The following is a 57671-nucleotide window of genomic DNA, read 5'->3' on the forward strand; positions in this document are numbered from 1 at the left end:
TAAGTTCTTCCTAATGATGGTTTGGTTGCTTTTCATTATAGTTCTTATGGGACTTTTTGTCTGCATTCAAAAAGCTCTATAATCTCTATAGTGATTTTACCCACTACAGAAATTATAGAGCCGAATTTGTCTGCTATTTAGAGTAATCAAGCCTATCTTGAAAGGCAATACTGTTAAAGAAGGGAAACATTTCTATAGAATTTCAAGAAATCTTTAAATTTCATTTTATAAACTAGAAAATGACTGAAGATAGTGTGAAATCAATGTCTTTAAGGTATTAATAGGATGAAACGTTTGCAATTTTATTTAAGGAATATATGACAAAAAATTAGAACTTACAACAATTTTGTGATAAAATTTAGCTACGTGTTTTACACTAACATCTAGAATGGAGCAAATATGTTTTTTAGAAGAAACGAAGGGGAATATCGCGAAACAGATCGTGTGACTCGTTTTAAATTAATCAAATCAGGGAAGCAATGGCTTCGTGCGGCGACATCAAACTTTGGACTTTTTAAGGTTGTTAAAGGTGGAACAGATGCACCGTCAGTTTCAGCGCAAAGTGTTGAGGAGAAAACACCTCTTATCTCAGGTCAAGCCCTACTTAAAGGGATTGCAGCAGCAGGTGCGGTGGCAGGTGGTGCAGTAGCCACTTACACTGCTCAAGCCGAAGAAACTGCAACGCCAGCTTTAGAGAGTCAATTAACTGGGAATCATGATGTCACAGCCAATTCTGAGTCTGTTGTCTTGAGTGCAGCTCCAACATCAGAAGCTTCGGTAGCACCATCAACTAGTCAAGAGTCTACAAGCTCTTCAGTTGACGCTCAAGCAAGCACAGATGCCTCAGTCTCATTGTCACAATCTGTATCAACAGAATTATCACAATCTATTTCTGAATCTGTATCACTTAGCAAAGAGAGTTCAACCTCCGCTAGTCAGTCACATACTGAAAGCGCAAGTGGTTCAGCTTCTCATTCAGAATCAGCAACTTCAACAGTAGCGACTGCATCAGAAACAGCAACTCAAGAAGATGAAAAAACAATTTTGGATCAAAACGTTTCAGAAGCAGAATTGCTCGTTAATATTGCTAAAGACTATCAAGCAAAATTGACAGACACAGCTGCTAAAGCTGAAATCCAAACAGCTATCACAACAGTTCAAGAAGAAGTCACTAAATCAACAACATTGCTTGCTGCATCAGCAACAAACGCTGCTTATGCAGAACAACGTGAACGTCTTGGTAATGCCGTTGAAGGGCTGATGACCAAGATTACAAACGCAGGTTTTACTGGTAATTCAGTAGTTAACGGTGTTGCAGCAGTTACTGCACAGTTGGATGCTGTGGCTAGAGGTGCTTATGACACTAATGCGTCACTTGGTGAGGCTACCTATAAGCAAAAAGCAAACCTTATTGTTACGAATAAAAACCAAGCAAGTTATTTCAAAACCACTGGAACAGCAAGTCTCAATAATGGAACGGTGACCTTGACTCAAAATACCGGTGGACAAGTAGGTGCTTATACCCTTAAAACCAAGGTGGATATGAATGAAAGTTTCACCTTAACAGGTAAAATCAACCTTGGTGATGCCTACGAGGGTAATAGTTCTGCTGGACACTATGGTGGTGACGGTATTGCGGCGATCTTTTCGACGGGTAAAATCGGTGAAATCGGTAATGCCAATGGAAATGGTTCTGGTGCCAGTCTTGGTATGGGAGGAACAAACCTTACACGTTCCTTTGGATTTAAATTGGATACTTGGCATAATACGTCTCAGCCTAATAGCAGTCAGTATGCTAACGCAGATCCTGCAAAAGTTAGAAACTCAGCTTTTGGGGCCTTTGTTACTACGTCAAATACTGGGGTAGCTACAACAGATACAATTAGTGCTGAAAAATTACAGACACTTCCAACCGATAATACGCTTAAAGATTATGTTGTTTCATATAACGGTTCGACCAAAGTTATGACAGTAACTTATGCCGGTCAAACTTGGTCTAAGAATATTCAAAGCTATTTGAATGCAAGTCGTGCTACAACTGGTCAAAGGTCTGGGCAAGAAGAGTTGGCCTTTGCCCTCTTTGCCTCAACGGGTTCAGGAACAAACTTACAACAATTTAATCTTGAAAGATTTGACTATTCTGCAAGAGGGGCCTATGTAACGGTAAAATTTATTGATGCAGATACTGGTGAGGAAATTCCAGGTAAAGATGAAGTCTTGATTCAACAAGAAGCTGGAACAACGGTGAATCTGTCATCCTATCTTAGCATTGATGGTTATGAGTTAAGAGCAACTAATGTTGCGACAGCAAAAGGTTTTGTTTCAGATAATACAGTTAGAGTCCTTGAAGGTAGTCAAGGAATCACCTATTCATTCCATAAGATTAAACAAAACGAAAAGTACACGGCGACAGCAAAAGCAACAACCGTCTATACTATCCAAGATGAGTCTGCTACAGATCTAACTGCTGCAAGTAACTTTGTCACAATCACACCAGTAAATAGTGCAACAGCAGCAGTATCAGGTCAAAGTGTTACTTGGACTACACCAATTTCTACAACAACAGTTGGAACTCATACTGCTGAAGCAACGGTTACTTACTCTGATGGTTCAACGCAAACTGTTAGTGTAAATTATCAGGTCTTGCCTAAGATTGAAGCAAAGACACCTATCGTTGATATTAAAGGAAATTCTCTTCATAATGGGACCGATTCAGATAGTTATATTACAGCAGAAGCGACAAGTGAATCACATACGACACAGTGGACTAACACATCAACAGGTACTAGCTCAACCAGTCTTCCATTAACTACGGATAATGCAGGAGAATTTAATTACACGGTTACTAGAACTTATGATGTCGGCCGTTACGGGACAACAAGTAGTAGTTCAGACTTGTTATCAACAAGTTCTACCCTTACACATAAAGTGTACGATATTAAACCGGTTCCGCATACTTTCGAGCAGAATGTCAATGATTCTAACTACCAGAATAGTCTAGATTCTTCTGGATGGATTACGACAGATAATAGTTTATCTATTAAAAGTGTAAAATTTGCAAACAATACAGTACCTGATATCACCACTCCAGGTAAATATACAATGACTGTTGAGGTAGTGGTATCAGAAGATGGAACTGGAAATTCCTATACGGTAACAGTCCCAGTTACCTATACCGTTACACCAAACAGTGAAAGCTTATCAACTTCTACATCGCTCTCAGAAAGCAGAAGTGAGAGTATTGTTAAGTCTAAATCGGAATCTTTAAGGGAATCCGAATCCGCTTCAACGAGTGAACGGGAATCCAAATCATTGAGCAAGTCCGAGTCAGCATCAGCATCAGTATCTGCCTCCGAATCCAATTTGCTTTCAGCGTCAGAGAGCGCTTCAGTGAGTGTATCGCAATCCGAGTCTAACTCGCTTTCAGCGTCAGAGAGTGCTTCAGTGAGCGCATCTCAATCCGAGTCTAACTCGCTTTCAGCGTCAGAAAGTGCTTCAGTGAGCGCATCTCAATCCGAGTCTAACTCGCTTTCAGCGTCAGAAAGTGCTTCAGTGTCTGAGTCCCAATCCGAATCCAACTCGCTTTCAGCGTCAGAGAGTGCATCAGTAAGTGAGTCCCAATCTATGTCAAACTCCCTTTCAGCGTCAGAGAGTGCATCAGTAAGTGAGTCCCAATCTGTGTCAAACTCCCTTTCAGCGTCAGAAAGTGCGTCAGTGTCTGAGTCCCAGTCTGTATCCAATTCGCTTTCGGCTTCAGAGAGTGCGTCAGTGAGTGAATCCCAGTCGGAATCTAGCTCCCTTTCAGCGTCAGAGAGTGCTTCAGTGTCTGAGTCCCAATCCGAGTCAAACTCGCTTTCAGCGTCAGAAAGTGCGTCAGTAAGTGAATCACAATCTGAGTCAAATTCTATTTCGGCATCAGAGAGTGCTTCAGTAAGTGAATCACAATCTGAGTCAAATTCTATTTCAGCGTCAGAAAGTGCGTCAGTGTCTGAATCTCAGTCTGAATCCAATTCTCTTTCAGCGTCAGAGAGTGCTTCAGTGTCCGAGTCTCAGTCTGAATCCAATTCTCTTTCAGCATCAGAAAGTGCTTCAGTAAGTGAGTCACAATCCGAGTCAAACTCCCTTTCAGCATCAGAAAGTGAGTCAGTAAGTGAGTCACAATCTGAGTCAAATTCTATTTCGGCATCAGAAAGTGCTTCAGTAAGTGAGTCACAATCCGAGTCAAACTCTCTTTCAGCATCAGAAAGTGCTTCAGTAAGTGAATCACAATCTGAGTCAAATTCTATTTCGGCATCAGAAAGTGCTTCAGTAAGTGAGTCACAATCCGAGTCAAACTCTCTTTCAGCATCAGAGAGTGCTTCAGTGTCTGAATCTCAATCCGAATCTAACTCTCTTTCAGCTTCAGAAAGTGCTTCAGTAAGTGAATCACAATCCGAATCCAACTCCCTTTCAGCTTCAGAAAGTGCTTCAGTAAGTGAATCACAGTCTGAATCCAATTCTATTTTGGCATCAGAAAGTGCTTCAGTGTCTGAATCTCAGTCTGTATCCAATTCCCTTTCAGCATCAGAAAGTGCTTCAGTAAGTGAGTCACAATCTGAGTCAAATTCTATTTCGGCATCAGAAAGTGCTTCAGTAAGTGAGTCTCAATCCGAGTCCAACTCAATTTCGGCATCAGAAAGTGCGTCAGTTTCAACAAGTCAATCTGTTTCAAATTCAGTGGTTTCTTCATTGAGTATTTCGGCTTTTGAAAGCTTATCGCAAGCATTTAGTGCGTCAATTTCGACCATCCTTTCGACAGTTGATTCAATTTCGAAATCAGCATCAAGCTTTATTTCTACAAGTGAGTCACTCTCAATGTCTGCTTCGACATCATTGAGTACATCCGGATCATTAAGTGCGTCAGTTTCGTCAAGTGAATCAATGTCACTCAGTGAGTCAGCAAGTACAAGTGCGTCAGTTTCAACAAGTCAGTCAGTATCTAACTCATTGTCATCGTCATTAAGTGCTTCAGTTTCAACCAGTGAATCAACATCACTCAGTGAGTCATCAAGTATGAGCGCTTCAGTTTCAATGAGTCAGTCAGTATCTAACTCATTGTCATCGTCATTAAGTGCTTCAGTTTCAACCAGTGAATCAATGTCACTCAGCGAGTCATCAAGTACCAGCGCTTCAGTATCAACGAGTCAGTCAGTATCTAACTCATTGTCATCGTCATTAAGTGCTTCAGTCTCACTCAGTGAATCAACGTCACTCAGTGAGTCATCAAGTATGAGCGCTTCAGTTTCAATGAGTCAATCAGTCTCAACTTCTGTTTCCGCTTCATTAAGTGCTTCAGTCTCAACCAGTGAATCAATGTCACTTAGCGAGTCGTCAAGTACAAGTACCTCAGTTTCAACGAGTCAGTCCGTCTCAACGTCAGTTTCTGAATCACAAAGCACAAGTGTTTCAATCTCAACGAGCCAATCAATTTCTGGTTCATTGAGCGTCTCAGAGTCAGCAAGTGCTTCAACTAGCATTTCAGCTTCAGTCTCACTCAGCGAATCAACATCACTCAGTGAGTCAGCAAGTACCAGTACCTCTGTTTCAGCGAGTCAATCCGTCTCAACGTCAGTTTCTGAATCACAAAGCACAAGCGCTTCAATCTCAACGAGCCAATCAATTTCCGGTTCATTGAGCGTCTCAGAATCAGAAAGTGCAAGCACAAGCGCCTCAGTTTCAATGAGCCAATCGGTTTCAGATTCAATGAGTGCCTCAGAGTCAGCAAGTGCTTCAACTAGCATTTCAGCTTCAGTCTCACTCAGCGAATCAACATCACTCAGTGAGTCAGTAAGTACCAGTGCCTCTTTTTCAGCGAGTCAATCCGTCTCAACGTCAGTCTCTGAATCACAAAGCACGAGCGCCTCAGTTTCAACGAGCCAATCGGTTTCTAATTCATTGAGCATCTCAGAGTCAGCAAGTACTTCAAGCAGCGTTTCAGCTTCAGTCTCAATCAGTGAATCCACATCACTAAGTGAGTCAGTAAGTACCAGTGCTTCAGTTTCATTGAGTCAGTCCGTCTCAACGTCAGTCTCTGACTCGCAAAGCACAAGCGCTTCAATCTCAACGAGCCAATCAGTTTCTGGTTCATTGAGCGTATCGGAATCAGAAAGTGCAAGTACCAGTGCTTCTGTTTCAACGAGTCAATCCGTCTCAACGTCAGTTTCTGAATCACAAAGCACAAGCGCTTCAATCTCAACGAGCCAATCGGTTTCTAATTCATTGAGCGTATCGGAATCAGCAAGTGCAAGTACCAGTGCTTCTGTTTCAGCGAGTCAATCAGTCTCAACGTCAATCTCTGAATCACAAAGCACAAGCGCTTCAATCTCAACGAGCCAATCGGTTTCTAATTCATTGAGCGTCTCAGAGTCAGCAAGTGCTTCAAGTAGCGTTTCCGCTTCATTAAGTGATTCAGTCTCAACCAGTGAATCAATGTCACTTAGTGAGTCAGTAAGTACCAGTGCCTCAGTTTCAGCGAGTCAATCCGTCTCAACTTCTGTTTTTGAATCACAAAGCACAAGCGCTTCAATCTCAACGAGCCAATCAGTTTCTGGTTCATTGAGCGTATCGGAATCAGAAAGTGCAAGTACCAGTGCCTCAGTTTCAGCGAGTCAATCAGTCTCAACGTCAGTCTCTGAATCGCAAAGCACGAGCGGCTCAATCTCGACGAGCCAATCAGTTTCTGATTCAATGAGCGTCTCAGAGTCAGCAAGCGCTTCAACCAGCGTTTCAGCTTCAGTCTCACTCAGTGAATCAATGTCACTTAGTGAGTCATCAAGTACCAGTGCTTCTGTTTCAACGAGTCAATCAGTCTCAACATCAGTCTCTGAATCACAAAGCACAAGCGCTTCAATTTCAATGAGCCAATCGGTTTCTGATTCAATGAGCGTCTCAGAATCAGCAAGCACTTCAAGCAGCGTTTCAGCTTCAGTAAGTGTCTCAACTTCAATGAGTGAATCAGCAAGCACTTCATTGTCTGCTTCAATGAGTACTTCAGTATCTTCTTCTGAAGTTAAAGATCCTAAGCATAAGCACGGTAGCCAAGCTCTTCCTAAGACTGGTGAGGAAGACTCATCGGCAGCTCTTGCTTTAGGTGCTTTGGCAACGGCAACAGGTCTTGCCTTTCTTGCCAAACGTAAGAAAGAAGAAGAGGGTGAAGACTTCTAATCGTCAGCAAGTCTCATTCTTACCTTCTCATTAAGATTTATAATATCCCTCATCATTTGAGCTTTTCTCAATGGTGGGGGATTTTTGCTTATCTAAAAAGACTAATAGTTTTAATATATCCAGATTTCTTATTTGTTGGGGTGCATTTGAATAGATTTGGGAATGTATAAGTTCAGGGAAAGCAAGTTTGAAATGAGATTTTTTGCTCAATTTTATGATAAAATTAGAAGGAGTATTTTAATCAAAAAATTAATGGAGTAAGTATGTTTTTTAGAAGGAATGAAGGTCAATATCGTGAAACGGACCGTGTGACACGTTTTAAACTGGTAAAGTCAGGTAAGCACTGGCTTCGTGCAGCGACTTCAAACTTTGGTCTTTTTAAGGTGCTAAGAGGAGGAGTGGATTTACCTTCGATCAGTACCCAGCAGGTGGAAGTGGATTCATCTGCTTTCTCAGGACACTCGCTCCTTAAGGGAGTGCTTGCTACGGGGGCTTTGCTAGGTGGGGCTGTTGTGACTCACGTGACTCATGCGGAAGAAGTGACAGATGAGCCAGTTTTGGAAAGCCAAGCTGGAGCTAAGGCTGATCTTTTAGTTGCATCAGAATCAGCTGTTATTGGCAATATTGGTTCTGTGTCTGGTGTCCAAGAGAGTCAGGTAAATAGTCAAGAGTCATCTGAAGCTGCGTCAAGTCAGACTTCCGAGACTTCTTTAAATGAGTCCTTGTCAAGCAGTCAATCTATTTCAGCTTCTGAACAGGCTTCAAAATCTGCCTCTCTGTCACTAAGTGCTTCGATTTCGACTTCCTTGTCAGCTTCTCTAGCTTCTCAATCGGAATCAGCGAGTCAGACGGCTTCTCATAGTTTGTCTGAGAGTAGGCTTACAGGCTCTTCAGAGCGTGATGACAGCATATCTAATCAATCATTTAGCAAGAGTGATAGTGTTGCCTCTCAAGAGGGTGTGAATCTTGTCAGCTCGGATTCGGCCATGTTACATGCTTCTTTGGCATCCGAAGCTCTTGTTAATCGTCAATTGTCTGACACTGCAAACGGTCTGTTGGCTGTTTCGCTTGTGTCTAATACTGAGCGTTCAGATCAAGAAAAGCGTCTCAAAGATTTGGCCTTAGAGATTTATACTTATAAAGCTCAAGCACTTGATTTGCCAAATACGGATTCGGCTATTCTGAAGGGAAATCAAGCCTTGGATGCTATTCGTGTCAGTCTGGCTGATAGTGGCGTTGACATAGTCCCTACACTTACACAAGCAAGACAGGCTAGAAATAGTCTTGCTAATGCGGTGCTGCGTGCGACATCTGGTCAGCGTGACCCTCGAAATGGTGCTATCATTGGTACTGATAATAGCTTGCGTAATCCTTATTATAACTTAGGTCCTAACAATGGCTTGATTTCTGCTTATAACTCTGACTACATCAATCAGGCCTATCAAGTTGTTGAATCAAAACCAACACAATACAGTATTCGTAGTATTGGTTACACCTCATATAGTGATCGTGTCAATGGTATCAATATTCCCCAAACAACTGCTTTGAGAAATAGCTCCGTTGCTTTTAATGTTATGGGGACAGTTGGGGCTGATCAGGTCGTAACTCCGGGAAGAACGTACACACTTTCTTTTGTGGTTGCCAATAATGCGAATCAAACAGTGACACGCTCTTTGCGTATCCAGGTCTTACCTCAAAATGACGGGATTCGCAACCCGATTAAGGCAGTGACAACGGGTACTTTTGTCAATGACACGAGCAATCTCGCTCAGGCTGAAAAAGATAAGGTTTGGGAAACTTTTAAGGCGACAAATCCAAATATTGCGACCTCTAAGGACTTTAAGTCTTATTCCGTCTCATCATCTGGTGTGGTAACCATTACTTATAAAGATAACACCACTAATGATGTGACGGCTCCAGTGAAGCGACTAGCAGCACCAACCGTTGAAACGAGATTATTGGACAAGGCTTACACACAGACGCCTGTAACGGTGACGGGAGCTGAGCCAGGTTCCACAGTTGTTCTATATAATAATGACGACGAAGTGGGAACAGCTGTGGCAGATGCTTCGGGTCAAGCGATTGTGACGCCGACTGTTAAGTTACAAACAGGTGGTGTAACAGCCAAAGCTCGCATCATGTATGGTGATTATGCGGTGTATTCAGATGCCAGTAATTCCGTGGCTGTAACGGACGGAACGCGTCCTGAAGTGACGGCCAAGTTGACTGTCGATGGTGTGGAACCTAAGTCTACGCCTCTCGAAGGTGGTGGGAAAAACTATACCCTCTATGCTGGTGATGATGCTGTTTTGACTTTCACAGCTACAGATGACAGTGGCAAGCTTAAAGAAATGAAAGTTGTTGCAAGAGCCGATTTGAATGACAATGCCTTGAACGGCAATTTCTTTGGTAGTACCCAGTACGGAACTGGTAATATTGCACCGATTACGGGAGATATCACAGCTACGACTGATAATCCTGCAACCATCACAACGACCATTCATTTGAAGGATGACCTTTATCATTCTTTCCGAAACACATGGCAACGTAATGTTGCTGCTATTGACAATGCGTCGAATATGAACCGTCCAAATGGTTTGGGTGAAATTCGGATGACGCAAGGACGTCTTGCAGATCGTACGCCAGGTGTTGCGCCAACGACGACCATTCAGGTGACAAGCCTGACTGCTCTGACAGAGGCAGATAAGAGTAAGGTTATTGCGGCTGTGTCGGCCTTGAATCCAGAAGCAGCTAATCGTATTAAGTCTTATACAGTCAATAATGATGGCACGGTGACAATTACTTATAAGGATGATACGACAAATACCGTGACGGTACCCTTGTCTAATAGTGACTATAGCAAGTCTCTTTCTAATAGTACGAGTGAATCTGTGAAACAGTCAGCATCTACAAGTACGTCCGTGAGTACAGTAGTGTCAAGGAATGTTTCAAATTCACTAAAACAATCTCTCTCAGTGAGTGCCTCTTTGAGCACGGTCAAGTCTCGCAGTTTATCACAATCTTTGAGCACATCGGTACGAACCAGCCAGTCCGCTTCTACAAGTGCTTCCTTGAGTACAGTCAAGTCTCGTAGTTTATCACAATCTTTGAGCACATCGGTACGAACCAGCCAGTCCGTTTCCACAAGTGCGTCCTTGAGTACCGTTAAATCACAGAGTCTGTCTCAATCCTTGAGCGAGTCAGTCAAGACGAGTGTCTCTCGCAGTGAGTCCGCCTCAGCGAGTGCGTCCTTGAGTACCGAGAAGTCACAAAGTTTGTCCCAGTCCTTGAGCGAATCAGTCAAGACGAGTGTTTCTCGCAGTGAGTCCGCCTCAGCGAGTGCGTCTTTGAGTACCGTTAAGTCACAAAGCTTGTCTCAATCCTTGAGCGAATCAGTCAAGACCAGTGTCTCTCGCAGTGAGTCTGCGTCAACGAGTGCGTCCTTGAGTACCGAGAAGTCTCGTAGTTTATCACAGTTATTGAGCACATCGGTACGAACCAGCCAGTCCGCTTCCACAAGTGCGTCCTTAAGTACCGTTAAATCACAAAGCTTGTCTCAATCCTTGAGCGAATCAGTTAAGACCAGTGTTTCTCGCAGTGAATCCGCCTCAACGAGTGCGTCGTTGAGTGAGGTGAAGTCACAAAGCTTATCACAATCCTTGAGCGACTCAGTCAAGACCAGTGTCTCTCGCAGTGAGTCTGCGTCAACGAGTGCGTCTTTGAGTACCGAGAAGTCACAAAGCTTATCACAATCCTTGAGCGACTCAGTCAAGACCAGTGTCTCTCGCAGTGAGTCTGCGTCAACGAGTGCGTCTTTGAGTACCGAGAAGTCACAAAGCTTGTCTCAATCCTTGAGCGACTCAGTTAAGACCAGTGTTTCTCGCAGTGAATCTGCGTCAGCGAGTGAGTCTTTGAGTACCGAGAAGTCACAAAGCTTATCCCAGTCTTTGAGTGAGTCAGTTAAGACCAGTGTTTCTCGCAGTGAATCTGCCTCCACGAGTGCGTCCTTGAGTACCGAGAAGTCACAAAGCTTATCCCAGTCTTTGAGTGAGTCAGTCAAGACGAGTGTTTCTCGCAGTGAGTCCGCCTCCACGAGTGCGTCTTTGAGTACCGAGAAGTCACAAAGCTTATCCCAGTCTTTGAGTGAGTCAGTCAAGACGAGTGTTTCTCGCAGTGAGTCCGCCTCCACGAGTGCGTCTTTGAGTACCGAGAAGTCACAAAGCTTGTCTCAATCCTTGAGCGATTCAGTCAAGACCAGTGTTTCTCGCAGTGAATCTGCCTCCACGAGTGCGTCCTTGAGTACATCGAAGTCACAAAGCTTGTCCCAGTCTTTGAGCGCATCGGTATCAGCTAGTCAGTCTGCTTCGAATTCCTTGAGTTCATCGTTGAGTGCATCGGTATCAGCTAGTCAGTTCGTGTCAAACTCGTTAAGTAGCTCCTTGAGTACTTCGGTTTCAACGAGCCAGTCCGTATCGAATTCTTTGAGTACCTCCTTGAGCTCATCGGTTTCAACGAGTCAGTCCGTGTCAAACTCGTTAAGTAGCTCCTTGAGTACTTCGGTTTCAACGAGCCAGTCCGTATCGAATTCTTTGAGTACCTCCTTGAGCTCATCGGTTTCAACGAGTCAGTCCGTATCGAACTCGTTAAGTTCATCATTGAGTTCTTCAGTTTCAACGAGTGAATCCGTATCGAATTCTTTGAGTTCATCCTTGAGTTCTTCGGTTTCAACAAGTCAATCCGTATCGAACTCGTTAAGCACATCATTGAGTTCTTCAGTTTCAACAAGTGAGTCTATATCGAATTCTTTGAGTACATCTTTGAGTTCTTCAGTCTCAACAAGTCAATCAGCTTCAAATTCTTTGAGTACATCGCTGAGCGCTTCAGTCTCAACAAGCCAATCTGTATCGAATTCTTTGAGTTCATCATTGAGTTCTTCAGTTTCAACAAGTGAATCCGTATCGAACTCGTTAAGTTCATCTTTGAGCGCCTCAATCTCAGTGAGTCAATCTACTTCGAATTCTTTGAGTACATCTTTGAGCGCTTCAGTCTCAACAAGTCAATCAGCTTCAAATTCTTTGAGTACATCGCTGAGCACTTCGGTTTCAACGAGTGAATCCGTATCGAATTCGTTGAGTTCATCTTTGAGTTCTTCAGTCTCAACGAGTGAATCCGTATCAAACTCGTTAAGTACATCATTGAGTACTTCAGTTTCAACGAGTCAGTCCGTATCGAACTCGTTAAGTTCATCGTTGAGTTCCTCAGTTTCAGCTAGTCAGTCCGTATCGAACTCATTAAGTAGCTCCTTGAGTACTTCAGTTTCAACGAGTCAGTCCGTATCGAACTCGTTAAGCACATCATTGAGTACTTCGGTTTCAACAAGTGAATCCGTATCGAATTCTTTGAGTTCATCTTTGAGTACTTCGGTTTCAACAAGTGAATCCGTATCAAACTCGTTAAGCACATCATTGAGTTCTTCGGTGTCAGCTAGTCAGTCCGTATCGAATTCTTTGAGTACCTCCTTGAGCGCTTCGGTTTCAACGAGCCAATCAGCTTCAAATTCGTTGAGTACATCGCTGGGCGCTTCAGTCTCAACGAGTCAGTCTGTATCAAACTCGTTAAGTACATCGTTGAGCGGTTCAGTCTCAACAAGCCAGTCAGTATTGAATTCTTTGAGTTCATCATTGAGCGCTTCAGTCTCAGTGAGTCAATCTACTTCGAATTCTTTGAGTACATCGCTGAGTACTTCAGTTTCAACAAGTCAGTCCGTATCGAATTCCTTGAGTACATCATTGAGCGCTTCGGTTTCAACGAGTGAATCCGTATCGAATTCGTTGAGTTCATCTTTGAGTTCTTCAGTCTCAACGAGTGAATCCGTATCAAACTCGTTAAGCACATCATTGAGTACTTCGGTGTCATCAAGTCAGTCCGTATCGAACTCGTTAAGTTCATCGTTGAGTTCCTCAGTTTCAGCGACTCAGTCCGTATCAAACTCGCAAAGCACATCATTGAGCGCATCGGTATCAGCTAGTCAGTCTGCTTCGAATTCCTTGAGTTCATCGTTGAGTACTTCGGTGTCAGCTAGTCAATCCGTATCGAACTCCTTAAGTAGCTCCTTGAGTACTTCGGTTTCAACGAGTGAATCCGTATCGAACTCCTTAAGCACATCATTGAGTTCTTCAGTCTCAACCAGTGAATCAGCTTCGAATTCGTTAAGTTCATCTTTGAGCGCTTCAGTCTCAACGAGTCAGTCTGTATCAAACTCGCTAAGCACATCGTTAAGTTCTTCGGTGTCAGCTAGTCAATCCGTATCGAATTCGTTGAGTTCATCATTGAGTTCTTCTGTTTCAACAAGTCAATCCGTATCAAACTCGTTAAGCACATCATTGAGTTCTTCGGTTTCAACGAGTGAATCTGTATCGAACTCGTTAAGTAACTCGTTGAGCGCATCGGTTTCAACAAGCCAATCCGTATCGAATTCCTTGAGTTCATCATTGAGTTTTTCAATTTCAACGAGTGAATCCGTATCGAATTCTTTGAGTTCATCCTTGAGTTCTTCGGTTTCAACAAGTCAATCCGTATCGAACTCGTTAAGCACATCCTTGAGTTCTTCAGTTTCAACAAGTGAGTCTATATCGAATTCGTTGAGTACCTCGTTGAGTTCTTCAGTCTCAACAAGTCAATCAGCTTCAAATTCTTTGAGTACATCGCTGAGCGCTTCAGTCTCAACAAGCCAATCTGTATCGAATTCTTTGAGTTCATCATTGAGTTCTTCAGTCTCAACAAGTGAATCTGTATCGAACTCGCAAAGCACATCTTTGAGCGCATCGGTATCAGCTAGTCAGTCTGCTTCGAATTCATTGAGTACATCGTTGAGTACTTCGGTGTCAGCTAGTCAGTCCGTATCGAACTCATTAAGTAGCTCCTTGAGTTCTTCAGTCTCAACAAGTGAATCCGTATCAAATTCGTTAAGTACATCGCTGAGCGCTTCAGTCTCAACAAGTCAATCCGTATCAAACTCGTTAAGTTCATCGTTGAGCACATCGGTTTCAACGAGTGAGTCCGTATCAAATTCGTTAAGTAGCTCCTTGAGTACCTCGGTTTCAACGAGTCAGTCTGTATCAAACTCGCTAAGCACATCATTGAGTTCTTCGGTTTCAACGAGCCAATCTTTATCAAACTCGTTGAGCACATCATTGAGTTCTTCTGTATCAACAAGTCAGTCAGCTTCAAATTCGTTGAGTACATCGCTGAGTACTTCGGTTTCAACAAGTCAGTCCGTATCGAACTCCTTAAGCACATCGTTAAGTTCTTCGGTCTCAACAAGTCAGTCTGTATCAAACTCGCTAAGCACATCGTTAAGTTCTTCGGTATCAACGAGTGAATCCGTATCGAACTCGTTGAGTAGCTCCTTGAGTACTTCGGTATCAACGAGTGAATCCGTATCGAACTCGCAAAGTACATCATTGAGTACTTCAGTCTCAACAAGTCAATCTGTATCGAACTCATTAAGTGCGTCACTGAGTGACTCAGTCTCAACGAGTCAGTCTGTATCGAATTCTTTGAGTACATCGTTGAGTACTTCGGTGTCAGCTAGTCAGTCCGTATCGAACTCCTTAAGTGCTTCGTTAAGTTCTTCGGTTTCAACGAGTCAATCAGCTTCAAATTCGTTGAGTACATCGCTGAGCGCTTCAGTCTCAACAAGCCAATCTGTATCGAATTCTTTGAGTTCATCATTGAGTTCTTCGGTTTCAACAAGTGAGTCTATATCGAACTCATTAAGTAGCTCCTTGAGTACTTCAGTTTCAACGAGCCAGTCTGTATCAAACTCGTTAAGTAGCTCCTTGAGTTCTTCAGTTTCAACGAGTGAATCCGTATCGAACTCGTTAAGTTCATCGTTGAGTTCCTCAGTTTCAGCGAGTCAGTCCGTATCAAACTCGCAAAGCACATCTTTGAGCGCATCGGTATCAGCTAGTCAGTCTGCTTCGAATTCCTTGAGTTCATCGTTGAGTACTTCGGTGTCAGCTAGTCAATCCGTATCGAACTCATTAAGTAGCTCCTTGAGTACTTCGGTGTCAGCTAGTCAATCCGTATCGAACTCATTAAGTAGCTCCTTGAGTACTTCGGTTTCAACGAGTGAATCCGTATCGAACTCGTTAAGTACATCATTGAGTTCTTCAGTGTCTGAATCACAGTCTCTATCCAATTCGCTTTCAGCGTCAGAAAGTGCTTCAGTAAGTGAGTCTCAATCCGAGTCAAATTCTATTTCGGCATCAGAGAGTGCTTCAGTGTCTGAGTCCCAATCGGAATCCAACTCGCTTTCAGCATCAGAAAGTGCGTCAGTATCTGAATCACAATCCGAGTCAAACTCTCTTTCAGCATCAGAAAGTGCTTCAGTAAGTGAATCACAATCTGAGTCAAATTCTATTTCGGCATCAGAAAGTGCTTCAGTATCTGAGTCCCAATCGGAATCCAACTCCCTTTCAGCGTCAGAGAGTGCTTCAGTGTCTGAGTCACAATCCGAGTCCAACTCGCTTTCAGCGTCAGAGAGTGCTTCAGTTTCTGAATCACAGTCTGAATCAAATTCACTTTCATCGTCAGAAAGTGCGTCAGTATCTGAATCTCAATCCGAGTCAAATTCTATTTCGGCATCAGAGAGTGCTTCAGTATCTGAGTCACAATCCGAGTCCAACTCAATTTCGGCTTCAGAGAGTGCTTCAGTTTCAGCAAGTCAATCTGTTTCAAATTCAGTAGTTTCTTCATTGAGTGTTTCGGCTTTTGAAAGCTTATCGCAAGCATTTAGTGCGTCAATTTCGACCATCCTTTCAACAGTTGATTCAATTTCGAAATCAGCATCAAGCTTTATTTCTACAAGTGAGTCACTCTCAATGTCTGCTTCGACATCATTGAGTACATCCGGATCATTAAGTGAGTCAGTTTCGTCAAGTGAATCAATGTCACTCAGTGAGTCAGCAAGTACAAGTGCGTCAGTTTCAACAAGTCAGTCAGTATCTAACTCATTGTCATCGTCATTAAGTGCTTCAGTTTCAACCAGTGAATCAACATCACTCAGTGAGTCATCAAGTATGAGCGCTTCAGTTTCAATGAGTCAGTCAGTATCTAACTCATTGTCATCGTCATTAAGTACTTCAGTCTCAACCAGTGAATCAATGTCACTCAGCGAGTCAGCAAGTACCAGTGCCTCAGTTTCAACGAGCCAGTCAGTATCTAACTCATTGTCATCGTCATTAAGTGCTTCAGTCTCAACCAGTGAATCAATGTCACTCAGCGAGTCAGCAAGTACCAGTGCCTCAGTATCAACGAGTCAATCCGTCTCAACGTCAGTCTCTGAATCACAAAGCACAAGCGCTTCAATTTCAACGAGCCAATCAGTTTCAGGTTCATTGAGCGTCTCAGAATCAGAAAGTGCAAGCACAAGCGCCTCAGATTCAATGAGCCAATCGGTTTCAGATTCAATGAGTACCTCAGTTTCAGCGAGTCAATCCGTCTCAATGTCAGTCTCTGAATCACAAAGCACAAGCGCTTCAATTTCAGCGAGTCAATCCGTCTCAACGTCAGTCTCTGAATCACAAAGCACAAGCGCTTCAGTTTCAGCGAGTCAATCCGTCTCAACGTCAGTCTCTGAATCACAAAGCACGAGCGCCTCAGTTTCAACGAGCCAATCGGTTTCTAATTCATTGAGCGTCTCAGAGTCAGCCAGTGCTTCAAGTAGCGTTTCCGCTTCAGTCTCAATCAGCGAATCAACATCACTCAGTGAGTCAGTAAGTACCAGCACCTCAGTATCAACGAGTCAGTCCGTCTCAACGTCAGTTTCTGAATCACAAAGCACAAGCGCCTCAGTTTCAACGAGCCAATCGGTTTCTAATTCATTGAGCGTCTCAGAGTCAGTAAGTGCTTCAAGTAGCGTTTCCGCTTCAGTCTCAATCAGTGAATCAACTTCACTAAGCGAGTCATCAAGTACAAGTGCCTCCGTATCAACGAGTCAGTCAGTATCAAACTCATTGTCATCGTCATTAAGTGCTTCAGTCTCAACCAGTGAATCAATGTCACTTAGCGAGTCGTCAAGTACAAGTGCCTCAGTTTCTGAATCACAAAGCACAAGCGTTTCAATCTCAACGAGCCAATCAATTTCTGGTTCATTGAGCGTCTCAGAGTCAGCAAGTGCTTCAACTAGCATTTCAGCTTCAGTCTCACTCAGCGAATCAACATCACTCAGTGAGTCAGTAAGTACCAGTGCCTCTTTTTCAGCGAGTCAATCCGTCTCAACGTCAGTCTCTGAATCGCAAAGCAGAAGCACCTCTGTCTCAATGAGCCAATCAGTTTCTAATTCATTGAGCGTATCGGAATCAGAAAGTGCAAGTACAAGTGCCTCAGTATCAGCGAGCCAGTCAGTATCAAACTCATTGTCATCGTCATTAAGTGTTTCAGTCTCAACCAGTGAATCAATGTCACTCAGCGAGTCAGCAAGTACCAGTGCCTCAGTATCAACGAGTCAATCCGTCTCAACGTCAGTCTCTGAATCACAAAGCACAAGCGCTTCAATTTCAACGAGCCAATCAGTTTCAGGTTCATTGAGCGTATCGGAATCAGAAAGTGCAAGTACCAGTGCCTCAGTTTCAGCGAGTCAATCCGTCTCAATGTCAGTCTCTGAATCGCAAAGCACGAGCGCCTCAATCTCAGCGAGCCAATCGGTTTCTGATTCAATGAGTGCTTCAACTAGCATTTCAGCTTCAGTCTTACTCAGCGAATCAACATCACTCAGTGAGTCAGTAAGTACCAGCACCTCAGTATCAACGAGTCAGTCCGTCTCAACGTCAGTTTCTGAATCACAAAGCACAAGCGCCTCAGTTTCAACGAGCCAATCGGTTTCTAATTCATTGAGCGTCTCAGAGTCAGTAAGTGCTTCAAGTAGCGTTTCCGCTTCAGTCTCAATCAGTGAATCAATGTCACTTAGTGAGTCAGTAAGTACCAGTGCTTCAGTTTCAATGAGTCAGTCCGCCTCAACGTCAGTTTCTGAATCACAAAGCACAAGCGTTTCAATTTCAACGATCCAATCAATTTCTGATTCGATGAGTGCGTCAGAGTCATTGAGTGCAAGCATTAGTGCTTCAGTCTCACTCAGTGAATCAACGTCACTTAGTGAGTCAGTAAGTACCAGTGCCTCTGTTTCAGCGGGTCAATCCGTCTCAACGTCAGTTTCTGAATCAGAAAGCACAAGCGCTTCAATTTCAACGAGCCAATCAGTTTCTGGTTCAATGAGTGCTTCAGAATCAGCAAGTGCTTCAAGTAGCGTTTCCGCTTCATTGAGTGTTTCAGTCTCAACAAGTGAATCCACATCACTCAGTGAGTCAGCAAGTGCTTCAAGCAGCGTTTCCGCTTCAGTAAGTGTCTCAACTTCAATGAGTGAATCATTAAGCACTTCATTGTCTGCTTCAATGACTACTTCAGCATCATCTTCTGAAGTTAAAGATCCTAAGCATAAGCACGGTAGCCAAACTCTTCCTAAGACTGGTGAGGAAGACGCATCGGCAGCTCTTGCTTTAGGTGCTTTGGCAACGGCAACAGGTCTTGCCTTTCTTGCCAAACGTAAGAAAGATGACGAAGAGAGTGAAGATTATTAATTTGTAGCTTTCTAAACAAGTCATTGAATACTTAGTTAAGTGAAAGACACCTCAAGCGTGGATGTCAAAGACAAGTCACTAGTGGACAAAGACACGATTATCAAAAAATACGAATCCCTTGGTTTTGCGGAAAATGGTATGTAAATGCAGTCCATTTACGGTGCTTATGCCAATGTTTTAAAAATGGAAATTCAAGATATTTTAGGTTTAGAGGAATAGCTATGACACATAACATCTTATGTGTGACGGATTTAGACGGAACTTTTGTCAAAAATTCCATTCAAATCCATCCAGAAGATTTGCAGGCTTATGAAAAATTGTCTGCCTATAGTGATTTTGCCATTGCTACAGGACGCTCTGTTAAGGAAATTACTTATATTGCCGAACGTAATCACCTTAATGTGGTCTGTGCTATTGGCTATAATGGTGCAGTCGTTACTGAGAAGGATCAGGTTGTATTTTCGAAAACATTACCTCCAACGGATGTTGATAACTTATTGAAATATCTCAAGGAAGAATCAATTACTTTCGATGCTCTAGATAATCAGGAAAGAGTTGGGAATTTTAATCATGAGGATAAGCGTCGTTTATGGAATATGCCCATCCTCTGTATGGACAATCTTTATGAAAATGTTCGCCAACGTTGTCTTTACAAATTTAACCTTCGACCAGAGGCAGACAAGGCTGCGACCTATGTCCAAGAACTTAAAGCTCGTTTTCCTAATTTAGAATTTTTCCAATCAGGGAGCACGCGTATAGAAGTGACTGCCAAAGGGGTTTCTAAGGGAAGCGGATTAGAGCTTTTAAAAAGGCATTATCAACCAGTTGTAGCATTTGGTGATTCAGGTAATGACATCTCCATGTTTGAGGTGGCAGACATCTCTTACTGTATGTCACATGCCCCAGAGGTCGTCAAAGAAGCAGCAACTTACGTCGTAGATAACTTTGCAGATGCCGTTACGCATTTGGAAAACTTATTAGACTTATGAGCTTAACATTCAATATCTAAAATAAAAGTAGATTAGGACCTGACCCTAATCTACTTTTTGTTATGTCTTGTTTGGGATTGGATAGCTTAAAATGAAAAGAAGATACGGCGGAAAACCATATCCTCTCTCTTTATTTCTCTACTTTTTTATACATCACTGTGCCCACTGTTACAAGAAGGGTTAAGAGAATCGGTATGATTCGAAACACTCCCCAGTCAGGGTCATAAGCCAAAAGGACTGAGGCTAGGTAAAAACCAACACTAGTGTATAAAAAGTATTTATTACCTTTTTTACGGCCTATTCCTATTAAGATGGTTGCAATGACAAAACTAATCAAGCTATAACCTAAAAAAATGATTACAAGCATTCCCAAAGGATTTGACAGCCCCAAAAGTAAAAACAAGGCAAGATAAACCAAAGCGATATAAAATGCGACTGACAGGAGAACAGTGGCAAATCTGTTTTCTTGAGAATTTTGCTTAAGACTGCCTGGATTAGTGACCTCTTGACCACTATTTCTCTTATCTTGGTTTGTCTTGGAGTTTGTATTTTTTACTGGCATTTTTCTCACCTACCCCTCTATTTGTTGCTAAATAGACTAACTTTTTCACTTTAATTATACTCTTTTTTCCTTGGTTTCAGCAGGTTGTATAAGATTTTGAGAGATTTTTTTGTGATGAATTGTGGCCCTATAATCTGGTTTGTATTCCCCTTCATTTTTGAAGGAAAGTGTCTTTTTCTGACACTAAAGTGACCGAACTTGAATCTCATAAACCTCAGAAAGTAGAGAATAGCTTAGATAGTTAGAATTTACTCTTTCTATGAGAAGCTCCCCTAAAAAAGACACCATCTTTAGTGACCTAAGGGGTCGACTAGGGTGGTGTTTTTTGTGTTTTGAGGAGAAAGAGCCTTAAGGATTTGGTCTTTTTCCATTAGATTTCCTTGCCTTAGTATTAAAATTGATGGTTTGTCAATAGTCATTCTAAATAGCAGTAGTATCATCCTTTATTTCTCTTTAAGTACAAACAAAATGGCTGATTTTCTATTTCAAAATACTCATCTCTAACTAATTGTCTTAAAAAATTGAAGTGACTTTTCTAAAAATTATGAAAATTCATCAGATTTTATTGAAAAAATGCTTTCAATGTTTTAGAATTAAGCTATTAATGGGAAAAAGGAGTCTTTTTATATGGACAAAAAAGTACATTATAAAATGCACAAAGTTAAGAAACAATGGGTAACCATCGCCGTGACAGGATTGTCAGTAGGTGCGGTCTCAGCTGTTTCTTTAGGGACTAACGACGGTGTCGTTCAGGCCGACGAACACACGGATGCTACTGTAGCCATCCCCGATATTACTGTTGATACGGGTACTGTATCTAACGATACAACGGCTGCTCAGGATCCAACTACAGCAGTTGCAGCGACAAACGATGTCGCAACTGATCAAGCCGCTCCAACAGCAACTTTCGATTTGACAACTGATACAACAAATACAGTTGCAGCGAATGCTGTTGATACGGCAGCGACTGTCGGTACTGATCGTGCGGCAACTACAACAGATACAACAGCAACCAATGATACAGCTGTTGATACGACAAATAACAACACTACAACTGACACAACAACAGTTACTGATCGCGCAGCGACACGTGAACGTCGTGCGACTGGTGCTCGACGTGGTCCTACAGGAGGCCGTCGTGCTACCCCAGTTAACGGCAATACTAACAATGCCAACAATACTGTCACAGTAGTAAATAACGACCTTCCAGCAACTAACAATGTCGTAACTGATGGTCCAAGCCACATCAAAACAATCGATGGTAAACAATACTACGTTGAAGATGATGGCACTATTCGTAAGAACTATGTCCTTGAACGTAACGGCGGCAGCCAATACTTCAACGCTGAAACTGGTGAATTGTCTAACCAAAAAGAATACCGTTTCGATAAAAATGGTGGTACTGGTTCAGCAGCTGATAGCACAACCAACACAAATGTTACTGTAAATGGTGATAAAAATGCCTTTTATGGTACAACTGATAAAGATATCGAACTTGTTGATGGCTACTTCACTGCCAACACATGGTACCGTCCTAAAGAAATTTTGAAAGACGGTAAAGAGTGGACAGCCTCAACTGAAAATGACAAACGTCCATTGCTGACTGTTTGGTGGCCAAGCAAGGCTATCCAAGCCAGCTACCTCAACTACATGAAAGAAAAAGGGTTGGGAACAAACCAAACCTTTACATCATATAGTTCACAAACACAGATGGATCAAGCAGCCCTTGAAGTGCAAAAACGTATCGAAGAACGTATTGCGCGTGAAGGGAACACGGATTGGTTGCGTACTACCATCAAAAATTTTGTCAAAACACAACCAGGTTGGAACTCAACTTCTGAGAACCTTGATAATAGCGACCACTTGCAAGGCGGTGCCCTTCTTTACAACAACAGTAGCCGTACAAGTTATGCTAACTCTGACTATCGTCTCTTGAACCGCACACCAACTAGCCAAACAGGTAAACGCAATCCTAAGTATACTAAGGATACAAGTAACGGTGGTTTTGAATTCTTGTTGGCTAATGATATCGACAATTCAAACCCAGCGGTTCAAGCTGAGCAGTTGAACTGGCTCCACTACATCATGAACATCGGTACTATTACAGGTGGTTCTGAAGATGAAAACTTCGATGGTGTTCGTGTCGATGCCGTGGATAATGTCAATGCTGACCTTCTTCAAATTGCTTCAGATTACTTCAAAGCTAAGTATGGTTCTGACCAAAGCCAAGAACAAGCTATTAAACACTTGTCTATCTTGGAAGCATGGTCTCACAACGATGCCTACTACAATGAAGATACAAAGGGTGCTCAGTTGCCAATGGATGACCCTATGCACTTAGCATTGGTATATTCACTCTTGCGTCCAATCGGTAACCGTTCAGGAGTTGAACCACTCATTTCAAATAGTTTAAATGACCGTTCTGAAAGTGGTAAAAACTCTAAACGTATGGCTAACTACTCATTTGTTCGTGCCCACGATTCAGAGGTACAATCAATCATTGGTCAAATCATCAAAAATGAAATCAACCCTCAATCAACAGGGAATACCTTCACTCTTGATGAAATGAAGAAAGCCTTTGAAATCTACAACAGAGACATGCGTAGTGCCAACAAGCAATACACACAATATAACATCCCATCAGCATATGCCTTGATGCTTACACATAAGGACACTGTGCCACGTGTTTACTATGGAGACATGTACACAGATGATGGTCAATATATGGCTAAAAAATCACCATATTATGATGCTATTGAAACCCTCTTGAAAGGCCGTATCCGCTATGCAGCTGGTGGTCAAGATATGAAGGTTAACTACATCGGTTATGGTAATACTAATGGTTGGGATGCTGCAGGAGTCTTGACTTCTGTACGTTATGGTACAGGTGCTAACAGTGCTTCTGATGCTGGTACAGCTGAAACACGTAACCAAGGTATGGCAGTTATCGTTTCAAACCAACCTGCCCTTCGTTTGACAAGCAACTTGACAATTAACATGGGTGCGGCTCACCGTAACCAAGCTTATCGTCCATTGCTTTTGACAACAAACGATGGTGTGGCTACTTACTTGAATGATAGCGATGCTAACGGCATTGTCAAATACACTGATGGTAACGGTAATTTGACATTCAATGCAAACGAAATCCGTGGTATCCGTAACCCTCAAGTTGATGGTTACCTTGCCGTTTGGGTACCAGTAGGTGCTTCTGAAAATCAAGATGTGCGTGTAGCACCAAGTAAAGAAAAGAACAGCAGTGGTTTGGTTTACGAATCAAATGCTGCCCTTGATTCACAAGTTATCTACGAAGGTTTCTCTAACTTCCAAGACTTCGTTCAAAATCCATCACAATACACTAATAAGAAGATTGCTGAAAATGCTAGTCTCTTCAAATCATGGGGTATTACATCATTCGAACTTGCACCACAATACGTTTCAAGTGATGATGGTACTTTCCTTGACTCAGTAATCCAAAATGGTTATGCCTTTACAGACCGTTATGATATTGGTATGAGTAAGGACAACAAGTACGGTTCATTGGCTGACTTGAAAGCAGCTCTTAAATCACTCCACGCTGTAGGTATCTCAACGATTGCTGACTGGGTTCCAGACCAAATCTACAGCCTTCCAGGTGACGAAGTAGTTACTGCAACTCGTGTTAATAACTATGGTGAAACTAAAGATGGCGCAATCATCAACCACAGCCTCTATGCCGCTAAAACACGTACCTTTGGTAATGACTACCAAGGTAAATATGGTGGTGCCTTCCTTGATGAATTGAAACGTCTCTACCCACAAATCTTTGACCGTGTTCAAATCTCTAACGGTAAACGCATGACTACTGACGAGAAGATTACGAAGTGGTCTGCGAAGTACATGAATGGTACTAACATTCTTGACCGTGGTTCAGAGTACGTGCTTAAGAATGGTCTCAACGGTTACTACGGTACAAATGGTGGTAAGGTTAGCCTTCCAAAAGTTGTCGGAAGCAACCAATCAACTAATGGTGATAACCAAAACGGTGATGGTAGTGGTAAGTTTGAAAAACGTCTCTTCTCTGTAAGATACCGTTATAACAATGGTCAATATGCTAAGAATGCCTTCATCAAAGATAACGACGGAAATGTCTACTACTTTGATAATACAGGCCGTATGGCAATCGGTGAAAAGACTATCGATGGTAAACAATACTTCTTCCTCGCTAATGGGGTGCAATTGCGTGATGGTTACCGTCAAAACCGTAGAGGTCAAGTATTCTACTACGACCAAAACGGTGTCTTGAATGCAAACGGTAAACAAGATCCAAAACCAGATAACAACAATAACAATACATCAGGCCGCAACCAATTCGTACAAATTGGTAATAACGTTTGGGCATACTACGATGGTAATGGTAAACGTGTGACAGGTCACCAAAACATCAATGGTCAAGAACTCTTCTTCGATAACAATGGTGTCCAAGTTAAAGGGCGTACTGTTAACGAGAATGGAACAATCCGTTACTATGATGCAAACTCAGGTGAAATGGCTCGCAACCGTTTTGTTGAAATTGAACCAGGTGTTTGGGCTTACTTCAATAATGATGGAGCAGCCGTAAAAGGTTCACAAAATATCAATGGTCAAAACCTCTACTTTGATCAAAATGGTCGTCAAGTGAAAGGTGCTTTGGCTAATGTTGATGGCAACCTTCGTTACTATGATGTAAATTCAGGTGAGCTTTACCGTAATCAATTCCATGAAATCGATGGTAGCTGGTATTACTTCGATGGTAATGGTAATGCTGTCAAAGGCATGGTTACTATCAATGGTCAAAACCTCCTCTTTGATAACAATGGTAAGCAAATCAAAGGTCATTTGGTTCGTGTGAACGGCGTTGTTCGTTACTATGATCCAAATTCAGGTGAGATGGCTGTTAACCGTTGGGTTGAAGTGAGTCCAGGATGGTGGGTTTACTTTGACGCTCAAGGCCGAGGACAAATCTAATCGTTTCCAAACTGTATGAACCGAGACAGTAGTCTCGGTTTTTATGGCATGTTCGGATTTCGTTAAGGATTTAATGATGGCTGAACAAGTGATTTTAAAACCATCTTGAGTTAGTCATGATAGTCTGATAGTAATCATTACATCTGTAGTTCCATGAAAAAGTAATCATGCTAAAAAAGCTATTAGTTATTTATAACTTAATACGAGAAACTTGAGAAACTGGGGAATTTCATTAAATGGTTCCAATCTATTGACGAAGCGTCAAAGTCAATCTATACTAGGAGTAATACCAGTTATTTATTGGCATCCCTAGTCGAGGACTAGTCGCAGGCTTGGCCTGTGTCATTCCTAATAGGCCATTTCTTTAACAAATACAGTAAGGCTCTAGCCATTCAAAGATGAGAAGTAGTTGTGATAGTTTATAGTGTATTTCTTATGAGAGTGTCTTTAGGGAGAGAAAACTCCATTAAAGACTCATCATTTAAGTTATCGGGGTAATCTCATTTTGATGTCACTTTCATAAACTACTTGATAGATATTGCACATTAAAGCACTATTTTTTCACTTAGGGGTTAAAATGATTAAAGTTCTTACACCTTACTTGTAAAAATTCGATTCTCGTATTATAGTATATATAAGAGATATCAAAAATTTTAATCTTTGATAAGAACTTGTTAGCTTCTCCGAGGGAAAATGAAATCTTAATAGAAAAGATTTCCATGAGAACTTAGCAAGTATAGGATTTTATTTCTCATAAAAAGAAGAAAGGGGGAGTATTTTTGAGAGCCTATAGGGAAGATGCGACTGAAGCAGCGGCAAGAACTGCCGAAGAGCATATTGCACATAAATCAGCGGACTCTGATTTAGTTGATACTATAGATCTTTCTAAATTATTGACTAACCCAAAAAGTCGCTCTGACCACAGTGCCCCCTCTCCATTAGATTTTGCTAGAGCAGACGAAGCCCTCTTTGATAATCATGCCCAATCAGAAACCGTGAGGATTCCATCAAAGCAAGAGATTATTTTTCAAGGAGCAGATTCTAAAACTCCAGACCCTGAAGTCATGGAAAACCATGTCTTTACAGGAACTAGAGATAGGAAGACTGGCTTAATCGAATGGGACAAGGACAGTTATACCTATCCTAAGATATCGGTACCAGTTGTCCAGGGCTATTTCGCTGACCAAAAAGAAGCGGGTTTTAACGTTGTCACACCCTATGTGCCAACGGTAACGGAACATGTGACCTATAGGAAATTGGGACGCATTATCCCTGTGACAGAAGATGGGGAATATATTCCAGGTGCTTTGACTAAGCAGTATAACAATAACAAAAAAGATCCACGAAAGGCGGGTGAGACAGCAACACCAGCTGTTCAAGATTATATGACAGATATTAAAAGTGTAGTACCGAACAAACCAGGAGGGGATACTCCGGTTGTGTATCGTAAAATTTTCAAGAAAGCCAGCATCACTTATATTGATGAAACTACTGGTGCTTACTTGGTTAGTGACCAGTTGACCGGGGAATTGGGTGAAGCGATTGAATACGGAACAGCAACACGTATCAAGACTTTCAAGGACATGGGGTATGACTTGATTCAGGACGAATTCCCTAAAGATGCCATTTTTGATGATAAGGATATTGATGATCAAGAGTGGTTTGTCCTCTTGCAACACGATGTTGCCAAGGTAGGGCCTGATCATGAACAAGTCCCAGATACTCCAATCAATCCTAATAATCCAGATGGACCTAAGTGGCCATCTAAGTATGCTTACGAGAAAGAAGTAAGCTTCACAGTCTTTTACAAGAGTACAGATGGCAATGCGGATTTGCCAGATGCTGATGTTCAAAAGGCTTATTGGGTACGTACCCTTACCTTTGACAAGGTCTCAGGAGAGCTTGTTGATGAAACTGAATGGTCTCCAAACAAAACAAAATATTATGACATCTACGCACCAGTTGTTTTAGGTTATTATGCCGATAAAGTGGACGTTAAGGGTAGAGATGTAACAGAAGACAATATGGAAGAAACTGTTACCTACATGCCACTTGGTAAGATTATTCCTATTGATGCTAACGGACGCTTGATTCCGAACGTTCCAACGCCAACCTTTAACAATGATGCCAACAATCCAACTAAGGTCAGTGAGACACTCGTACCTCATATTCCTGGCTACCGTCCAGTCCAAGAGAGTGTTCTTCCTGAAAATTTGACAGATGACATTCTCATTGAATACGCTCCAATCCTTGAAGATGTGACGCAACCAACCTTGCAAACTGTCTTCTTCAAGGGAGCTGGCGCAGCCACACCATCTGTTAATATCCAGTCTGAATTCAGCTTCACTGGTAAATATAATCAGGCAGAAGACACTTATACTTGGGACCAAGACAGCCATACCTTTGCTAAGGTTACTGTTCCTGTGATAGAAGGCTATTATGCTGACAAGGCAGTTGCCGGTATGCAGGTGGTAACACCTGATAAACCAGAGGCTACAGATAATGTTACCTACAAGGAACTTGGTAGAATCATTCCTGTTGATACCTTTGGAAATCCAATCGCAGATGCAGAGCCTGTTCCTTTTGCCAATGATCCTAAGGATGCTACGCAAGTTATTGAGACATTGGCACCAGAGCTTGCGGGTTACCAAGCTGAGAGTGCATTGGTCTTGCCTATTGACCTCAGTCTTGACCAAACCTTGGTTTATGAGCCAATCTTGGAAGATATTACTCAAGATACCAAACAAACGGTTACCTTCCAAGGTGCAGGTTACAAGGATCCTGTTATCAATATCCAAGACAGCTTCAGCTTCCATGGTAAATTTAACCAAGTGGAAGAAACGAGCACATGGGATCAAGACAGCTTCACTTATGATGTTGTAGACGTCCCAGTTGTTGAAGGCTTCTATGCAGATAAACGTCAAGCTGGTGGACTTGAAGTTCGCCCAGACCTTCCAGAAGTGGAAGATACAGTAACTTACACAGAGCTTGGTAAGATTATTCCAGTAGATGAGTATGGTACACCTATTGAAAATGCACCTACTCCAAGCTACAACAACGATCCTGAAGATCCAACCATGGCTATGGAAACAGTCGTTCCAGATGTTCTTGGTTACATTTCTGAAAAGGCCTTTATTACTCCAGAACACCCAGGTCAAGATACCAACGTGGTTTATGCTAAGGATGAGCAAAAAGCTATTATCCTTTACATGAATGAGCTTGATAAGTCAGAATTGACTCGTGATGTTGTCGTCGGAAGCTCAGGTGAGAAGATTGACTACTCTACTGATGAACAAATCGCAAACTTGCTCAAACAAGGTTATGAACTTGTCAACGATGGTTATGCAGAAGCCTTTGACCACACTTACAACGGTGATTCTGACTTTGATCAAGTCTTCGAAGTGGTTCTTCGTGAACGTTTGGTTCTTATCGACCCAGATATGCCAGCACCAGTTGCAGGTGAAGTCGTAGATCCAAACGATGTGAATAGTCCAGTTTGGCCAAATAGCGTAGAGATGCTTGAAAACCGTGCCGATGTGACACGTACCATCCAGTATGTCTTCGAAGAAGGTGGTTTGGCTAGCGACGACTACGTTGAAGTTCTTGATTTCAAACGTTTGGCTAATGTTAACCTTGTGACAGGTGCTATCAATTATGAAGCATGGTCAAGTACTCAAGCTGGCTTCTCAGCGGTTCCTTCACCAGAGGTTGTCGGATTTACACCAGACCGTATGGAAGTCGCTGAAATGACAGAGGTTTCTGTGGAAACTCCTGAAATCATGGAAGTGGTTACTTACCTCAAGGATGCTCAGAAGGCTACAGTCACTTATGTTGACGGTACAACTCGTAAGAAACTTGAAGTGGTCGACTTGCTTGGTAAATCAGGTGAAGTGATTGAATACTCAACAATCGAACGTATCAAGTACTATAGCGACCGTGGTTATACCCTTCTTGCTGATGGCTTCACAAACGGTGTGATCTTTGATGGCGATTCACATGTTGACCAAAACTTCATGGTTACCCTTCGTCATGGTACTGTTCAAGTAGGCCCAGATAACATCCAAGAAGCTGGTAAACCAATTAACCCAACAGATCCAGATGGTGCCAAATGGCCAGAACGTGAAAACTATATCAAAGATGTCACCTTCACAGTTCTCTACGAATCAAGTGATGGTCAAGCAGACCTTCCTGCCAATAACATCCAAACCGCTCAATGGACACGTAGTTTGACCATTGATAAGGTGACAGGTGAAGAACTCGGTTCAAGCTACTGGACTTCAAATAAAGGTCAGTTTGAAACAGTTGTTACACCTGAAGTAGAAGGCTACAGCGCTGACAAGGATAAAGTTGAAGGTAAGACCGTTGGACAACGTAATCTCGAAGAAACAGTTGTCTATATCCCACTTACAGGCGATATTAACGGTAAGCCTAAGGAAGATAAGGCAGATGACATTGTCGTTGAAGATGTTCAAGATTTAGAAGTACTTGACCAAGTCGAAGAAGCTTCTGAATCTCATGACGGTCCAACAACCTATGGACCAGGCGATGACTTTGAAGCACCTGTTTCAGGTCAAGCTGAGGGTAAAGGCTCTAAACACAAGATGCCAATTAATCTCTCAAATGAGGAAGAAGCAAGCAAAGGTAAGATTGAAGAAACCATCAACATCGCAGGCTTTACCGTATCGGTAACAGGTCTAGGACTTGGCCGTAACGGACGTAAGAAGAAAAATAAAAAAGATCACAAAGATCAAAAAGAAAAATAATCAAAAGTCCTGAATCACTCAGGCATGCCCAGACAGAAAGAAAATCTCAAGTTGCTTATGGCACTTGGGATTTTTTTTGTTCATTAGCAATTTCATGCCATTTGACTCACTGCTATTTGCATCTTTGACTCATCATTGACAATATGACCAGTTTTTTATAGTATAAAATGGTTAACTTATATATTTTTATAGGTTTACTCATATTTTTTACTGGAGAATGATGATGAGAAAATTATTTTCACTATTGATATCATCGAATACAGATTTACCCAAAGATAGTTTACTTGTAAAACTACAATGGCAAGAAACGAAAGCAGTAGACCAAACCCTTATTTTAAGACATCAAAAAAGATTGCGGGAGATTTTACTCGTAAAAGGTGGAGAGGCATTAAGAGCAACCTTTTTATTGAAAAGACCGTCGTCTTTTGGAAGAAAATCACAAGATAAACTAGATATATCCTCAGCTACTTTTCTATCGGATGTCCAATTTACCAAGGCAGATATCCTGCAGTTTGTGAGTGCAATTGGAGATTACAATCCCTTACATCAGCAGGCTCCCTTTTTAATTCCAGCCTGTCTTTATTTAGACTATTTGAGACAGGTTCTACCACAAAGAGTTTCTGTCTTATCCTTACGTTTTTTAGCGCCAGCCTATGCGCAAGAAAGATTATCACTTTATTGTCATCAAAAGGACTTCTATCTGTGTAGAGGGGATACTATCATAGTAAAAGGAGAGAGTGTTTAATGGCAGATGTATATATTCAAGCGGGATTAAGGACACCCATTGGACTGTTTCAAAAGCAATACGCTAATACGCGACCAGAATATTTAGGTGCTGGAATTTTAAATGCCTTAAAGAAGCGTTATCCAGAATGTCACATTGATGACATTATTTGCGGAAATGCTGTTGGAACAGGTGGCAATATTGGTCGTTTAACTGGACTTTTGTCCGATTATTCTGAAACTGTTCCTGCGACAACTATTGATATGCAGTGTGCTTCAGCAAGCGCCGCCCTTGGTTTTGCTTTTGCTAAGATAAGGGCTGGTTTATCGGAAAATATTATTGCAGGCGGCATTGAAAGTTCATCCTTACAACCTTTGCGAACTTATGCCGACAAGGATGATCGTACAGGGAGTTACTACGTTGCTCAGTTTTCACCAGATAGTACGGATTCTCTAGCTATGATAAGAGGGGCCGAACGGGTCTCTCAAAAATATCGGGTTACTCAAAAAGAATTGTATCAATGGACTCTAAAGAGCCATGCTAAAGCGCAGAAGGCCTTGGAGACAGGGGCTCTATCTCCTATTATCCTAGAAATGCCTGGGAAAAAGGATGAGGGGATTCGACCTAAGATTTCAGAAAAACTGTTAAGTCGTATTCCTCCAATCTTAGGTCCAGACAGTCTGACCAGTGCCGCAAACTCTTGTTTAACACATGATGGTGCTGCTTTTCTTTTATTGAGCCATCAAGTCGGTGAGTTTAAGATTTGTGACATGGCTCAGGTAGCAGGAGATCCTCGTTTCAGTCCTGAATTAGTTTACAAAGCAACTCTAAAATTATTGAAGAAAGTCAATCTTTCAATGTCGGATATAGATGCTATTGAATGGAATGAAGCATTTTCAGTGATTGATTGTATCTTTCAAAGACATTTTCCCGAAGCTGTAAACCGCTACAATCTATTTGGTGGTGCCTTAGCTTATGGTCACCCTTATGGTTGTTCAGGGGCAATCAATCTTTTACATGTAATGCAGGCGCTCCGTTTACAAAAAGGGCGGTATGGACTTTGTGCTATTGCCGGTGCTGGAGGAGTTGGTATATCTTTCCTCATTGAAAGGGTGGGAGTTTAACATGATTCAAAAAATAAAAGCTTGGGCTCAACAGAATCCTCATCGGCAGGCTTTGGTAATTGATGACAAATCTTACACTTACGGCGATTTATTAAGGATGATGAATCAGACAACACTTGATTCAAAGTCATCTGACGTTTGCTTTATCGTAGAGTACTATCCGCTTGATCAGTTGATGATTTTTTTAGCAGCTTTGTCATTAGGCATAAAACCTGTTATTTGTCATCCTAATTTGTCACCAGAAGTCCGACTGGCCTTAGCGTCTGAAACGAGTGCCTCCGATTTACGTTTAGAAGCAGATTTTGGAATTTTGACTTCGGGAACAAGTGGAAAACCCAAGATTTTGTGGCGAACCATGTCCTCTTGGGTGGACTTTTTTGCTGAGCAAAATCGCATTTTTCATATAGACCAGAAAACGTCTTTATTTTTAAAAGGCAATTTTAGTTTTTCAGGGAACCTTAACATGGCTTTGGCTGTCCTTTATGAAGGTGGGCAATTGATTATTAGTGATAAACCATCTCCGAGAAGTTGGGTGCAATTATGTCAGACCTGCCAAGTTAGTCATCTGTATCTCTTACCAAGCCTTCTACAAGTTCTAGCAAGTCATTTAAACAGTAGGGAGCTTGACTTGTCTTATATCATCAGTTCTTCTCAAACCTTGCCAGTTCCTCTGATTCGTGACCTTTATGACAGGCAACCGACCTGCGACATTATTGTTTTTTATGGCGCTAGTGAATTAAGTTTCATCAGCTGGTGTAAGGGCAGAGAGGTTTTAGAGTATCCCAATTTGGTTGGTCGAGCTTTTAAAAATGTCCAAATAAAGCTGAGAAACAATAAAATTTATGTTACAACTCCTTATGCGGCTGTCGGAGTAAGATGCCCCTTTACGGTAGAAGACTATGGTCATTTTTCAAAAGCAGGATTAATTTTAGAAGGGCGACCATCTGATTGGGCTAATTATGCTGGAACCAAGTTGCATTTGCCAACTATTAGACAAAAACTACTCTCTTGTTCTTTCGTAAAAGATGCCTTTTGTCTCAAGTTGAGCAGTCATCTGGCTGGTGATGAAGTGCATGCCTTTCTTGTTTTAAAAGACAGTATATCCTTATCAGAAGCTAAGAAGTCGATTGCTAGTGTTTTACTAGCCACTGAGCAGCCCAAGTACTGGCATACGATCGATGCCATTCCCTTGATGGATAGTTCTAAGGTGGATGTTCAGCATTTGAAAAAGCTCTGTCAAAAAAGAACTCATTAATCTCAAGTTGCGTAGAGCACTTGGGATTTTTTTGTTGCACTATATTTTACAATTTATCAATTAAACAAAGTATAAATTTCTAATTATCTTTTTATATTTTCTTAAATGCTCGTAAAGCCTTATTCTATGTGCTTTCGAGTATTTTTACTGTAGGAAGATACTTCACGTTTCTTTGCATATTTCCTCATGTCTTAGCTGTCAGAAGTGGTAAATAAGTAGTAAATTCATTTGTACTACTAAGCAACAAGACGCTCCTGTTGCTTCTCTTTATTCAAGCGTTTCATTTCTGCCATTGCAGAATCGAATGTTGCATGTGCGTAATAGTTCAGCGTCATGGCTATATTAGCATGTCCCATAATGTACTGTAATGCCTTTGGATTCATTCCTGCATTTGCATAGTTGGTACAGAATGTATGTCGCAAACTATGTGGAGTGATGTGTGGCAATTTATCCTCGTTATACTTATTGTATTTCTTAACAAGACCTTTCATCATGCCGTTGTAATCACTTGCCACTTTTGGATAGTTCTTTCTATTAAGAAAGAGGAAATCACTATATCCATCAATCTCAACACGCTTATCATTCTTTCGATTCGCTAACACTCGCTTAAATGCTTGATAGGCTTCTTCAACCATAGGAACTTGACGTTCGCCACTTTTGGTCTTTGGTGTTTCAATGTAGTACCCAATTTCAGTATCTCTCAATAGCTGATGGTCTATATTGACAAGACGATTCTCAAAATCTAAATCTGGAAGTGTCAAACCACCAAACTCTGAAATACGAAGACCTGTTTTTAAGAGTATCAGAATTTCATCATAATTTTTGCTGTAGGTTTTATCAGCTTTTGCAAAGGCTAACAGTTTTTCTTCCTGTTCTTCTGTTAGTACGGTCTTAGGGACAGTATCATCATCAAGAACTGCTTTCAGTTGAAAGTCAAATGGATTCTTCCGAACACAATCATCTTGTATAGCAATATAGAATGAAGCCTTTAAAGAACGTTTGTAGTTATTGATGGTTTGATAAGCATAACCATTTTCACTCATTCTAATAGCCCATTCTTTAGCGTCTGATGGCTTAATACTGTCAATACTTCTTACACCTAACTTGTCTTTCTTCAAAATATCCATAAGATATTTGCGTCCAGTTTCAGTGTTTTTTCTAACCTTTGGTCTTTGAGCGTTCTGTTTTGCGTAAAGCTGGCAGAGTGTCATTTTCTTTCCTACAACATCAATACCATCATGAATGTCTTTCTGTAACTCTGCGATTTTCTCTCTAAGTGAGATACAATCACGCTTTCCTGCTGGTACTCGGTCTGTAGCCACAAGTTTCCACGAGTAAACAAATTGCGGTTCTCCAAATGAATCTATATATTTGTATAAGTATCTTCCGTCTTTTCGTTGGCTCTCTCCAGTCTTTAAGATTCGACCTTTATTGTCACGTCTTTTTTCTGACATGGCATTTGCTCCTTTCCTTTATGGAAAGAGCCTTGATACGACTTAATACTATTTTATCATATACAAGACCCTTTGGCGACGCTAGATTGCGTCCAATGTATCTATAATTTTTTCAAATTGTTTTCGTTTAATCTGAATACGATTGCCATTCATAATCAGCCAATTTGCATTTTTATTTTCCTCTGCCAAGCGTCGTAGCTTGTTTTCGCCAATACGAAAATATTTTGACGCTTCTTCAATGGTTAGGGTATAACGTTCCCAAATAGGAATGTCAGTCTGCTTCATAAAATCCTCCTTTCCAAATCACTTATTTGGATTTCATAAAAGTTGTTTTACCAGCAATCGAACAGCTTTAGCAAAGCTCACGGGAGTTCCACCCCTGCATGGTTCTCATGTAGCCATACTCATTGCCTGCGACGGTTTTATCACGCTCGGACTATTGACTGTATGGGAGTATCATTATCACGATAAGAATGTCGTTGCAGGCAATCCTGCTAAAGATTGCTTCTCGGATCACTAACATGAATCGCTCGCTATCTTTATAAGATAGGTCATGGCGGTTAGTTCCGTTGGCTCTTTTCTTATCGAAACGTATTCGATTACTTTTATTCAGTTTTCAAAGAACAATGGCTCGTTAGCCTATCAAAACACATTGAAAGCTCAATATGCTTTGGTGGAATAACAAACCTCCCTGTTCGGGAAGCGTGGAATGGTTTAGCACGCTTCCACGAAAGGAGAGAGGATATTACTTAATTTCAAATGACAAAATCTTTGTAATCAGTCTGGTTTCCATTCTTCCACGTAAGACTTCATCAACGACCATACTTTGATTGCCATATTCATCTTTCATAAGTCGTAGGGAACGCTTCGTTATGTACCCTCTGTAATGATGTAGAATCTGGTTAATCGCTTCGGTATCGCCATCTGTTGCCTTTACAATGAGAGGAAAGGGAATCATAGGATATTGTGTTTTCATTCTTCAAATTCCTCCATAAACTTTTTAATTAAGGCTAGTCCACTGGTTCTATGCCGATAGACAGTAGAACGGTTCAATTTCAACAGGTCTGCAATTTCTGAATCGCTCATGTCCATAAAGTAAAACAGCAGTAGAATTTCACGTTTCTTGTCTGGCAACTCACGTAATGCTTCACTCAACAAATCATTTTCAACGCCTACTGATAACCCATTGAGTGTAAAAATCTGAAAGTCAGTTGAATAGTTATCTGTTGTCGCAAACTGGCTAACAAGATAATCGCCAACATCCGAAAAGGACACCTCACGCTTTGCAATCCTTGAAAGATAAAGCATATAATTCTTTCGCTCGTCTTCCATAGCACGTTTACAGATATAGTCAAACTGATTTTCTATTGTGGTCTGAAAAGAAGATGGTTTCATGTTTCTCACCCCCTTTCTGTCTAGGAAAGGAAGTGACCTTGCTCGTTTATCTCCTTTCACTCTTAGTCCCAATGTGAAAGGGGGATTTGTTGCATTACTGATAAATAAACTTTGTAAAAAAGTTCTGAATAGCCAAAAAAGCATATAAACAGATTTATTTCTCTGTTTACATGCTTCTGTTATTCTATCTATATGATTTATAAAACCACATTGGTGGACGTACTTATCTATTGCAGATAGACGACTTTTTTTGACAAGAACCCAATGTAAGGAAATTTATTGTATATGATGTACTTCATGGCGACGTTGACCTCCAACAAACCGCCATTTGGAAGTAATATACAATATTTTAACAGCGTAAATAGCACTACCATATAACGGTTTTTTTTATTGGCGTTTAGTAGTGCTTTTTATTAAATATAAACCTATAAACCATATAACACGTTTTTCTATACCTGTTTTTAATTCAGTAGGAACAATAAAATGTATAGAGGTGGTCTACTATGCGTAAAAAAGAAGATAAATATGATTTTAGAGCCTTTGGTTTAGCCATTAAAGAAGCTCGATTGAAACGAGGTTTAACTCGTGAACAAGTGGGAGCATTGATTGAAATTGACCCACGGTACTTAACTAATATTGAAAATAAAGGGCAACACCCCAGCATACAAGTTCTTTATGACCTTGTATCGTTACTTCATGTTTCCGTTGATGAATTTTTCTTACCTGCTAATAACTTGGTAAAAAGCACCCGACGATTACAGATAGAGAAATACATGGATAGCTTTACAGACAAAGAACTATCCTTAATGGAATCTTTAGCCAGCGGTATCAACGAAGCAAGAAACATCGAAGACTAATTAAAAGAATCCATACATAACGGAAAGAGCCGATAAAATGAGATTGTATTAATCTCATTTTATCGGCTCTGCGTCTTTGCGTCTGGCTCTGTAATCACAGTTACTTTGAACTGCTTTATTTCAATTAAATTTTCTTGTCTGCATTTCGGACAATAGAGGGGGAATTTTTTTAATTCAGTATCTTCCCTTATCTTTAATCGTGTTTTATTTCCACATACAGGACATGTTGAGGCGGTAAGTTTGCTAGTCAAGGAGTAAAACGACGAAGATTAGCATTTACTTCCGCCCATGCGATAGCTGTCCGTGATTGACAAGTGCTAGCACGCAGACAGAACGGAGATAGCGAACCGCTGAGTGTGTCGCTCTGCTCGTAAAAGCTTAGAAACCTTTGAACGAAAGGGATAATGAAAGCCTTGATTGCAAGGCTTTTTGCTTTATGGTGGGTAAGTATCAGAGTGAGAAAATTTTTGGAATGAGTAGAAGTGATAGCTAGAAATTATCAGTTTCTATTTCCATTTACCCTGTGGGTACGTGTTTGTTTCCATTGACAAGGAGTTTGTGGGAATAGAAATGTACCCACCTTGTTTGAATCAAGTGAAGTGTAGTTGAAGGAAATCTGTTGAAAGCAATACTTCATTTTACCGAATAAGTAATAATTTAGGCAACTTCAAATCGATTAAAAAAAACTATTTTAAAGGTTAAGAGTAGACAAAAATTGTCCACTCTTTTTTGCAAACTCAATTTATCAATAAATGAAATGAGGGAATGTAAAATGAAATATTTTGAGGTTGAGTTAGAAAATCCTGATGAATTTTTAAAACTACAAACAGAAGATTTTGTGAAAGCTAATCGCTTGCTACTAAGGAAGATAATCCAGAGCGTTACAGTCTATGAAGAAAACTTCGTCATATCCTTTAAATCTGGCATCGAATTGGAAGTATGAGTCTCATTCCATAACTTTTATATTGAACATATCATCTTGTTGTGTTATACTATAAATTGATATAAACAAAGATGTAGGAGGAACCGAAACTATGACAGCCTCAATGCGTTTAAGATAAGCTGGCAATAAAAAAAGCAGAATCTATACCCGATGATAGGCTTTTTTGTTGTGCTTATTTATACGATATTGAGCATTCATTAGTTACGGTGAGGATATTGGTTATTTAACTATACCTTTATTTAACTATGTCTTTAATATGAATGTTTCCAAATTGTATGTATGCAGACCAAAAGCCACATTGTGGGGTTTGGCCTGCATTTTTTATTGCCTAGAATGCTATTCAAAATAGAAATTCAAGCAAAATAATATGCAGGAGATAATATAAATGGAAAAATACAACAATTGGAAACGAAAATTTTATGCAATATGGGCAGGGCAAGCAGTATCATTAATCACTAGTGCCATCCTGCAAATGGCGATTATTTTTTACCTTACAGAAAAAACAGGATCTGCGATGGTCTTGTCTATGGCTTCATTAGTAGGTTTTTTACCCTATGCGATTTTGGGACCTGCCATTGGTGTGCTAGTGGATCGTCATGATAGGAAGAAGATAATGATTGGTGCCGATTTAATTATCGCAGCAGCTGGTGCAGTGCTTGCTATTGTTGCATTCTGTATGGAGCTACCTGTCTGGATGATTATGATAGTATTGTTTATCCGTAGCATTGGAACAGCTTTTCATACCCCAGCACTCAATGCGGTTACACCACTTTTAGTACCAGAAGAACAGCTAACGAAATGCGCAGGCTATAGTCAGTCTTTGCAGTCTATAAGCTATATTGTTAGTCCGGCAGTTGCAGCACTCTTATACTCCGTTTGGGATTTAAATGCTATTATTGCCATCGACGTATTGGGTGCTGTGATTGCATCTATTACGGTAGCAATTGTACGTATACCTAAGCTGGGTAATCAAGTGCAAAGTTTAGAACCAAATTTCATAAGGGAGATGAAAGAAGGAGTTGTGGTTCTGAGACAAAACAAAGGATTGTTTGCCTTATTACTCTTAGGAACACTATATACTTTTGTTTATATGCCAATCAATGCACTATTTCCTTTAATAAGCATGGAACACTTTAATGGAACACCTGTGCATATTTCTATTACGGAAATTTCCTTTGCATTTGGGATGCTAGCAGGAGGCTTATTATTAGGAAGATTAGGGGGCTTCGAAAAGCATGTATTACTAATAACAAGTTCATTTTTTATAATGGGGACCAGTTTAGCCGTTTCGGGAATACTTCCTCCAAATGGATTTGTAATATTCGTAGTTTGCTGTGCAATAATGGGGCTTTCGGTGCCATTTTATAGCGGTGTGCAAACAGCTCTTTTTCAGGAGAAAATTAAGCCTGAATATTTAGGACGTGTATTTTCTTTGATCGGAAGTATCATGTCACTTGCTATGCCAATTGGGTTAATTCTTTCTGGATTCTTTGCTGATAAAATCGGTGTAAATCATTGGTTTTTACTATCAGGTATTTTAATTATTGGCATTGCTATAGTTTGCCAAATGATAACTGAGGTTAGAAAATTAGATTTAAAATAAACAATATTGGAGGAATATTTATGTATCTTATTTTCATGTAACTCTTCCTGCTAAAATCGCAGGGTTTTCCCTGCATACAAGCAAATGAAAGCATGCGATTATAGACAGGAGGAAATGTTATGGAATTAATATTAAAAGCAAAAGACATTCGTGTGGAATTCAAAGGACGCGATGTTTTAGATATAAATGAATTAGAAGTATATGATTATGACCGTATTGGTTTAGTAGGAGCAAATGGTGCTGGAAAAAGCACTTTACTCAGGGTACTTTTAGGAGAATTAACTCCCCCAGGATGTAAAATGAATCGTCTGGGTGAACTTGCCTATATTCCCCAGTTGGACGAAGTAACTCTGCAGGAGGAAAAAGATTTTGCACTTGTAGGCAAGCTAGGTGTTGAGCAATTAAATATACAGACTATGAGCGGTGGTGAAGAAACAAGGCTTAAAATAGCACAGGCCTTATCGGCACAGGTTCATGGTATTTTAGCGGATGAACCTACGAGCCATTTAGACCGTGAAGGAATTGATTTTCTAATAGGACAGCTAAAATATTTTACAGGTGCACTGTTAGTTATTAGCCATGACCGCTATTTTCTTGATGAAATAGTAGATAAAATATGGGAACTGAAAGATGGCAAAATCACTGAGTATTGGGGAAACTATTCTGATTATCTTCGTCAGAAAGAGGAAGAACGTAAGAGCCAAGCTGCAGAATACGAACAATTTATTGCGGAACGTGCCCGATTGGAAAGGGCTGCGGAGGAAAAGCGAAAACAGGCTCGTAAAATAGAACAGAAGGCAAAAGGTTCTTCAAAGAAAAAAAGTACTGAAGACGGAGGGCGTTTAGCTCATCAAAAATCAATAGGAAGTAAGGAAAAAAAGATGTATAATGCTGCTAAAACCCTAGAGCACAGGATTGCGGCCTTAGGAAAAGTAGAAGCTCCGGAAGGCATTCGCAGAATTCGTTTCAGGCAAAGTAAAGCATTGGAGCTCCATAATCCATACCCTATAGTCGGTGCAGAAATTAATAAAGTATTTGGGGATAAGGCTCTGTTTGAAAATGCATCTTTTCAAATTCCGTTAGGAGCAAAAGTGGCGTTAACTGGTGGTAATGGAATCGGAAAAACAACTTTAATCCAAATGATCTTAAACCATGAAGAAGGAATTTCTATTTCGCCTAAGGCAAAAATAGGTTACTTTGCACAGAATGGTTACAAGTACAACAGTAATCAGAATGTTATGGAGTTTATGCAGAAGGATTGTGACTACAATATATCAGAAATTCGTTCAGTGCTAGCATCTATGGGGTTCAAACAGAACGATATTGGAAAAAGTTTATCTGTTTTAAGCGGTGGAGAAATTATAAAATTGTTGCTTGCTAAAATGCTCATGGGTAGATATAACATCCTAATAATGGATGAACCCAGTAACTTCCTTGACATACCAAGTTTAGAGGCTTTGGAAATACTAATGAAGGAGTACACCGGAACTATCGTGTTTATCACCCACGATAAACGATTACTCGAAAATGTAGCAGATGTAGTTTATGAAATTAGAGATAAGAAAATAAATCTGAAACATTAAATTTAAGGTAGTCGCTGGTCAGTATAGTCTGTTCTGGTTGGCGACTCCATTGTTAAAGAGTATAAAGACTTTAGATTTTATGAATATTAAAAATAGGAACAGTCAATTGAACTGCTCCTATTTTTCTGCTAAATATATTGTAGTTTTCTTATATGTATAATGATAGATTAGCGGATTCTCATCTACGGTACTTACTTCAAATATGAAGAAGTGATCGCGGTTATCTCTGGACTTTTCCTTATTGAGGACAAAGTAATTCTTACGTGAAGTCGCCATTGTTTTTAGGATATCATCAGTTAGGAAGGTCAATGGAATATTCATGTTAGAGTAGCGGTAGAAGTCACGTTCAAAATCTTGGTAGCTCTCGCTATAATAGTCCATTTGTAGGTGATTACGCTGAAACTCAAGCTGATTCATAGAGCACCTCCTCGACAAGTTCAATACTAATAATGTCTTTTAATTTCAAATTGATGTGACCTGTTGTAGTTTTTATCAAAATGAAATCTTTGGTCAGACTTGGTATTGTTCCAGTGTAGGAAACACGCTTGTTTTTTTCAATCACTTGAATGCGTGTGCGTAGCTGCCCGGCGTATACTTGACTGAGGAGTAATAATTTCTTCTCTAGTGATAAGTCAGACATGTACGTTACTTTGTTTGTATCATCAGAGAGTGCTGATGCATGTTCAGATAGGAAAAAGCCCATCCATTTTTGCATCTTTGTATCCTGGTACTCTCTTGCTGATTGAAATGGTAAATATGAACGGTCAATCATATCAAATCCTTTCTATGCAGAGGCAAGGGTATTTTTATCAAATTGAATCGTAAAACCTTGAATTCCCCCACCTGTGTAACATTCTTTAAAGCGATTGATTACCTCAGTATAGATTATCACAGATGAGCTTGTTGGCTTAATGCTAAATGTAAATTCCAATGGTAATCGGTTTTCAGATTTAGCATGTACTAGTCGTATCGATATTTCAGTTGTTTTGAGTTTTCTCTGACGAAGTTTTGAAGTTGCTGTTTCAACGATTCCATGTAAAAATCTTTCAAGCATTTCAATATCATTACATCCTTTGCTACGGATTTCTGAAAATTGTACTGTATTTTTTTCTTGTTTCATTTTAATCCCTCCAATCCACCCGCGGAATGACCACCGATAAGTTTACTGCGTTCAATATTTCTGGAACCTTCAGTTAGGACGGTTCCTTTTTGTATGGCTAAAAAACCAAACTGTTCTCTGACAACATCAATAGCTGTCTGAAGTCTATTATCTTTTTCAATTTGTTCTACATCATCAAAGAGTGATAGTAGAGTATAGCTTTCATCTACGAAGCCACTATAAGATACACCAATTTGTCTCACTGCACCAGAGGTGTATTTTTTCGGAATAATACAAGTACATGACTCACCATTGTTTTGGGGAGATTTGCGGGTTCAATTTTATTCTGAGCATTTATAGATTTTTTCATCTCAGTCCTAGAATAGCCAATATGAATAGAAACGACAGTAGTCAATACTAGGGCTACTGTTCCGTTCCACAGTATCATTTAAAAATCATTTTCACACCCTTTCGTCTATTAGTATAGAAGAAAGCTCTCAGCACACAATATCCACTTGTAGTTTATAATAACTATCTCCTCCTTTACACTTTAATTCAAATCTTTATTAAAAAATATTTCATCTTATTTAACAAGAAACCATATTTATATAACAACATAAAATACACTAAGTTATTTTATTGAACATATATCGTACTTTATCTATCCGACTATTTGGACGACGGGGCTGGCAAACAGGTTCACCGGTAGTAACATGGTACCCTTTTAACTCTGTTAAACAAACACTACGTCCATTTGTAAAGAAAGTTAAATCACTACGATATTCTTGAATACACCGAGCAGGGATTTCTCCACTAAGAATGACCTCATTATTTTTCAATTGAGTGTCTACGATGTTCGCACAATATTTAGGAGCATCGTTGTATGCTCGTGAAAGATATTCCTGTGGCGCATAAATTTTAAAACTAAGATATGGCTCTAACAATTCTGTTCCAGCTTTTTTTAAGACTTGTTCCAATACAATAGGAGCAAGCATCCGAAAATCTGCTGGGGTACTAACAGGGCTATAGTATAAGCCATACTTAAAACAGATTTTACAATCCGTCACATTCCAACCATATAATCCTTGTTCGCAACCATAGCGTATCCCTTCCATAACTGCATTTTGAAATGATTGATTTAAGTATCCAAGAGAAACCGAGCTCTCATACTGCATTCCACTTCCCAACGGAAGCGGTGATACAGATAAACCAATGGAAGCCCAGAAAGGATTTGGCGGCACTTCGATGTGAATGGTATATTCTGCATTTTTTAACGGTCTCTCCATATAAATGACTGTAGGCTCTTTTAGTTCTATCTCCACATGATACTTTTCTTGCAACAGTGCACTAATCACTTCCATTTGTACTTTCCCTAAGAAAGAAAGTATAATTTCATGTGTCGTAGAATCCACGTAATATCGTAGAAGCGGATCACTATCTGAGATTTCCAAAAGGGCATCAAGCAACATTTCTCTCTGTTCAGGTTTACTCGGTTCAACAGTTGTTTGTAGTAGAGGGTGCGGATTTTCAATCTTTTTTCTCTGTGGCAATAGTTTTGTATCTCCAAGAACACTATTTAACTTCAAAAACTCATTTTGCAAAATAACAATTTCTCCAGAATAAGCTCTATCAATCTTACATAATTCACCATTTATTGAAGTATACATTTCTGTAACTTTTATTTTTTCTTTTTCTGATACTCTAACCGAATCTCGTAAATGTAGTACTCCACTATAAAGGCGTATATATGCAAGACGTTGTCTTTTTTCCGAATACTCAATTTTGAAAACTTTTCCGCAAAGTTCAGACTGACCTCGATGTGTTGATGAATAAAATTTATTCGTAATCACTTCTATAAGGTTATCAATCCCTATATTGTTTTTTGCACTTCCATGATAAAGAGGGAACAGAGAACAATTCTGAAATCTTATGCTTTCCTCTTGTTCGAGTTCCAATGCTTCTAATGATTTACCGGACATATATTTCTCTAAAAGGTCATCGTTTCCCTCTATTACCGTATCCCATTGTTCAGATTCGGTAAAGTTCGTCACACACATATTAGGATACAGTTCTACCTTCTGTTTGATTACAATTTCGGCAGAAAGTTTCTCTTTAATATCCTGATAAACCGTTGATAAATCAATTCCATTTTGGTCAATCTTATTGATAAAAAAGATTGTGGGAATCCCCATTTTCCTAAGTGCATGAAATAATATACGAGTTTGTGCTTGTACGCCATCTTTTGCAGAAATCAGTAGAATTGCCCCATCTAAAACTGATAATGAACGATATACTTCTGCTAAGAAATCCATATGTCCTGGCGTGTCTATGATGTTCACCTTCGTATTTTCCCACTGAAAAGAGGTTATTCCTGTCTGAATTGTAATTCCTCTCTGACGTTCTAAAAGCGTATTATCCGTCCTCGTTGTACCTTTGTCCACGCTTCCTAATTCTGTAATCGCTCCACTGTTATATAATAAGCTTTCTGTTAAGGTAGTTTTTCCTGCATCAACATGAGCTAAAACTCCAATATTAATAATTTTCATGTGATTTTCCTCCATTCAAAAGCCCAAAAGGGCATAAAAATCCCAGTGATAAATACTCTTATCACTGGGATTTTTATGCATAACCATAGGCATACAAAGCATACAGATATTCTCCGGATACTTTAGAATCACATGATAAAGGTATTCTTAAACTGGGTACAAAAAACTAAGCCCTCCTAAAAAAGGACATCCAATTATTTGTTCCCACTATCAAATTGACAGTTTATTTAAGAATACCTTGCCGCATATTTATTAACTCCTTTTAAATAGTCACTTAAATAATAGCACGTAAGAGCATATTTGTAAAGGAATCTCCAATTTTTTATCAAAAAGAGTACATGATTACAAAGTATCTGTAATCATGTACCAATATTTGTTATTTTACAATCTTCCAATTATCTTGTTTTTCTAATATCAACTCAAATTGCGAGATTTGGGTTGCCTTTGTTTCTTGATCTAAATATTTCACAGCGACATTCACGATTACTTGGTTATCTTTTCTGGTAAAGATAGGATTCACCAATTCCTCGAAAACATATTCCTTGTTAATCATAGGTAACACATGATTACTTACATAGTAAGTCAATTCTTTTTCTGTGGCGGTAGGATAGAGCTGGAAGAACGTTTCTAAAAAGCTAATGATTTCGTCCATCGTTTCTGTATCTACTGTATGGTCACTTTCTAGCTGTTTGGGTTGGTAGTCCGATTTTTGAGGTTTCTTACTCATTGTCGGATTTTTGATAATAACCATATTATCTGATTCATCTATATGGACAACCACATGAAAGCTAGACGATATAGTTTCCTTGTCTTTGTCTTCGGTAATAACTTGTTCAACAGAAAACAGTACCTCAAAGGTGTTCTCATTCACTTGAGAAACCTGCCACACCTGTATATCGTTCACACTAGAACTAGTAGGAATATCCTTACGAATCATTTCTTCATTTAATACCTGCAATTCTTCCGTCAAATAATGGGTCAATTTCTCATTTCGTTTATCAATGGCTTCTTGGGATTGTTGCCACGAAAAGTAGTCTTTCGCAAAGGATTTCACAAAACTTTCTACTTGGTTGGTATCGACAATCTGCTGTTTAATGATTTCTGTTTCACGGACAGTATGAGTGTCAATGGCAGTAAAATTTTTATAGATTCCAAATCCGACACTACCAATCAATAAAACCCATAAAACAAAGGTTAATTTCTTATGCGTGCCAACTTTAATCATCGGAACTTTTCTTTGCTTGCTCGGTTTTTTAGATTTCTTTGGTTTCTCCTTCTTTTCTTTTCGCTCGATTTTTATAATCATTTGATTCATTCCTTTCTTAGTTATGAATAACACGTCTAGCCCCAATCAGATGGTCTTGCCAATAACGACTGCTTAAGTCGCCATAACCGATTGGGTCGCCTGCATGATAAAAGCGATTTCCCTCTAAATATATCGCCACATGAGTCACATATGTGCCTGCATTATAGGTTGAATGAAAGAAGATAAGGTCGCCTGCTTGGGCTTCTTCCATAGAGATTTCTTGCGTAGCGTCATACTGATCTTGGGCGACACGAGGGAGAGAAATGCCAGCTTTGTCATACACCCATTGTATTAAGCCACTACAATCAAAAGAGGTGGTAGGCGACGCCCCTCCAAAGACATAGGGAAACCCTTCGTATTTCAAGGCTTCGTCCATAATGACTTGCACGGTTTCATCATCAAATTCTGTTGGGGAAGTGTCGGTTAGGTATTGTGAAACCAACTGAACATAAAACTGATTTCCATAGTTATATCGCCAACCACCATTCACAGGTATGGCTATGGGATTGGGGTAAGAGACTTTTTCGCCACCTGAATACTCTTTTGAGAAACTTTGAGCCAGTTCAAAGGTATATTTATTTCCACGATTAGCCACATACCCTAAGAAACCACCACCATAATTGTAGGACTGGATAACCGATTCTAAATCTACACTGAGCCTTTCGCTACTGGCTAATAATTCACTGAAATACTTCACACCTTGCTTAATGGATTCTTCTGTACTCAATGAATTAGGTGGAAGACCGAGGGATTCCGAGGACTGCATAACATCTTCCGCAGTACCGCCCGATTCCACCTGTATAATCGCAAGAAGTATGTTGACATATTCTTCAACGCCATATTCTTTGGCATATTTTTCTACCATAGGCTTATGAGCCAGCACTTCTGCGGAAACATTCACACCTCCATAATGAATATTGGAAATTCCGCTGTCCTGTTCATCTGAAAATAAAATGGCAACAAACAGAAGCAGTGAGAAGACCATCAAGAATAATCCAGAACCACCAATCACTAAAGTTTTCAACTTCATGGTTTCTTACCGACTTTCTTAATGGTGGCGGTTTTGATTGGTGGTCTACTTCTTGTATTTTGTAGTGGTACTCTTTGAACAGTAGACGGACGTTCTTTTGTGATTGGACGTTGTGAAGTTCTATCTGCTGTAGTGGTTGAAGTTGCTGGCTTTTGAACGGTTTTTTCTTGAACGGTATTGCCTTGGCGTTCCACTTTTGGACTTGAAAAATCGGACTTAACTGCTGGACGCTCTTGTTTGGCTTGTTGAGATTCCTTATATGAAGTCTGAATATTAGACTGTTTTGAGGTCTGTTCATCATGATATTGTTCTTGTCTTGTAGTCGGTCTTTCATGAACAGAAGAAGCAGGCTGTTTTTTCTGTTTGACCTGTTCCATTTCAGAGCGACGCTTCGCAATGGTTTTTCGCCTTTGTTCCTGCTGTTCCTTGCGTCCACTGGCTCTGTCCGCTTTGGTTTGAGAAATACTACTGGTTAAATCACGGACATTCTCTTTTACTTTGGATTTTCCTTGATATACTGCATATCTTGCATTGGTCGGCAAATCTTTAACCTGTTCTTTCAAACCACTAGCAGTGTCTACCATTCTGTCTTTGGTATCAGCTACTGTACCGATGGTTTGACCGATACGTTTTCCAAGTGTTGATTTTTCCTTTCCGTCTGGTCGGGAGTGATCTGCTTGTGTCCTTGCAGAACTCCCCGAACCCGACTGTCCTTTTTTACCTGTAACAATGGCAGACCCAGCCCCTAGAGTAGTCATGGAACGTCCAAGTTTCCGCTGTAGACGGTGCATGTGAGCGTGCATAAGCATACGAGGTTTTCTCATCACACGACTTCCCACACTTTGAGAATCGTTACTCTGTAGAGAAAACATACTCATTAAATCGCCCAGCTTGAAGTAGATTCCTGCAAAGGTCACAATCTGTAGAAAAGCAATCAAAAAGAACGGATAACCAGCCGATAAGGTATAGAGCATGGTTGAAATACTAAATGCTGTCGTAATAATCAATGTGATTCCAGCTCGTGTCAAAATGGTATTAAAGAGCTTTGTTATGGCTCGTTTTGACATACCATCAAATGATGGAATCATGCTTAAAATAAAGCTCACAGGCAGAAACATAGCATAGATGATAAAAAGTACCTGCGAGAAAATCATGATTCCTGTTAATAGGAATACAAATATGGAAATCCCAATATTGAAGACAAATAGGAAGAAGACTGTACCTAAACGGTTAATGGTCTTTGTAATGGTTAGATTGGTATTGCTTCTGTCTTCAATTTCTTCCGCAACAATTTTTTCTCTGTCTTCGCCATTGTTGGAATCTGGGCTGGTGGAGAGCAGGCTTTCCACACGGTCAATACCGATACTTTCAATGTCTGAACTGTTGTATTGAAGCAGTAGCCACGGTTGCTGAACCTGTATGGAAAACAGGCTATCTCTGATTAAGTCCACGCTGTCCTTGCCTTGACTATCGGAATGGGGCATGACAATCTTCGTGCCAAGTGATAAACTGGCATTACTGATGTCTGATGAAAAGTCATTGATTTTTTTAATGTAGTCGGGAGCGTAGGCAATAAAGGAAGCCGATAGGATAAACACCAGCACAAAATTCATAATGGCATGAATTGCCTTTGTGGTTTCTCTCTTTATCAGTCCCGTATAGGCAACATAAACCCCAAGAACCAAAATCAAGAGTAAGAGGAATCCAACATAGAAACCCTCTGTTGAAAATCCGTTTGCACTCACACCAGCTAAGGTCTGCATATTCTTACCAATGGAATCTGCTGTAGCGGAAATGAAGTCTAAGGAATAGGCTTCCTGTACTAAGTAACCTGTCGCATTGGAAACATACAAACTGATTGTCCAAATAAAATTGGTAATGGCATATAGTCCATACATGACCTGTTTTCCAATCCCGTCCGACCAGTTCCACGGAAGCCAGCCCCAGCTATTATCCACATAAAAATCCAGTTGATAGTTTTCAAGTGGGTATCGGCTGTATTCATTTGCCACATTGACCGTATCATCTACCAAGCCCGCAGCTTGAACCACCGTTCCCAGCATGGCTAAAAGAAAAATGGCAATCACAAGTGTGAAAGCCACTGTCATTGCCACTTTACCTAGACGTTTCAGCGTCCAGTTTGATTTTATTCTGTTTACTATTGATGGTTTCACATTTACACCTCTTTTCGCACAGGTGGTCTGGTATCAAAGGCATGGAGCAGTTCTTCAAATACAGGGTGGAACTGTATCACACCGACACGACCATATAAATCACTGATAAGGCATTGCCCGTTTTCCAAATCACGCAATCGCTTCTGATTGTTTTCGTCCTCTGGGTCTACACCAAAAAAGGCTAAGGTCTTTTTAATCTCGTTAAGGTCAGTGGAACGAAATGCAAATTTTAAGCCGAGGTTATTTTTCAGTTTTTCATCTAAGAGGTCGTCTGTATTTTGGGTCACGAAATATACCCCAGCGTTCATAGCACGACCAGCCCGAACCAGCTTCATAGATAGTGTTTTTCCTTGTGCTACCTGTAAAAAGCTCCATGCTTCGTCTAAATCTACAATCTTGAAAATGCTTCGGTCTGTATGGATAAAGTCTAAAGCAAAGGTACTAATGACAATCAGCATAGCAACGGATAAAAGCTCCATAGTGGTATATTCCTCAAAGGAAGTTTCCTTGTCGGGAAGTACCAAGTCCGCAACCTGTATAATGTTCAGTTGTTTTTCTAAGCTGATAGACTGCTCCACATAACCATTACTGAATAATAAATGTGCAAAGTCATAGTCTGTAAAACTTTCGATATGGTCGGCTATACTGGTACTTAGTGGCGTATTCTCAACCCGTAATTCCTCAATCACTTTCATCAACCCTCGTACTTCACTATTGGTTACTGCACGAATGGCTTTTCTAAGGATTGGGAAGCGTTCCCCATCACGAGAGGAAATCCCCGTAAGGAATGTCAGAATATCAATAGCCAGTGATTCAGAATCTTTGGGATTTTTCATAATCACATAAGGGTCAAGTAAGCCTTTGTTTTTCTCATCAGAAGTCAGAGTGACGATATTGATTTCATGGGAAATCTCTGGCAAGGTTTCTTTCCATCTGCCACGTTCTGCTTTTGGGTCTACAATCACTGCTTGTGCCCCATAAAGCACCGCATAATAGACGATAAGGTTATTCGCAAAGGATTTACCACCACCCAGCGAACCAACAAAAGCTGACGCTAACGCATTGGTTACTGAACCCTTAACCCCTTGACTGGCAAGAGCAGGTTTCAGATAGACATTGCGTCCAGTATCTAAGCTGTAGCCAACATAAATCCCCTCATTTTCCCCCAGCATTTGAGTAGCACCAAAACCTAAACCAGCGAGGAAATCAGAGGTCACGTATTGAATATAATCATTCATATAACGCTTGCTGGCAGGTAAAAATTCTTCATGTAAGCCGAGCATATCCCCAAATGGTCGTACCAGTTTTACGCTTAAATCGTCATAAAAATCTTTCACTTCATTACAACGACGTTTGAGTTCGTCAAGATCATTTGCTGATACCCTTACCACATAAGACAGCTTGTACATAGATTCCTTGCTTTGGTCTAAATTGGTTTCCAGCTCATTCACACTTTCCAGAGCTTCCGCCACATTGGAGCTGGTTTCATTATCACTTTGCCAAGCGTGGTTATCCAAGTCTTTCAGTTCTTTCTTTTTATTGCGGACAGTAGATAGGGCTTTACGATTCGCTACAATTTCCACATTCATTGACGTATCAATCGGGAATGTAAATTGCTGTTGCTGGTAGTAGAAGATTTCAGAGGACGGGAAGTCCAGTTCTCCGACAATGCTGTGAATGGTAAAGTAAGCTACATAGACGGTTTCATCTTCCTGCTGGATTTTCAAATATCGCTGTTTTTCTTCCACCAAACAGCGAGTAGGCTTAATCAAGTCATAGTATTTAATCAGCGTTTCATTATCCAGCTTTTTCTTTGATAGATGGTACTCATACTCTTCATAGGCAGTGCCTGTCTGTCCGTAAAGGTGTTCAATCAGATAGCCGAAGTCGTCCTTATCTAACCTGCGGATTTTGAAACGACGAGAGATTTTATTTTCTAAGAGCTTTTCCATCTTCTGAAAACGCAGGATTTCATCATTACTCATACTAACAAAATCGCCCATCAGCTTATGGTTCACATCATAGACAAAATCAGACAAAGCATTTTTTGCTTCAACGGTAAGACTTTTCATAGAAAACTCCTGATCGTTGAGAAGCAACTTAAAGCCGATAAAGAAACGGTAGTTCACTTGATTTTCGCCAATCATGGATATTAAAGCGTCTGTCTGTTGGTCGATTTTGTCATAGGCAACCGCTTTGAGCTTGCCAGTGACTTCATTTTTGGAACGCTCTTGTGCAGAACGTATGCTGGATTCTGTACTGATTTGTAAAGCATGAATTTTGCCATCACGATTTTGTGCGATAAGCTGTCTGAAAGAATCATGCACTTGTATTTTCTGTTCTGGACTTAGAAATGAGTAATTGTAAGGAACAAGCTCATAGTAAGCATAACATTCCCCGTCTTTATTCCAGACGAGATTGTTTTCAATGTATTTAATTGGATATGCCATAAAATTCACTCCTAACTGCTGTAATGGCTTCTTGTGGCTGGTTTCTGCCAAGCGTTACTTTTTTTCCTGCATAGGTCAGCTTTGGTCGCAGTGCATAAGCAATGACAGACTTCAAAAATCCATAAGGCTTTTTACCATCAAAAGTTTTTGTAGACATAAACCATGTGAAAGCCACAGGAATCCCAAAGTATTTGAGAAATGCTCCCTCTATCATGGAAAGAGGGGGCAAGTTGCCAAGTATCATCACTGCAAAGAGTGACACGACAAACCATGTCATTTGCGTAAAGGTTATGGGAAACGGAAGTCTAAAATCATTGATAGAATACAGTACCTTTTCCACAGACCAGATACTGGTATAGCTTCGTATTTTCTTCATGTAATCAATCCTTTCATAAAAAATAGGGGTAGCTGATTGAGCCACCCCGTAAAATAGAAAATCTGCCAGTAGTAATGTACCGACAGATTTAATAGACGATTTCAAAAATCCCATGATTGGTTGAGATAAACGTTCCTGAAAGGTCTAAATCCCGACCATAGGCTTGATAATCAATATAGTTTTGAAGACTAGCTGGTACTTCGCCTAAAGCACCCGTTTCTTCAATGTAGTAGCGTGCCACGTCATACATATCATCACAATCGGAATGAATGATAATATCCTCTTGATGTTCGCTTAGTTCTTCAATGCTTGAAAAATGAGTGAGCAGAGCAGATAGCTCCGATTGTAATTCTTCGGGTAATTCCGATACCATTTCCCATAGTCGATTGAGTTCGCCAATGGAAGTGTATTCGTCAACCGTAAAGGGTAACTCGTAGTCATGAATGGCGTATTCCTCATATTCATCATTCAAGCCGATTTTCTCTTTGACTTCCTCAAAGTCAATGGGAAAGGTAAACCACGCACCGACCAATTCGCCCTCATTGTATTTGCCTAAATTCGCAATATAGACTTGCATATCGTCCATATATTCACGTCCTTTCTTTGTAGAGATTCAAAAATCCCTACCGCACTTCGTTTGGTGTACCATTCCTTTGCGGAACATAAGAAAACCACTTATATTCCACAAAAGAACGGTTTTATTTAAGCACCAATAATGCGATTGAATAGCTCTAGTAAAATGTCTTTTACTCCAGCAGCGTTGAAGACTAAGCCAACCGCAATAATCGCAATAATTAAAAAGCCAATCAGTTTGCTAAACTCACGCTTGAAGCCAAGATACAAGCCAATCACAACGATTGCTAAAAGCACCAGTGATTGAGCGTTTGATAGAAACCAGTTATAAAGGTTTTGTCCAAAATTCATAAAAATGTTCTCCTCTCTATATTCAATGAATTTGTATTTGAGTTATTTTTTTGTTGTTATCACGTCCTGTTCTTTTACTGACTGTTGCTTCAAAATCTGCTTGTGTCGGTCTGTCAGTTTCGCATGGTCGAGAATGTCTTTTACAACCTGCGTCTGGTTGATTTCATCAAGTTTAATCGCAACCTTTAAGGTCGGGGCAACTTGATGAGATAGCCAGTTCAGCGTCCTTTGGAAGGAGTAAGGCTCTGGTTTTGTGGTTAGTTTTAATCGTTCACGATTGTTCCCAATAAACCAAGCCCATTCTTCATTCAGTTTCCAATCAGAACGAGGTTTGGAATCGTCTTTATCTACAAAACGGATATACCGATTGATAATTTTAAAGGCGGTATGCTCTGGATTGTCATAGACGAGTAAATCACGGACTGCATAATAGGCACGCTCATTTTTCAATCGAATCTCAAAACGGTTTTTTACTTCTGCGTCTTCAATGGGAATATCATTTTTCTTGTACTGCTCGTAGTCCTTTTCATAGATACAGAAATAAACTTCACTTTGTAATGAACCGATATAGAGGGTGTTTCCCATACATTCCTTTTCCTCTTTGCGTACCAGTTCGCCACTGCGATAGCTTTTAAAACTGCGGAAGACGGAGATACATTCTTCCTGTTGGCACTTTTCAGTGAGTACAGGGATATTCAAAATCCCTGTCTTATCGTTAATGGCAAGGTCAAGGCGTTTCATCACACCGCCAGCCACCAAAACGTCCATAAAGAACTCATACCAGCTTCTTTGTTGTGCCAGAAGATAGCTTTCAAATTGTCTGCACCCACGACCTTTCAATTCCACCAGAACTCCTTTGTCCAGTTCATGGGAGCAAAGGACGAATATGTCGCCTAAAGCATAATGCTCTGAATAAGAATAGAAACCATAGTCCTCATGAAGAAAATAGGACAGTTTCAGTTGTAAGATGTTTTCGACCACCTGCTGTACGTCTGTTGTCGGAAAGCGAATCCTTACATAATCAAACAGCATTTCAAGGGGAGCGTCGGGATTGAAGCGTTCCAGAGCTTCCCAAAGGGACTGCTGTAAATCCTCTGATGGCTTGACTTTTCCTGTTTCAATATCGCTTAGATACTGCCTTGTAATACCAGTCGCAACAGCTAAACGGTTTTGAGATAGTCCATAAGCCAAGCGTTTTTCTTTTAAATGCTGTAACCAAGTTTGTTCATTCAGTAAAAATCCCTCCAATCAAAAAGGCGTATGTCAACTTTTAAAGCCCATTTGACATACGCTGAAATTTTGTAAATCCCTTGTAACCAAAGGATTTTCTAATGTTTTTTTGACTGTTTCCTGTCGATTTGTACCCCCCTGTTAGATACGGGGGGTTAAGTGCTGGCGTGGCTATTGCCACACCAGCCAGCAAGATCAGTCCACACCTGCGACTTCCGCTTCGCACGTCGCCTGCGTGGACTGTCTGCTGTTGGATAACTTTTTAATTTCCTCCAAGAAATCATATCCTTTTGGTACAAGGGGAGTATAAAACTCTGATATGACACTTGTTCCTACATCAACATAGCCACGACCTTTGATTCGCTTTAAGAAGAAATCCTTTTGTACGTCACTGCCAAACATCATGCCATAGCCCATTTCAGACATACGACCTAAAGCCACTCTGAAATTAAACTGATCACGGATTCCGTCGCCTAAATATTTTGCGTCTGGACGTTGACAAGCCAGTATTAGAAAGAAGCCAGCTTGACGACCTAACATGACAATCTGTTTCAGCTTATTCATAACTGCGGTGTTTTCTTTTGTTCCCAGCATTTCCATGAAAGCGACGTATTCATCAAAGATTAAGAAGTGTGCCGGGAGACCTAAGTAAGCATAATTTTTGCCAGTCTTATAGTTCTTCATCTGCTTCATTTCCTCACTACGTTTCATCATTTCTTCATAGAATGTTTCAATGCAAGAAAGCAAGTCTTCTTTTCTATAGTAGACATTTGCCATCACAGAACCTAAGTCCGCAAGGTCAGCATTTTTCGGGTCAAGAATATACAGTTTTGAATCTGTATGAAGCAAGGCTTCAATCAGTGTCAGTATAAAGTAAGTTTTACCGCCACCTGTACCACCAGCAATCAACATATGAGGGAGCTTATCATATTCCCACCATACGTTTTTCATTAAGCGAAGTTTACCATCTTTAGCTTCTACTTCATCAATAGAAATACGACTGGCTATGGTGTCATAGAGCAAAGTATATTCCACATAGGAATCCTTTAACTCTTTATCCGTCAGCTCACAGTACAAGCCACTCTCTAATTTCTTTTCCAAGTGTAAGAGTTGGTCTTGATATTTTCCCAGCGTGATTTCCACCCGTATCTGTATCAAGCCATTTTTAAGTCGATAATACATTTTAGGGAAGTAGGTTATCTTTTCCTTTGTACGACCAGCACTATCTTTAAAGAAACCTTCTGTTTTGACCTGTTCAGATTCATACCACTTGTTTTCAAGTATCATCTTTGCCAGTTTTTGACGGTGGTAAAGTTGTTTAACCGTATCATAGCGAACCCGTTTGAATACAAACGCTACCAGCAAGCAGATAAGAATTGCGACACTGAAACTGATAATTAAATAGGGAATGTCAATCTTATCTGCTTGTGATAGGTTAAAATCCTGCCAGTTGATCTGCTGGATTGTCTTCACATGAAACAGTCCGACAACCAGCAGGAAAACAGGCAGGAGTGACGCTATCGTAAAATGAAAGACTAAATCTTTACCAGATGGGCGAATCCTTTTACCACGCTGTTTCATGCGAAAAAGTCTCCTTTCTACCTAGCGACTATTTGTCTTGTGTCGGTTCTTTCTTTGCTTGTGGTTGAGCTTTGAATGAACTAGAATCCTTTGTCAGCACAATATCGTCTGCCTTGATATACCAGTCAACATCTGCTCCTTGATAGGTGGCAGTAGCAACGGTGTCCGCAATGGGATTGATAAGTTCCACCCGTGCGTTATAATCAAACTCTTTCAAAGGCACGCTGGCAGGAATACTTACTTGAATCATGCGTCCTTGTCCTTTGGATTTTAAGTCATAGGTACGTTCCTTGATTTCATCTGAAACCGACCCGTCTTCATTTTGGATTCTCACTTCACGACGTAGAGCAGAGAATTTCAATTCTCCAAAAGTCGTGTCTTTATCTAATACAATGCCATTTGCTAATCTCATCATTTTTCCTCTCTTTCTTTATTCTTTTATCATGTCGTCAGCATGTAAAAGGTAATTTGTAAAACCACGAGTGCCGATTTTGTAGCCCTCTGCGGTAATACGTGGATTGACTAACTTCACACGTTCCTCAAAGCCGAAATGTTTTTCGCCAGCTTCAGCAGGAAGCACCACCACAATATCATCTGCTCTTTGAACATCAGAATAGAGATTATAGCTTCTTGATAAGACAGTTAGCCGTCCGTTGATTCTTCGCTGAACGACTTTATCCTCGCCAGCAAATTCTAAATTGCCGAATGTTTTTTCCATGTTGGGAATCACAAATTTAAGTTCCATATTTTTACCTATCCTTTCTTTTTTATTGGCTGAATGAATGTTTGATGGTCTTAAAGAGTGGGGAACGACCTTTTGATTCTTGATTTTTTGTTTTCATAAGTTCACTTCCTTTCAAAATCGGGTAAAAAAATAGACACCTCATTTTTTGAAGTGTCTACCTATTAAATATTCAAATTTTATTGGAAGTATCTTTATATCTTCACTTTTCAAGGATAAATCGTCGTATCAAAGCTCATTCATAAGTAGTAAATTAGTAGTAAATTGAGTGGTTTTGACCTTGATAAAGTGTGATAAGTCCAGTTTTTATGCGGATAACTAGATTTTTATGCTATTTTTAAAATAAAAATATGTAAAGCTATTAACTCTGATTTTTTTCCGAAAAGATATTGATAAACTACAATTATAGTGAAAGGTACCTTCACTATAACAAGACATTCTCCAGATTGGGTTTCAGATTTTAAAACTTCCTCTTTTAATGCATACGCATGGGTGGAGCTTGATGGTAAGCCTATTGGTGAAAGCATTAATTTATAAAATTTCAAAAAGTTCTATTCGTCAAAGGAAAGCAAAATGATTAATATTACTAATTTAAATAAAACATATGATGACAAAGTTGTATTATCAAATATAACTTTTCATGCTAATAAAGGTGAAATTACTGGTTTGATCGGACCTAATGGTTCTGGAAAATCAACCCTAATAAAAATACTATTAGGGTTGGAGTCAGCTGATAGTGGAAAGTCAACTATTTTGGGAAAAACATATAGTGAGTTAGGAGATGAGCCAATCTCAATAGTAGGAACTTTTTTAGATAGTTATCAACCTTATCCAAGTAGAACTGGTTATGAGCAATTAAGATGGATTGCACTTTCTTGTGGACTCAGTAAGCAACGTTGTATTGAATGTTTAGAAATTGTTGGATTAAAAGATGTTGGTAAGAAAAAAATCAAAGATTATTCTTTAGGAATGAAGCAAAGATTAGGCTTGGCAACAGCAATACTTGCAGACCCCGATATTTTGATTTTAGACGAACCTATTAATGGGTTGGACCCAGAGGGAATACGTTGGTTAAGAGAGTTTCTCAAAGACTTTGTGAAACAAGAAAAAACAGTATTATTAACTAGCCATTATAT

Annotated in this window: 37 protein-coding genes and 1 pseudogene (1 of these 38 running past the window's edge); 14 read left to right on the forward strand and 24 right to left on the reverse strand. The window is 40.2% G+C overall.

The annotated features are described in order from the left end of the window. Positions 1-399 precede the first annotated feature (399 nt). The 3 genes from PCY14_RS06315 to PCY14_RS06325 all read left to right on the forward strand — a co-directional run bounded on the left by PCY14_RS06315 (position 400) and on the right by PCY14_RS06325 (position 19831). Positions 400-7203, forward strand: coding sequence for an accessory Sec-dependent serine-rich glycoprotein adhesin (locus PCY14_RS06315; protein WP_301363254.1), 6804 nt, complete (start codon positions 400-402; stop codon positions 7201-7203). 263 nt (positions 7204-7466) lie between these two features. Beyond that, the gene (locus PCY14_RS06320; RefSeq protein ID WP_301363255.1) at positions 7467-18842 is read left to right on the forward strand and encodes an accessory Sec-dependent serine-rich glycoprotein adhesin; all 11376 of its coding nucleotides are present in this window, start codon (positions 7467-7469) and stop codon (positions 18840-18842) included. Positions 18843-19063: 221 nt separating this feature from the next. After that, positions 19064-19831 (forward strand): Cof-type HAD-IIB family hydrolase, encoded by a 768-nt coding sequence (locus PCY14_RS06325; protein ID WP_060934104.1) that lies wholly within the window; start codon positions 19064-19066, stop codon positions 19829-19831. A gap of 130 nt (positions 19832-19961) precedes the next feature. On the opposite strand, the gene PCY14_RS06330 is transcribed toward PCY14_RS06325, so the two are convergent. Next, entirely contained in the window at positions 19962-20393 is a 432-nt protein-coding gene (locus PCY14_RS06330; RefSeq protein WP_060934105.1) for a hypothetical protein, read from the reverse strand. Between the two features lie 627 nt (positions 20394-21020). Between PCY14_RS06330 and PCY14_RS06335 the strand changes: the two genes are divergently transcribed. From PCY14_RS06335 to PCY14_RS06355, 5 genes are all read left to right on the forward strand, one after another. Then, positions 21021-25376 carry a glycoside hydrolase family 70 protein gene (locus PCY14_RS06335; protein WP_301363256.1) on the forward strand — a complete coding sequence of 1452 codons (4356 nt, stop codon included), beginning with the start codon at positions 21021-21023 and terminating at the stop codon, positions 25374-25376. Positions 25377-26155: 779 nt separating this feature from the next. Then, positions 26156-30139, forward strand: coding sequence for a hypothetical protein (locus PCY14_RS06340; RefSeq protein ID WP_301363257.1), 3984 nt, complete (start codon positions 26156-26158; stop codon positions 30137-30139). A 223-nt stretch (positions 30140-30362) separates the two neighbouring features. Next, positions 30363-30884 (forward strand): hypothetical protein, encoded by a 522-nt coding sequence (locus PCY14_RS06345; protein WP_021151632.1) that lies wholly within the window; start codon positions 30363-30365, stop codon positions 30882-30884. Continuing rightward, positions 30884-31987: a thiolase family protein gene (locus PCY14_RS06350; protein ID WP_301363258.1), complete on the forward strand. Its 1104-nt coding sequence runs from the start codon at positions 30884-30886 to the stop codon at positions 31985-31987. The genes PCY14_RS06345 and PCY14_RS06350 overlap by 1 nt, the downstream gene beginning before the upstream one ends. A gap of 1 nt (position 31988) precedes the next feature. Continuing rightward, on the forward strand, positions 31989-33242 hold the full coding sequence (locus tag PCY14_RS06355; RefSeq protein ID WP_301363259.1) for an AMP-binding protein: 1254 nt from the start codon (positions 31989-31991) through the stop codon (positions 33240-33242). Positions 33243-33478: 236 nt separating this feature from the next. Here the strand turns inward: PCY14_RS06355 and PCY14_RS06360 are convergent, their stop codons facing one another. After that, positions 33479-34696 (reverse strand): tyrosine-type recombinase/integrase, encoded by a 1218-nt coding sequence (locus tag PCY14_RS06360; protein ID WP_001291561.1) that lies wholly within the window; start codon positions 34694-34696, stop codon positions 33479-33481. Positions 34697-34777: 81 nt separating this feature from the next. After that, entirely contained in the window at positions 34778-34981 is a 204-nt protein-coding gene (locus PCY14_RS06365) for an excisionase (RefSeq protein WP_000814511.1), read from the reverse strand. Here PCY14_RS06365 and PCY14_RS06370 point away from each other — a divergent pair. Continuing rightward, positions 34965-35216, forward strand: coding sequence for a hypothetical protein (locus PCY14_RS06370; protein WP_001845478.1), 252 nt, complete (start codon positions 34965-34967; stop codon positions 35214-35216). The two genes, PCY14_RS06365 and PCY14_RS06370, sit on opposite strands and share 17 nt — an antisense overlap. A 225-nt stretch (positions 35217-35441) precedes the next feature. Here the strand turns inward: PCY14_RS06370 and PCY14_RS06375 are convergent, their stop codons facing one another. Then, positions 35442-35672 (reverse strand): helix-turn-helix domain-containing protein, encoded by a 231-nt coding sequence (locus tag PCY14_RS06375; RefSeq protein ID WP_000857133.1) that lies wholly within the window; start codon positions 35670-35672, stop codon positions 35442-35444. Continuing rightward, positions 35669-36091 carry a sigma-70 family RNA polymerase sigma factor gene (locus PCY14_RS06380; RefSeq protein WP_000804885.1) on the reverse strand — a complete coding sequence of 141 codons (423 nt, stop codon included), beginning with the start codon at positions 36089-36091 and terminating at the stop codon, positions 35669-35671. Before PCY14_RS06380 ends, PCY14_RS06375 begins: the two co-directional genes overlap by 4 nt. Positions 36092-36594: 503 nt before the next feature. Between PCY14_RS06380 and PCY14_RS06385 the strand changes: the two genes are divergently transcribed. After that, positions 36595-36948 carry a helix-turn-helix transcriptional regulator gene (locus PCY14_RS06385; RefSeq protein WP_001227347.1) on the forward strand — a complete coding sequence of 118 codons (354 nt, stop codon included), beginning with the start codon at positions 36595-36597 and terminating at the stop codon, positions 36946-36948. A gap of 59 nt (positions 36949-37007) precedes the next feature. Here PCY14_RS06385 and PCY14_RS06390 read toward each other — a convergent pair whose 3' ends face one another. Next, on the reverse strand, positions 37008-37199 hold the full coding sequence (locus tag PCY14_RS06390) for a cysteine-rich KTR domain-containing protein (RefSeq protein WP_001860868.1): 192 nt from the start codon (positions 37197-37199) through the stop codon (positions 37008-37010). Between the two features lie 521 nt (positions 37200-37720). Here PCY14_RS06390 and PCY14_RS06395 point away from each other — a divergent pair. The 3 genes from PCY14_RS06395 (at position 37721) to msr(D) (ending at position 41077) form a co-directional block, all read left to right on the forward strand. Further along, positions 37721-37891, forward strand: a complete 171-nt coding sequence (locus PCY14_RS06395; protein ID WP_000873143.1) for a hypothetical protein — start codon at positions 37721-37723, stop codon at positions 37889-37891. A gap of 385 nt (positions 37892-38276) precedes the next feature. Beyond that, entirely contained in the window at positions 38277-39494 is a 1218-nt protein-coding gene (mef(A), locus tag PCY14_RS06400; RefSeq protein ID WP_000417519.1) for a macrolide efflux MFS transporter Mef(A), read from the forward strand. 119 nt (positions 39495-39613) lie between these two features. Next, on the forward strand, positions 39614-41077 hold the full coding sequence (gene msr(D), locus PCY14_RS06405) for an ABC-F type ribosomal protection protein Msr(D) (protein ID WP_000420313.1): 1464 nt from the start codon (positions 39614-39616) through the stop codon (positions 41075-41077). Between the two features lie 117 nt (positions 41078-41194). Here the strand turns inward: msr(D) and PCY14_RS06410 are convergent, their stop codons facing one another. The 18 genes and pseudogenes from PCY14_RS06410 to PCY14_RS06495 all read right to left on the reverse strand — a co-directional run bounded on the left by PCY14_RS06410 (position 41195) and on the right by PCY14_RS06495 (position 56538). After that, positions 41195-41494: a DUF5960 family protein gene (locus tag PCY14_RS06410; RefSeq protein WP_001072467.1), complete on the reverse strand. Its 300-nt coding sequence runs from the start codon at positions 41492-41494 to the stop codon at positions 41195-41197. Continuing rightward, positions 41481-41849 carry a hypothetical protein gene (locus tag PCY14_RS06415; protein ID WP_000567222.1) on the reverse strand — a complete coding sequence of 123 codons (369 nt, stop codon included), beginning with the start codon at positions 41847-41849 and terminating at the stop codon, positions 41481-41483. Before PCY14_RS06415 ends, PCY14_RS06410 begins: the two co-directional genes overlap by 14 nt. A 12-nt stretch (positions 41850-41861) precedes the next feature. Continuing rightward, a complete protein-coding gene (locus tag PCY14_RS06420) occupies positions 41862-42197 on the reverse strand; it encodes a hypothetical protein (protein WP_000806926.1) in 336 nt (111 codons plus the stop codon). Continuing rightward, on the reverse strand, positions 42194-42439 hold the full coding sequence (locus tag PCY14_RS06425; RefSeq protein ID WP_001813542.1) for a hypothetical protein: 246 nt from the start codon (positions 42437-42439) through the stop codon (positions 42194-42196). The genes PCY14_RS06420 and PCY14_RS06425 overlap by 4 nt, the downstream gene beginning before the upstream one ends. 363 nt (positions 42440-42802) lie before the next feature. Next, entirely contained in the window at positions 42803-44722 is a 1920-nt protein-coding gene (gene tet(M) / locus PCY14_RS06430; RefSeq protein ID WP_285308148.1) for a tetracycline resistance ribosomal protection protein Tet(M), read from the reverse strand. A gap of 15 nt (positions 44723-44737) precedes the next feature. After that, a pseudogene (locus tag PCY14_RS09880) lies at positions 44738-44785 on the reverse strand (hypothetical protein); the annotation flags it as partial. Between the two features lie 313 nt (positions 44786-45098). Continuing rightward, the gene (locus tag PCY14_RS06440; protein WP_000584386.1) at positions 45099-46028 is read right to left on the reverse strand and encodes a conjugal transfer protein; all 930 of its coding nucleotides are present in this window, start codon (positions 46026-46028) and stop codon (positions 45099-45101) included. Between the two features lie 16 nt (positions 46029-46044). Then, positions 46045-47058 (reverse strand): lysozyme family protein, encoded by a 1014-nt coding sequence (locus PCY14_RS06445; protein ID WP_000769871.1) that lies wholly within the window; start codon positions 47056-47058, stop codon positions 46045-46047. After that, positions 47055-49232, reverse strand: coding sequence for a CD3337/EF1877 family mobilome membrane protein (locus PCY14_RS06450; RefSeq protein WP_000804748.1), 2178 nt, complete (start codon positions 49230-49232; stop codon positions 47055-47057). Before PCY14_RS06450 ends, PCY14_RS06445 begins: the two co-directional genes overlap by 4 nt. A 2-nt stretch (positions 49233-49234) precedes the next feature. Continuing rightward, the gene (locus PCY14_RS06455) at positions 49235-51682 is read right to left on the reverse strand and encodes an ATP-binding protein (protein ID WP_054381916.1); all 2448 of its coding nucleotides are present in this window, start codon (positions 51680-51682) and stop codon (positions 49235-49237) included. Then, positions 51666-52058: a conjugal transfer protein gene (locus PCY14_RS06460; protein WP_000723888.1), complete on the reverse strand. Its 393-nt coding sequence runs from the start codon at positions 52056-52058 to the stop codon at positions 51666-51668. The genes PCY14_RS06455 and PCY14_RS06460 overlap by 17 nt, the downstream gene beginning before the upstream one ends. Before the next feature lie 88 nt (positions 52059-52146). After that, complete coding sequence (locus PCY14_RS06465; RefSeq protein WP_000342539.1) at positions 52147-52644, reverse strand: antirestriction protein ArdA; 498 nt, start codon at positions 52642-52644, stop codon at positions 52147-52149. Positions 52645-52760: 116 nt separating this feature from the next. Next, positions 52761-52982 (reverse strand): hypothetical protein, encoded by a 222-nt coding sequence (locus tag PCY14_RS06470; RefSeq protein ID WP_001009056.1) that lies wholly within the window; start codon positions 52980-52982, stop codon positions 52761-52763. Positions 52983-53024: 42 nt separating this feature from the next. Beyond that, entirely contained in the window at positions 53025-54230 is a 1206-nt protein-coding gene (gene mobT, locus PCY14_RS06475) for a MobT family relaxase (RefSeq protein ID WP_000398284.1), read from the reverse strand. 22 nt (positions 54231-54252) lie between these two features. Continuing rightward, positions 54253-54405: a hypothetical protein gene (locus tag PCY14_RS06480; RefSeq protein WP_000879507.1), complete on the reverse strand. Its 153-nt coding sequence runs from the start codon at positions 54403-54405 to the stop codon at positions 54253-54255. A gap of 2 nt (positions 54406-54407) precedes the next feature. Then, positions 54408-55793 carry an FtsK/SpoIIIE domain-containing protein gene (locus PCY14_RS06485; protein WP_000813488.1) on the reverse strand — a complete coding sequence of 462 codons (1386 nt, stop codon included), beginning with the start codon at positions 55791-55793 and terminating at the stop codon, positions 54408-54410. A gap of 28 nt (positions 55794-55821) precedes the next feature. Further along, complete coding sequence (locus PCY14_RS06490; RefSeq protein WP_000985015.1) at positions 55822-56208, reverse strand: YdcP family protein; 387 nt, start codon at positions 56206-56208, stop codon at positions 55822-55824. A 15-nt stretch (positions 56209-56223) separates the two neighbouring features. Beyond that, positions 56224-56538, reverse strand: a complete 315-nt coding sequence (locus PCY14_RS06495) for a YdcP family protein (RefSeq protein ID WP_000420682.1) — start codon at positions 56536-56538, stop codon at positions 56224-56226. Between the two features lie 570 nt (positions 56539-57108). On the opposite strand from PCY14_RS06495, the gene PCY14_RS06500 reads away from it, so the two are divergent. Continuing rightward, positions 57109-57671 carry the 5' portion of an ABC transporter ATP-binding protein gene (locus PCY14_RS06500; protein ID WP_060934109.1) on the forward strand. Its footprint extends 154 nt past the window's final position, so 563 of the gene's 717 nt are visible here — the first part of the coding sequence; it begins with the start codon at positions 57109-57111; its stop codon lies beyond the right edge, outside the window.

This window comes from Streptococcus sp. SV2, assembly GCF_030440175.1.
GTDB classification, from domain to species: Bacteria; Bacillota; Bacilli; order Lactobacillales; family Streptococcaceae; genus Streptococcus; species Streptococcus raffinosi.

Coding starts and splice junctions, on each gene's coding strand:
- PCY14_RS06315 (WP_301363254.1), top strand. CDS start 400: ATGTTTTTTAGAAGAAACGAAGGGGAATATCGCGAAACAGATCGTGTG.
- PCY14_RS06320 (WP_301363255.1), top strand. CDS start 7,467: ATGTTTTTTAGAAGGAATGAAGGTCAATATCGTGAAACGGACCGTGTG.
- PCY14_RS06325 (WP_060934104.1), top strand. CDS start 19,064: ATGACACATAACATCTTATGTGTGACGGATTTAGACGGAACTTTTGTC.
- PCY14_RS06330 (WP_060934105.1), bottom strand. CDS start 20,393: ATGCCAGTAAAAAATACAAACTCCAAGACAAACCAAGATAAGAGAAAT.
- PCY14_RS06335 (WP_301363256.1), top strand. CDS start 21,021: ATGGACAAAAAAGTACATTATAAAATGCACAAAGTTAAGAAACAATGG.
- PCY14_RS06345 (WP_021151632.1), top strand. CDS start 30,363: ATGAGAAAATTATTTTCACTATTGATATCATCGAATACAGATTTACCC.
- PCY14_RS06350 (WP_301363258.1), top strand. CDS start 30,884: ATGGCAGATGTATATATTCAAGCGGGATTAAGGACACCCATTGGACTG.
- PCY14_RS06355 (WP_301363259.1), top strand. CDS start 31,989: ATGATTCAAAAAATAAAAGCTTGGGCTCAACAGAATCCTCATCGGCAG.
- PCY14_RS06360 (WP_001291561.1), bottom strand. CDS start 34,696: ATGTCAGAAAAAAGACGTGACAATAAAGGTCGAATCTTAAAGACTGGA.
- PCY14_RS06370 (WP_001845478.1), top strand. CDS start 34,965: ATGTCAGTCTGCTTCATAAAATCCTCCTTTCCAAATCACTTATTTGGA.
- PCY14_RS06365 (WP_000814511.1), bottom strand. CDS start 34,981: ATGAAGCAGACTGACATTCCTATTTGGGAACGTTATACCCTAACCATT.
- PCY14_RS06375 (WP_000857133.1), bottom strand. CDS start 35,672: ATGAAAACACAATATCCTATGATTCCCTTTCCTCTCATTGTAAAGGCA.
- PCY14_RS06380 (WP_000804885.1), bottom strand. CDS start 36,091: ATGAAACCATCTTCTTTTCAGACCACAATAGAAAATCAGTTTGACTAT.
- PCY14_RS06385 (WP_001227347.1), top strand. CDS start 36,595: ATGCGTAAAAAAGAAGATAAATATGATTTTAGAGCCTTTGGTTTAGCC.
- PCY14_RS06395 (WP_000873143.1), top strand. CDS start 37,721: ATGAAATATTTTGAGGTTGAGTTAGAAAATCCTGATGAATTTTTAAAA.
- PCY14_RS06410 (WP_001072467.1), bottom strand. CDS start 41,494: ATGAATCAGCTTGAGTTTCAGCGTAATCACCTACAAATGGACTATTAT.
- PCY14_RS06415 (WP_000567222.1), bottom strand. CDS start 41,849: ATGATTGACCGTTCATATTTACCATTTCAATCAGCAAGAGAGTACCAG.
- PCY14_RS06420 (WP_000806926.1), bottom strand. CDS start 42,197: ATGAAACAAGAAAAAAATACAGTACAATTTTCAGAAATCCGTAGCAAA.
- PCY14_RS06440 (WP_000584386.1), bottom strand. CDS start 46,028: ATGATTATAAAAATCGAGCGAAAAGAAAAGAAGGAGAAACCAAAGAAA.
- PCY14_RS06445 (WP_000769871.1), bottom strand. CDS start 47,058: ATGAAGTTGAAAACTTTAGTGATTGGTGGTTCTGGATTATTCTTGATG.
- PCY14_RS06455 (WP_054381916.1), bottom strand. CDS start 51,682: ATGGCATATCCAATTAAATACATTGAAAACAATCTCGTCTGGAATAAA.
- PCY14_RS06460 (WP_000723888.1), bottom strand. CDS start 52,058: ATGAAGAAAATACGAAGCTATACCAGTATCTGGTCTGTGGAAAAGGTA.
- PCY14_RS06465 (WP_000342539.1), bottom strand. CDS start 52,644: ATGGACGATATGCAAGTCTATATTGCGAATTTAGGCAAATACAATGAG.
- PCY14_RS06470 (WP_001009056.1), bottom strand. CDS start 52,982: ATGAATTTTGGACAAAACCTTTATAACTGGTTTCTATCAAACGCTCAA.
- PCY14_RS06485 (WP_000813488.1), bottom strand. CDS start 55,793: ATGAAACAGCGTGGTAAAAGGATTCGCCCATCTGGTAAAGATTTAGTC.
- PCY14_RS06490 (WP_000985015.1), bottom strand. CDS start 56,208: ATGATGAGATTAGCAAATGGCATTGTATTAGATAAAGACACGACTTTT.
- PCY14_RS06495 (WP_000420682.1), bottom strand. CDS start 56,538: ATGGAACTTAAATTTGTGATTCCCAACATGGAAAAAACATTCGGCAAT.